General features: G+C 58.0%; 52 protein-coding genes, 2 tRNA genes and 1 rRNA gene (1 of these 55 running past the window's edge). 31 read left to right on the top strand and 24 right to left on the bottom strand.

Features of this window, described 5'->3' with window-relative positions; translation table 11 throughout:
* On the top strand, nucleotides 1-780 hold the 3' portion of the coding sequence (locus BM320_RS15095) for an efflux RND transporter periplasmic adaptor subunit (protein WP_090201640.1). Its footprint begins 681 nt before the window's first position; the window shows 780 of its 1461 coding nt (coding positions 682-1461); its start codon lies beyond the left edge, outside the window; it ends in the stop codon at nucleotides 778-780.
* Between the two features lie 20 nt (nucleotides 781-800).
* On the top strand, nucleotides 801-4178 hold the full coding sequence (locus tag BM320_RS15090; RefSeq protein WP_090201815.1) for an efflux RND transporter permease subunit: 3378 nt from the start codon (nucleotides 801-803) through the stop codon (nucleotides 4176-4178).
* Here BM320_RS15090 and BM320_RS15085 read toward each other — a convergent pair.
* Nucleotides 4175-4975, bottom strand: a complete 801-nt coding sequence (locus BM320_RS15085) for a protein-disulfide reductase DsbD domain-containing protein (protein WP_090201639.1) — start codon at nucleotides 4973-4975, stop codon at nucleotides 4175-4177. The genes BM320_RS15090 and BM320_RS15085 overlap by 4 nt on opposite strands.
* A 104-nt stretch (nucleotides 4976-5079) precedes the next feature.
* On the opposite strand from BM320_RS15085, the gene BM320_RS15080 reads away from it, so the two are divergent.
* Nucleotides 5080-5649, top strand: a complete 570-nt coding sequence (locus BM320_RS15080) for a YqgE/AlgH family protein (protein ID WP_090201814.1) — start codon at nucleotides 5080-5082, stop codon at nucleotides 5647-5649.
* On the opposite strand, the gene BM320_RS15075 is transcribed toward BM320_RS15080, so the two are convergent.
* A complete protein-coding gene (locus tag BM320_RS15075; RefSeq protein ID WP_090201638.1) occupies nucleotides 5646-6206 on the bottom strand; it encodes a TlpA disulfide reductase family protein in 561 nt (186 codons plus the stop codon). The genes BM320_RS15080 and BM320_RS15075 overlap by 4 nt on opposite strands.
* A 12-nt stretch (nucleotides 6207-6218) precedes the next feature.
* Between BM320_RS15075 and argH the strand changes: the two genes are divergently transcribed.
* The 5 genes from argH to BM320_RS15055 all read left to right on the top strand — a co-directional run bounded on the left by argH (nucleotide 6219) and on the right by BM320_RS15055 (nucleotide 12091).
* Nucleotides 6219-7607: an argininosuccinate lyase gene (argH, locus tag BM320_RS15070; RefSeq protein ID WP_090201637.1), complete on the top strand. Its 1389-nt coding sequence runs from the start codon at nucleotides 6219-6221 to the stop codon at nucleotides 7605-7607.
* The gene (locus BM320_RS16445) at nucleotides 7604-7777 is read left to right on the top strand and encodes a hypothetical protein (protein WP_165615074.1); all 174 of its coding nucleotides are present in this window, start codon (nucleotides 7604-7606) and stop codon (nucleotides 7775-7777) included. Before argH ends, BM320_RS16445 begins: the two co-directional genes overlap by 4 nt.
* Complete coding sequence (locus tag BM320_RS15065) at nucleotides 7777-8115, top strand: DUF2834 domain-containing protein (protein WP_090201636.1); 339 nt, start codon at nucleotides 7777-7779, stop codon at nucleotides 8113-8115. The genes BM320_RS16445 and BM320_RS15065 overlap by 1 nt, the downstream gene beginning before the upstream one ends.
* A 72-nt stretch (nucleotides 8116-8187) precedes the next feature.
* Nucleotides 8188-9486, top strand: coding sequence for a diaminopimelate decarboxylase (gene lysA, locus BM320_RS15060; RefSeq protein ID WP_090201635.1), 1299 nt, complete (start codon nucleotides 8188-8190; stop codon nucleotides 9484-9486).
* 13 nt (nucleotides 9487-9499) lie between these two features.
* Complete coding sequence (locus BM320_RS15055; protein WP_311135508.1) at nucleotides 9500-12091, top strand: TIGR02302 family protein; 2592 nt, start codon at nucleotides 9500-9502, stop codon at nucleotides 12089-12091.
* A gap of 4 nt (nucleotides 12092-12095) precedes the next feature.
* Here BM320_RS15055 and BM320_RS15050 read toward each other — a convergent pair whose 3' ends face one another.
* Nucleotides 12096-12935, bottom strand: a complete 840-nt coding sequence (locus BM320_RS15050; protein WP_090201633.1) for a zinc-ribbon domain-containing protein — start codon at nucleotides 12933-12935, stop codon at nucleotides 12096-12098.
* 166 nt (nucleotides 12936-13101) lie between these two features.
* On the opposite strand from BM320_RS15050, the gene BM320_RS15045 reads away from it, so the two are divergent.
* The 4 genes from BM320_RS15045 to BM320_RS15030 are packed head-to-tail and all read left to right on the top strand — an operon-like array spanning nucleotide 13102 to nucleotide 15971.
* Nucleotides 13102-13776, top strand: coding sequence for a cell division ATP-binding protein FtsE (locus BM320_RS15045; RefSeq protein ID WP_090201632.1), 675 nt, complete (start codon nucleotides 13102-13104; stop codon nucleotides 13774-13776).
* The gene (locus tag BM320_RS15040) at nucleotides 13773-14645 is read left to right on the top strand and encodes a cell division protein FtsX (RefSeq protein WP_090201631.1); all 873 of its coding nucleotides are present in this window, start codon (nucleotides 13773-13775) and stop codon (nucleotides 14643-14645) included. Before BM320_RS15045 ends, BM320_RS15040 begins: the two co-directional genes overlap by 4 nt.
* Nucleotides 14642-15370, top strand: coding sequence for a lysophospholipid acyltransferase family protein (locus BM320_RS15035; RefSeq protein WP_090201630.1), 729 nt, complete (start codon nucleotides 14642-14644; stop codon nucleotides 15368-15370). The genes BM320_RS15040 and BM320_RS15035 overlap by 4 nt, the downstream gene beginning before the upstream one ends.
* Complete coding sequence (locus BM320_RS15030; protein WP_242651076.1) at nucleotides 15363-15971, top strand: pyridoxamine 5'-phosphate oxidase family protein; 609 nt, start codon at nucleotides 15363-15365, stop codon at nucleotides 15969-15971. Before BM320_RS15035 ends, BM320_RS15030 begins: the two co-directional genes overlap by 8 nt.
* Before the next feature lies 1 nt (nucleotide 15972).
* On the opposite strand, the gene BM320_RS15025 is transcribed toward BM320_RS15030, so the two are convergent.
* The 7 genes from BM320_RS15025 to smpB all read right to left on the bottom strand — a co-directional run bounded on the left by BM320_RS15025 (nucleotide 15973) and on the right by smpB (nucleotide 21988).
* Nucleotides 15973-16653 (bottom strand): M50 family metallopeptidase, encoded by a 681-nt coding sequence (locus BM320_RS15025; protein ID WP_090201628.1) that lies wholly within the window; start codon nucleotides 16651-16653, stop codon nucleotides 15973-15975.
* 4 nt (nucleotides 16654-16657) lie between these two features.
* Nucleotides 16658-17620 (bottom strand): acetyl-CoA carboxylase carboxyltransferase subunit alpha, encoded by a 963-nt coding sequence (locus tag BM320_RS15020; RefSeq protein ID WP_090201627.1) that lies wholly within the window; start codon nucleotides 17618-17620, stop codon nucleotides 16658-16660.
* A 180-nt stretch (nucleotides 17621-17800) separates the two neighbouring features.
* Nucleotides 17801-18757, bottom strand: a complete 957-nt coding sequence (locus tag BM320_RS15015) for an L-malyl-CoA/beta-methylmalyl-CoA lyase (RefSeq protein ID WP_090201626.1) — start codon at nucleotides 18755-18757, stop codon at nucleotides 17801-17803.
* A gap of 142 nt (nucleotides 18758-18899) precedes the next feature.
* Entirely contained in the window at nucleotides 18900-20084 is a 1185-nt protein-coding gene (locus BM320_RS15010; protein ID WP_090201625.1) for an amino acid aminotransferase, read from the bottom strand.
* The gene (gene sseA / locus BM320_RS15005; RefSeq protein WP_090201624.1) at nucleotides 20084-20950 is read right to left on the bottom strand and encodes a 3-mercaptopyruvate sulfurtransferase; all 867 of its coding nucleotides are present in this window, start codon (nucleotides 20948-20950) and stop codon (nucleotides 20084-20086) included. The genes BM320_RS15010 and sseA overlap by 1 nt, the downstream gene beginning before the upstream one ends.
* Before the next feature lie 169 nt (nucleotides 20951-21119).
* Entirely contained in the window at nucleotides 21120-21401 is a 282-nt protein-coding gene (locus BM320_RS15000) for a hypothetical protein (RefSeq protein ID WP_090201623.1), read from the bottom strand.
* 113 nt (nucleotides 21402-21514) lie between these two features.
* A complete protein-coding gene (gene smpB / locus BM320_RS14995; RefSeq protein ID WP_090201622.1) occupies nucleotides 21515-21988 on the bottom strand; it encodes an SsrA-binding protein SmpB in 474 nt (157 codons plus the stop codon).
* Nucleotides 21989-22096: 108 nt separating this feature from the next.
* Between smpB and BM320_RS14990 the strand changes: the two genes are divergently transcribed.
* Both BM320_RS14990 and BM320_RS14985 read left to right on the top strand, forming a co-directional pair.
* Nucleotides 22097-22540 carry an ion channel gene (locus BM320_RS14990; RefSeq protein WP_090201621.1) on the top strand — a complete coding sequence of 148 codons (444 nt, stop codon included), beginning with the start codon at nucleotides 22097-22099 and terminating at the stop codon, nucleotides 22538-22540.
* Entirely contained in the window at nucleotides 22537-23721 is a 1185-nt protein-coding gene (locus BM320_RS14985) for a winged helix-turn-helix domain-containing protein (RefSeq protein ID WP_090201620.1), read from the top strand. The genes BM320_RS14990 and BM320_RS14985 overlap by 4 nt, the downstream gene beginning before the upstream one ends.
* A gap of 11 nt (nucleotides 23722-23732) precedes the next feature.
* Here the strand turns inward: BM320_RS14985 and BM320_RS14980 are convergent, their stop codons facing one another.
* A complete protein-coding gene (locus BM320_RS14980) occupies nucleotides 23733-24227 on the bottom strand; it encodes an REP-associated tyrosine transposase (RefSeq protein ID WP_090201619.1) in 495 nt (164 codons plus the stop codon).
* 51 nt (nucleotides 24228-24278) lie between these two features.
* Nucleotides 24279-25151, bottom strand: coding sequence for a 4-hydroxy-tetrahydrodipicolinate synthase (gene dapA / locus BM320_RS14975; protein WP_090201618.1), 873 nt, complete (start codon nucleotides 25149-25151; stop codon nucleotides 24279-24281).
* Nucleotides 25152-25297: 146 nt separating this feature from the next.
* On the opposite strand from dapA, the gene BM320_RS14970 reads away from it, so the two are divergent.
* On the top strand, nucleotides 25298-27259 hold the full coding sequence (locus BM320_RS14970) for a lytic transglycosylase domain-containing protein (RefSeq protein WP_242651075.1): 1962 nt from the start codon (nucleotides 25298-25300) through the stop codon (nucleotides 27257-27259).
* On the opposite strand, the gene BM320_RS14965 is transcribed toward BM320_RS14970, so the two are convergent.
* Nucleotides 27256-28119, bottom strand: coding sequence for a DMT family transporter (locus tag BM320_RS14965; protein ID WP_090201617.1), 864 nt, complete (start codon nucleotides 28117-28119; stop codon nucleotides 27256-27258). The genes BM320_RS14970 and BM320_RS14965 overlap by 4 nt on opposite strands.
* Complete coding sequence (gene mnmC2 / locus BM320_RS14960; RefSeq protein WP_090201616.1) at nucleotides 28109-28792, bottom strand: tRNA (5-methylaminomethyl-2-thiouridine)(34)-methyltransferase MnmC2; 684 nt, start codon at nucleotides 28790-28792, stop codon at nucleotides 28109-28111. Before mnmC2 ends, BM320_RS14965 begins: the two co-directional genes overlap by 11 nt.
* Nucleotides 28793-28840: 48 nt before the next feature.
* On the opposite strand from mnmC2, the gene BM320_RS14955 reads away from it, so the two are divergent.
* A complete protein-coding gene (locus BM320_RS14955) occupies nucleotides 28841-29845 on the top strand; it encodes an NAD(P)/FAD-dependent oxidoreductase (protein ID WP_090201615.1) in 1005 nt (334 codons plus the stop codon).
* Nucleotides 29846-29848: 3 nt separating this feature from the next.
* Here BM320_RS14955 and BM320_RS14950 read toward each other — a convergent pair whose 3' ends face one another.
* Entirely contained in the window at nucleotides 29849-30508 is a 660-nt protein-coding gene (locus BM320_RS14950) for a DUF2238 domain-containing protein (RefSeq protein WP_090201614.1), read from the bottom strand.
* Nucleotides 30509-30553: 45 nt separating this feature from the next.
* Between BM320_RS14950 and BM320_RS14945 the strand changes: the two genes are divergently transcribed.
* Nucleotides 30554-31234, top strand: a complete 681-nt coding sequence (locus tag BM320_RS14945; protein WP_090201613.1) for an endonuclease/exonuclease/phosphatase family protein — start codon at nucleotides 30554-30556, stop codon at nucleotides 31232-31234.
* Here BM320_RS14945 and BM320_RS14940 read toward each other — a convergent pair.
* The gene (locus tag BM320_RS14940) at nucleotides 31231-31608 is read right to left on the bottom strand and encodes a hypothetical protein (RefSeq protein WP_090201612.1); all 378 of its coding nucleotides are present in this window, start codon (nucleotides 31606-31608) and stop codon (nucleotides 31231-31233) included. The genes BM320_RS14945 and BM320_RS14940 overlap by 4 nt on opposite strands.
* Before the next feature lie 128 nt (nucleotides 31609-31736).
* Here BM320_RS14940 and BM320_RS14935 point away from each other — a divergent pair, with 128 nt between their 5' ends.
* Nucleotides 31737-32678 carry a LysR family transcriptional regulator gene (locus tag BM320_RS14935; RefSeq protein ID WP_242651074.1) on the top strand — a complete coding sequence of 314 codons (942 nt, stop codon included), beginning with the start codon at nucleotides 31737-31739 and terminating at the stop codon, nucleotides 32676-32678.
* Between the two features lie 15 nt (nucleotides 32679-32693).
* Here the strand turns inward: BM320_RS14935 and BM320_RS14930 are convergent, their stop codons facing one another.
* From BM320_RS14930 to BM320_RS14905, 6 genes are all read right to left on the bottom strand, one after another.
* On the bottom strand, nucleotides 32694-33521 hold the full coding sequence (locus BM320_RS14930; RefSeq protein ID WP_090201611.1) for a bifunctional allantoicase/(S)-ureidoglycine aminohydrolase: 828 nt from the start codon (nucleotides 33519-33521) through the stop codon (nucleotides 32694-32696).
* 93 nt (nucleotides 33522-33614) lie between these two features.
* Nucleotides 33615-34373 (bottom strand): LamB/YcsF family protein, encoded by a 759-nt coding sequence (locus BM320_RS14925; protein WP_090201812.1) that lies wholly within the window; start codon nucleotides 34371-34373, stop codon nucleotides 33615-33617.
* Nucleotides 34374-34385: 12 nt separating this feature from the next.
* On the bottom strand, nucleotides 34386-35393 hold the full coding sequence (locus BM320_RS14920; RefSeq protein ID WP_090201610.1) for a 5-oxoprolinase subunit C family protein: 1008 nt from the start codon (nucleotides 35391-35393) through the stop codon (nucleotides 34386-34388).
* Nucleotides 35393-36151 (bottom strand): 5-oxoprolinase subunit B family protein, encoded by a 759-nt coding sequence (locus BM320_RS14915; protein WP_242651073.1) that lies wholly within the window; start codon nucleotides 36149-36151, stop codon nucleotides 35393-35395. The genes BM320_RS14920 and BM320_RS14915 overlap by 1 nt, the downstream gene beginning before the upstream one ends.
* On the bottom strand, nucleotides 36112-36504 hold the full coding sequence (locus BM320_RS14910) for a rhodanese-like domain-containing protein (protein WP_207496953.1): 393 nt from the start codon (nucleotides 36502-36504) through the stop codon (nucleotides 36112-36114). Before BM320_RS14910 ends, BM320_RS14915 begins: the two co-directional genes overlap by 40 nt.
* Nucleotides 36491-37939 carry a pyridoxal phosphate-dependent decarboxylase family protein gene (locus tag BM320_RS14905; protein WP_090201811.1) on the bottom strand — a complete coding sequence of 483 codons (1449 nt, stop codon included), beginning with the start codon at nucleotides 37937-37939 and terminating at the stop codon, nucleotides 36491-36493. Before BM320_RS14905 ends, BM320_RS14910 begins: the two co-directional genes overlap by 14 nt.
* A 267-nt stretch (nucleotides 37940-38206) precedes the next feature.
* Between BM320_RS14905 and BM320_RS14900 the strand changes: the two genes are divergently transcribed.
* Complete coding sequence (locus BM320_RS14900; protein WP_090201607.1) at nucleotides 38207-39349, top strand: efflux RND transporter periplasmic adaptor subunit; 1143 nt, start codon at nucleotides 38207-38209, stop codon at nucleotides 39347-39349.
* The gene (locus BM320_RS14895) at nucleotides 39346-42465 is read left to right on the top strand and encodes an efflux RND transporter permease subunit (RefSeq protein ID WP_090201606.1); all 3120 of its coding nucleotides are present in this window, start codon (nucleotides 39346-39348) and stop codon (nucleotides 42463-42465) included. Before BM320_RS14900 ends, BM320_RS14895 begins: the two co-directional genes overlap by 4 nt.
* 72 nt (nucleotides 42466-42537) lie before the next feature.
* Here BM320_RS14895 and katG read toward each other — a convergent pair whose 3' ends face one another.
* Nucleotides 42538-44748, bottom strand: coding sequence for a catalase/peroxidase HPI (gene katG / locus BM320_RS14890; protein ID WP_090201605.1), 2211 nt, complete (start codon nucleotides 44746-44748; stop codon nucleotides 42538-42540).
* A 136-nt stretch (nucleotides 44749-44884) separates the two neighbouring features.
* On the opposite strand from katG, the gene BM320_RS14885 reads away from it, so the two are divergent.
* The 6 genes from BM320_RS14885 (at nucleotide 44885) to BM320_RS14860 (ending at nucleotide 50832) form a co-directional block, all read left to right on the top strand.
* The gene (locus BM320_RS14885) at nucleotides 44885-45808 is read left to right on the top strand and encodes a LysR substrate-binding domain-containing protein (protein ID WP_090201604.1); all 924 of its coding nucleotides are present in this window, start codon (nucleotides 44885-44887) and stop codon (nucleotides 45806-45808) included.
* A gap of 123 nt (nucleotides 45809-45931) precedes the next feature.
* Complete coding sequence (locus tag BM320_RS14880) at nucleotides 45932-47269, top strand: SLC13 family permease (RefSeq protein WP_165615073.1); 1338 nt, start codon at nucleotides 45932-45934, stop codon at nucleotides 47267-47269.
* A gap of 8 nt (nucleotides 47270-47277) precedes the next feature.
* Nucleotides 47278-48474, top strand: coding sequence for a hypothetical protein (locus BM320_RS14875; RefSeq protein WP_090201602.1), 1197 nt, complete (start codon nucleotides 47278-47280; stop codon nucleotides 48472-48474).
* Nucleotides 48471-49169 carry an HAD family hydrolase gene (locus tag BM320_RS14870; protein ID WP_090201601.1) on the top strand — a complete coding sequence of 233 codons (699 nt, stop codon included), beginning with the start codon at nucleotides 48471-48473 and terminating at the stop codon, nucleotides 49167-49169. Before BM320_RS14875 ends, BM320_RS14870 begins: the two co-directional genes overlap by 4 nt.
* Nucleotides 49166-50281: a transporter substrate-binding domain-containing protein gene (locus tag BM320_RS14865; RefSeq protein ID WP_090201600.1), complete on the top strand. Its 1116-nt coding sequence runs from the start codon at nucleotides 49166-49168 to the stop codon at nucleotides 50279-50281. Before BM320_RS14870 ends, BM320_RS14865 begins: the two co-directional genes overlap by 4 nt.
* Before the next feature lie 56 nt (nucleotides 50282-50337).
* Complete coding sequence (locus BM320_RS14860; protein WP_090201599.1) at nucleotides 50338-50832, top strand: D-Ala-D-Ala carboxypeptidase family metallohydrolase; 495 nt, start codon at nucleotides 50338-50340, stop codon at nucleotides 50830-50832.
* Here BM320_RS14860 and BM320_RS14855 read toward each other — a convergent pair.
* Complete coding sequence (locus tag BM320_RS14855) at nucleotides 50818-51990, bottom strand: ATP-binding protein (protein ID WP_090201598.1); 1173 nt, start codon at nucleotides 51988-51990, stop codon at nucleotides 50818-50820. The two genes, BM320_RS14860 and BM320_RS14855, sit on opposite strands and share 15 nt — an antisense overlap.
* A 102-nt stretch (nucleotides 51991-52092) precedes the next feature.
* Between BM320_RS14855 and BM320_RS14850 the strand changes: the two genes are divergently transcribed.
* The 5 genes from BM320_RS14850 (at nucleotide 52093) to BM320_RS14830 (ending at nucleotide 57036) form a co-directional block, all read left to right on the top strand.
* A complete protein-coding gene (locus BM320_RS14850) occupies nucleotides 52093-52851 on the top strand; it encodes an alpha/beta fold hydrolase (protein WP_090201597.1) in 759 nt (252 codons plus the stop codon).
* A complete protein-coding gene (locus tag BM320_RS14845; RefSeq protein WP_090201596.1) occupies nucleotides 52848-54425 on the top strand; it encodes a Mur ligase family protein in 1578 nt (525 codons plus the stop codon). The genes BM320_RS14850 and BM320_RS14845 overlap by 4 nt, the downstream gene beginning before the upstream one ends.
* 756 nt (nucleotides 54426-55181) lie before the next feature.
* A 16S ribosomal RNA gene (locus BM320_RS14840) occupies nucleotides 55182-56647 on the top strand.
* Nucleotides 56648-56811: 164 nt separating this feature from the next.
* A tRNA-Ala gene (locus BM320_RS14835) sits at nucleotides 56812-56887 on the top strand.
* Between the two features lie 72 nt (nucleotides 56888-56959).
* Nucleotides 56960-57036, top strand: a tRNA-Ile gene (locus tag BM320_RS14830).
* Nucleotides 57037-57149 lie beyond the last annotated feature (113 nt).

Below are 57149 nucleotides of genomic sequence, written 5' to 3'. Positions count from 1 at the left end.
GCGGATACCGAAATTTACGCGCCCTTTGACGGGCAATTGTCGAATGTCACGGTCAGCCTTGGGGGCCGTGTGACCGCAAATGAACTGTTCGCGCAGCTTGTCGACCCCACCCAGCTCGAGGTTTCGTTTCGTGTTTCAACCTCGCAATATACGCGGCTTTTGGATGCGCGCGGGCAATTGGTCAGCGCGCCGTTACAGGTGGCGCTGGATGTGGCAGGGCTTGACCTGACCGCAGCAGGGCAGATCACCCGCGAAAGTGCAGCGGTCGCCAGCGGCCAGACCGGACGCTTGTTGTTTGCCGATCTCGACAGTGCGGTCGGGTTTCGGGCGGGTGATTTTGTAACCGTGCGGATTGATGAACCCGCGCTCGAAAACGTGGCCTTGGTGCCTGCAACCGCCGTGGCCGCTGATGAAACGGTGCTGTTGATTGGCGATGACAACCGGCTGAGCGTCGGGCAGGTGGATCTGCTGCGAAGGCAGGGTGACGATGTGATTGTCGCGCCGGGCGCCTATGCCGGACAGGTAATTGTTGCGGAACGATCGCCGCTTCTGGGCGCGGGGATCAAGGTTGATCCGATTGCGCCAGCGGGTGCCGCGCCGGTCGCCGCAGCCGCGCCCGAAATGGTCAAGCTTGACCCTGAACGCCGCGCGCGGCTGGTCACTTTTGTAACCGAGGGCCGGATGCCGGATGAGGTAAAAGCGCGTATCCTGGGCCAGCTAGAGCAAGAAGAAATCCCCGCCGAAACTGTCGCGCGGCTGGAAAGCCGGATGGGCAGCTGATGGCAAGCGGGGGCAAAGATATGGCAAATCGCGCGCAAGGCATCCTTTCCTATTTCACCCGCCACCGCACGGCGGCAAACCTGTTGCTTGTCTTGATGCTTGCGGCGGGGCTTTTGGCGCTGCCGCAAATGCGGGCGCAATATTTCCCCGATGTGGTGGTTGATGACCTGACGGTTTCAGTGGCGTGGTCCGGCGCCGGAGCCGAAGATGTAGACACGGCGATTGTGCAGGTGATGGAACCTGCGCTTTTGGCGGTGGAAGGGGTCATTTCGTCGGCGACGACATCGGTTGAAGGGCGCGCAACGATCCGGCTTGAATTTGAACCCGGCTATGACATCGACCGCGCTGCGGAAGATGTGCAACTGGCGGTCGACAGCACGGGCAACCTGCCTGCGGATGCCGATGACCCCAATGTGCGGCGCGGCGGCTGGTCGGACACGGTTACGGATGTTGTGGTATCGGGCCCTGTGGGCGTTGACCAATTGGCGCGGTTTGCGGATGAACTGGCGATCCGGCTGTTTGCCCAAGGCGTCACCCAAGTATCCGTGCAGGGCGTCGCGGCCCCGTCCACAATTGTCGAAGTGCCATCACTGTCCTTGATCGAATATGACATCGGGCTTGCCGAAATTGCGGCACGTATCGCCGAAGAAGCGGCCGCCGATCCTGCGGGCGATGTATCAGGCAACGCGCGCGTACGCACGGGCGTGGCCAAACGCAGCGCCGAAGATATTGCGGCCATAGTTTTGCGCTCCAACGCTGACGGATCACAGCTGACCATCGCTGATGTGGCCAGTGTCAGGGTCGAAGGCACCGACCGCGAACGCGCCTATTTCGTCGGCGATAACCCTGCAATCAAGCTTAATGTCGCGCGCTCGGCGACCGGCGATGCAATTTCCATGCAGGCCACCGTGCAAGAGGTCGCCGAAGAGCTGACAGCGTCATTGCCCGCCGGCGTGCAAATTGTGTTGACCAATGGCCGTGCGGAACTGATCAGCGCGCGGCTTGAGATATTGATGAAGAACGCGGCCAGCGGGCTGCTGTTGGTCGTGGCACTGCTGTTTTTATTCCTGAACGCGCGCACAGCGCTTTGGGTGGCGGCGGGTATTCCGGTGGCGATGCTGGCGGCGGTCGCACTGATGTTTAGTTTTGGGATCACGTTCAACATGATCTCAATCTTTGCGCTGATCATCACGTTGGGGATTGTCGTGGATGACGCGATTGTTGTTGGCGAACACGCGGATTTTCGGGTGCGTCACTTGGGCGAAAGCCCTGTCGTGGCCGCTGAAAACGCGGCACGGCGCATGTTTAGTCCGGTCCTGTCCGCGACGCTTACCACGATTATCGCGTTTTATGCGCTGACCGTGATCGGCGGACGCTTTGGCAGCTTTATTATGGATATCCCGTTTACCGTGGTCATGGTGCTTGCCGCGAGCCTTGCAGAATGTTTCCTGATCCTGCCCAACCACCTGTCACATAGCATCGGTCATTCCGCAAAACAGCATTGGTATGATTTGCCTTCGCGCGTTGTGAATCGCGGCTTTATCTGGTTCCGCGAGACCCTGTTCCGCCCGTTCATGGGCTTTGTCGTTTGGGCGCGCTACCCGGTCTTTGCATTGGCATTGCTGGCGCTTGCGTCACAAATGGCGCTGTTTATTCGGGGCGATGTCAGTTGGCGGTTTTTTAACGCGCCAGAGCAAAGCCAGGTTACAGGCAATTTTGCCATGCTGCCCGGGGCAACCCGTGATGATACAGTCGCGATGATGCGCGAAATGCAACGCGCGACCGAAGCGCTGGGCGCGCAATACGCGGCCGAACACGGGGCAAATCCGCTCAAGTTTGTGGCCGCCGAAATTGGCGGAAGCGCAGGGCGTGGTCTGTCGGGTTCAGATACCAAGGACGCCGATCAATTGGGCGCGATCACGATTGAACTGATCGACCGCGACAGTCGGCCCTATTCCAGCGCCAGCTTTGTCAGCGCATTGCAAGACAGTATTCAACAGCACCCAATGGCCGAAACCGTTAGCTTTCGGCGCTTTGGCGGCGGGCCGGGCGGTGACAGCCTGTCGATCCAGATGTTCGGCGCGGATAGTGACACGCTCAAGGCGGCGGCCGAGGCGCTAAAGACCGAACTGGCGCAGTTTGGCGAAATATCGGGGCTTGAGGATACGCTGTCTTATGACAAAGAGGAAATGATCCTTGAACTGACCCCGCAAGGCGAACGACTGGGGCTGAGCATTGATGGGCTTGGCGCGGTCTTGCGCAACCGGCTGGGCGGGATAGAGGCGGCGACATACCCCGACGGCACGCGCTCTGCGACAATACAGGTGGCGCTGCCCGAGGATGAGCTTTCGGCCGATTTCCTAGACCGAATGCAAATCAGAACCGCCACCGGCGCCTATGTGCCGCTGGCCGATGTGGTGACGGTGCAAACCCGCACAGGGTTTTCTACGGTGCGCCGTGAAAACGGGGTGCAGTTGATCGCGGTGACGGGTGATCTGGACAGCGACGATGCTGCGCGGGCCACCGAAATTCAGGCGCTGATCAACGATGATATCCTGCCGCGCATTGAAAGCAATTTCGGGATCGAAACCGAATTGTCGGGCCAAAGCGAACAGGAACGCGCGTTTCTCGCGGATGCGCAAACCGGCCTGATCCTTGCACTTTTGGGAATTTACCTGACATTGGCGTGGATTTTCAGCAGCTGGACGCGGCCCTTGGTTGTGATGTCGATCATCCCGTTTGCGCTGGTCGGTACGATTTATGGCCATAACGCATGGGGTATCCCGATGAGCATGTTCACCGTGATCGGTCTGATCGGGATGGTGGGGATTATCATCAACGACAGTATCGTTCTGGTCACAACCATCGACGAATATGCCGAAAATCGCGGGCTGTTTCCGGCGATTATCGACGGCACGGTTGACCGCCTGCGGCCCGTGATGCTGACCACGTTGACCACCGTTTTGGGGCTTGCGCCATTGCTCTATGAACAATCCACGCAGGCTGAATTCCTGAAACCGACGGTGATTACATTGGTGTTCGGTCTGGCCTTCGGGTTTGTGCTGGTGCTGTTGGTGGTGCCATCGGTTATGGCGATGCAGGCCGATTTCCACCGCCAGATCACCGCTGCAAGGCGGGCATTGCGCGCAAGGCGCTGGGCAATGTTTGTGCCTGCGGGGCTGGGAGCATTAGGTGCGCTTGGGCTGTTTGGGGCATTGATTGCGCCGCATTTGGTGACAGGTCAGCTTTGGCAACCTTTGGCCGATGCCCTGCCGCAGTTGGCGGATACGGGGCTGCCTGTCGTCTTTGCGATCTACCTTGTGGCGCTGCTGGCGCTGTTGATCTTGGTCTATGTGATCGGTGGCTTGGGCGCAGGGTTGCGGCGTGCTTGGCGCTAGCTTGCGGCGCAGCCGTGGATTTCAACGGCGCGCTGGCCGTTCAGCACAGTGATCGTGATATCCGATCGGTCCAGCCCAAAACTGTCATCGGTGTGATGCACCATATCCACGCTGGCACGGATTTGCGTGCCGCGCCGCTCAATGCGCGATTGCGACACCCAGATATTGGCATCCCCTGATTCAACCACGACAACTTCGGTCCCGCCCAGCGGCGCAAGATCAAAGATCGCTGTTACACCCAGCCCGCCCTCGATCAAATCGACAGAGCAAACGACATGGCCAATCCCGGCCTCGGCTTGGGTCATGGGGCGGTCTACAAGGGCTGCGGTGATGGCGCTGTCGCGTGTGCCGCTCGCGGGCAGCAGCGCATCAAAGTCGAGGCTGACAGGAATGCAGATTTCTTCGCAAACGCCAATATCGATGCGACCGCTGATCTGCATCGGTGTGCTGGGGTCATTGCTGTGCACAGTCAGCGGAAAAACAACGCTGTCGTGGTAACCGATCGTCTGCATTCCTGCGCTGTCAAACACATCGGGCGTTGGCCAGTGCGGCGCAATGGCGGAGATATTTTGTGACCCGTTGAACGAAAAAACGGGTGGTATCCCCGCATCACCCGGCGCGCGCCAATAGGTTTTCCACCCCGGCGCAAGCGTGATCCGTAGCCCTGCGATATGATCACCATTCGCTGCGCGCCAGCCTGGCAGGACTTCGACCTGTGCCAGATCATCGAAAGGCGAGGCAACAGCGGAATTTGTCAGTGCCAACAGGGCAAGCGGGATCAGGGTTTTCTTTAACATGCACCTGTCTTCAAACATTTGCGCTGCAATGGGAAGTCACATTCAGGCGATCCTTTGCAATGTTTGGCTTGCATATGTCCCGCGCGTTGCACAATTTAGAAGCCATGAAAGCACAAGACACCAATCTGACCGGAAAGCTGCTGATCGCGATGCCCGCGATGGATGATCCGCGCTTTGCTCATTCCGTGATTTACATGTGTTCGCACTCGGATGATGGCGGCATGGGGTTGATCGTGAACAAGCCGCAGGTCAATCTGCAATTTTCGGACCTGCTGGAACAGATGGGCATCAACAAGGCCCCCGGCGTGCGCGATATTCGGGTGCATTTTGGCGGGCCTGTTGATCAGGCGCGCGGGTTTGTTCTGCATTCAAATGATTATACGGCGGCGACAGGTACGCTCGAGGTTGCGGATGAAATTTCCATGAGCGCGACATTGGACGTGATCGAAGACATCGCCAGCGGTGCGGGGCCGCGCACATCACTTTTGGCGCTTGGCTATGCCGGCTGGGCGCCCGGCCAGCTTGAATCCGAGATCGCACAGAATGGCTGGCTGACCTGCGACGCGCGCAGCGATATCGTGTTTGGCCGCGCGAATGAACATAAATGGGTCGGCGCGCTGAAACTCATGGGCATTGATCCGCTGATGCTGTCGGGTACTGCAGGGCGGGCCTAGCTGCCTGCGTCGATCAATGCCTGAATTACTGCAACTGCGCTTTCACTTGACCAGTCGGCTTCGCCTTGCATGCGGGCGATTTCATTGCCTTCGCGGTCCAAAATGACGGTGACAGGCAGGCCCAAGACCCCCATGCTGCGCGACAGGGACTGGCGCGGGTCGACATGTTTTGGCAGGTTATCAACGCCGATTTCATCAAAAAACTGATCAATCGCAGGGGCCGGATTGCGGCCTGTGGCTACAGTCACCACCTGCATGTCATCGCCACCCATCTGCGTCTGAAGCGCCGCAAGCTGCGGCATTTCCTGCCGGCAGGGCGCGCACCATGTGGCCCAGAAGTTCAGCACAACAAACTGCCCTTCATAGGCGGCAAGCGTGATGTCGTCGCCCGCTTCGGTCTGGAAAACCGCGTCAGAACTGGCGACAGGGGCTGTGTGGAACATCAGCTTGCGCATATTGCCTTCGCGTAGCGCTTCGATTGCGGCCATATCGGCGTGGGCGGTGTTTGCAACAACCGCGAGGGCCGTATAAAGCAGGGCTGACTTTAACTTTCGCATAGGCTTATCCTCATGACCAAATCCGCAAACACGATGTGGGGCGGACGTTTCGCCGCCGGACCAGACGCGATTATGGAGGCGATCAACGCCTCAATCGGGTATGACCAACGCCTTGCGCCACAAGACATCGCAGGGTCGATTGCCCATGCCACCATGTTGGCGGCCACAGGCATTATCACAGATACCGATGCCGCCGCCATTAAGGAAGGGCTGGTCACCGTATTGTCAGAGATTGAAACAGGAAAGTTTGCGTTCTCGGCAGCGCTTGAAGACATCCATATGAACGTCGAATCGCGTCTGAAAGAAATTGTCGGCGAACCTGCGGGCCGTTTGCACACGGCGCGATCACGTAATGATCAGGTAGCTGTCGATTTCCGTCTCTGGGTTCGCGATCAATGTGATCTGGCGGATGCAGCACTTGCTGGACTGCAAAAGGCGCTATTGGGCCAAGCAGAAGCAGGCGCCGATTGGGTCATGCCCGGTTTCACGCACCTGCAAACCGCGCAGCCTGTCACTTGGGGCCACCATATGTTGGCCTATGTCGAAATGTTCGCACGCGATCGGTCACGGTTTGCGGATGCACGCAAGCGGATGAATACGTCACCATTGGGTGCTGCGGCGCTTGCGGGCACGTCATTCCCGATTGATCGCGAAATGACGGCCAAGGAATTGGGTTTTGATCGTCCGATGACCAATTCGCTTGATGCGGTGTCTGATCGTGACTTTGCGCTCGAATTCCTCGCAGCATCCAGCATTTGCGCCATGCACTTGTCACGCATGGCCGAAGAATTGGTGATCTGGTCGTCTGCGCAGTTCCGCTTTGTGAAAATGTCCGACAAATGGTCCACTGGATCGTCGATTATGCCGCAAAAACGCAATCCTGACGCGGCAGAATTGATTCGCGCCAAAATCGGCCGGATTTTCGGGGCCAACGTTGCGCTGATGACAGTGATGAAGGGCCTGCCTCTGACCTATTCCAAGGATATGCAAGAAGACAAAGAGCAAACCTTTGATGCTGCTGACAACCTGATGCTGGCGCTGGCGGCGATGACCGGCATGGTCGGTGATATGACCGCCAACCGCGAAAGCCTGAAACAGGCGGCTTCCAGCGGATTTTCGACCGCGACCGACCTTGCCGATTGGCTGGTGCGCGAACTTGGGCTACCATTCCGTGATGCGCACCATGTGACCGGTTCGCTTGTCGCGATGGCCGAAGGCAAGGATTGTGATCTGCCTGACCTGACCCTTGCCGATATGCAAACGGTTCACGCGGGTATTCGCGCAGACGTGTTTGACGTTTTGGGCGTCGAAAACTCGGTGGCTTCGCGGATGAGCCTGGGCGGGACAGCACCTGCGCAGGTGCGTGCACAAGTGGCCCATTGGAAAAAGGTTTTGGAATGAAAAATATCGCATTGATTTTGGCCTTTGCAGCGCTAGCAAGCTGCGGGGCCGATGGCGCGCCATGGACACCATCGGCGAATGTCGGGCTAAGCGTCGGCAGCGGCGGCGTCAGCACGTCCACAAGCGTTGGTGCAACAAATGGCACAGTGAGCGTCGGGGCGAATTTCTGATGCGCCCGCTCTTTTTGATCCTTGCGATCTGGGGCGCGGTTCACCCGATGTTTTTCTTTGTGCAATGGTTTCTGGCCGAAGGCTGGAGCCTGTTCGCACTGGTTGACGCATGGCGCGCAAATCCCGCTTCGACGGGGCTGACATGGGATATTGTCATAAGCGCGGTGGTGCTGATCATCTGGATCCTGTCCGAGGTCGCCACCACCCGTAATTTTCGCGCCCTTTGGGCCATTGCGGCGACAATCTGCATCGGGGTCAGCTGCGGCCTGCCGCTATATCTTTATCTGCGCGACCGCATTGTCTTTGCCCGCGACGGAACACAAATTCGCAACCTTTGATCCCTAAATCAGGGTTGGTCTTTGGGCCTGATCTGTTATGTCCAAGATTGATTTTGGACAAGGAAAACTGGTGTGGACCACTTTTTGTATCGTGACGGCGCGCTATACGCCGAGGATGTGCCGATTGCAGACATTGCTGCCGCCGTTGGCACCCCGTTCTATGTGTATTCGACCGCCACGCTGAAACGCCACTTTACCCTGTTTGACGAAGCGCTGGCATGGGGTGATCACCTTGTTTGTTTTGCGATGAAATCGCTTTCAAATCAGGCCGTTCTGAAAATTCTGGCCGATCAGGGCGCGGGCATGGATGTCGTGTCTATTGGTGAATATCTGCGCGCCAAGGCCGCTGGTGTTCCGGGCGATCGCATCGTGTTTTCGGGCGTCGGCAAAACTGCGGATGAAATGCGTCAGGCGCTGCAAGGCGGCATCCGCCAGTTCAACGTCGAAAGCGAGCCCGAGATGATCATGCTTGATCAGGTCGCGCAGTCACTGGGCAAGGTTGCGCCGATTACCGTGCGCGTGAACCCTGATGTCGATGCCAAAACCCACGCCAAAATCGCCACCGGCAAATCCGAAAACAAGTTCGGCATTCCGATTTCGCGCGCCCGCGAAGTCTACGCGATGGCCGCAAAACTACCGGGCCTTAAGGTGATCGGGATTGATGTGCATATCGGGTCGCAACTGACCGAACTTGCCCCGTTCGAAGCCGCCTACGCCAAGGTTGCCGAACTGACCGAACAGCTGCGCGCCGACGGGCATGAAATCACGCGGCTTGATCTGGGTGGCGGTCTGGGAATTCCCTACACGCGTTCCAATGACGCGCCACCTCTGCCCACTGATTATGGCAAAATGGTGCAGCGTGCCGTTGGCCATTTGGGTTGCGAAATCGAGATTGAACCGGGCCGTTTGATCGCGGGCAATGCCGGTTTGCTCGTATCCAAAGTGATTTATGTAAAATCCGGCGAAGACCGCGAATTCCTGATCATTGACGGCGCGATGAACGATCTGATCCGCCCTGCAATGTATGAGGCATGGCATGATATTGTTCCCGTTGTCGAACCCGCGCCAGGCGATGTTCCGGCCAAATATGATATCGTCGGCCCGATCTGCGAAAGCGGCGATACCTTTGCCAAGGCCCGCGAAATGCCCGCCGTGGCGGCGGATGATCTGATCGCGTTCCGTTCCGCAGGGGCTTATGGCGCGGTCATGGCGTCCGAATATAATTCGCGCCCGCTGATCCCCGAAGTTCTGGTGAATGGTGATCAATTTGCGGTTATCCGCGCGCGTCCGACCTATGAAGAGATGATCGCACGCGATACACTTCCCGCATGGCTGTCGACGCCAGACAATTCGGAGAGCCCCGCTGACTGACCCGAGCGATCACCTGCGCCATCTGCGCCTGCCGGTAACCTTGACGCGGGTTGGCATGTCCGCAGAGCAATTGCTGCGCGCGTTTTGGCCGCTTTGGACTGTGCTTTTGCTTGTGCTTGCCGCCCTGATGATGGGCTGGCACGAATTCCTGTCGCTCGAGGCGTTCTGGGCCGTCGCGGTGGGTAGCGCATTGGCGATTTGCGCGGCCGTCTTTTGGGGGCTGCGCCGGTTCAAGATCCCGACGCGGGCAGAGGCAATAGCGCGGGTTGATGCGGCCATGCCTGGCCGTCCGATAGCGGCAATTGCCGACACCCAAGCCATCGGTAGCAATGATCCCGCATCCACCGCCGTTTGGCAGGCGCATCTGGCACGTATGGCCGAACGTACAAAAACGGCGCATGCGGTTGAACCCGATCTGACCCTGACCGACCGCGACCCCTTTGGGCTGCGGTTTCTGGCGCTTTTGTTTTTTGTGGTAGCACTGTTGTTCGGATCGCTTTTGCGGGTCACCACTGTTGGCGATGTCGTCGCGGGCGCGGATGGCGCGCTGGTCGCTGGCCCCGTCTGGGAAGGCTGGATAGAACCGCCAGCATATACGGGCAAACCGGCAATTTACCTGAACGATGTGCCTGCGGGCGCTTTGGCTGTGCCAACGGGCAGCGCCGTGACGCTGCGCCTTTACGGCGAAGTCGGCGCGCTAACGCTGGCCGAAACCGTATCGGGGCGCACAGGCGAAATTGCAGCCGCTTCCGATCCGCAGCAGGAATTTGACATCACGCAGTCCGGCACTCTTACGGTGTTGGGCGCAAACGGCATCGCATGGGACATCACGGCTATCCCCGACAGCCCCCCCGAAGTTGAACTGACCGGCCCCATAGAAGCCGATGCAATGGGCGAATTTTCGCAGCCATTTATGGCGTTTGATGATTACGGGGTCGAACACGGGTCGGCTACGATCACGCTTGATCTGGGTCAGGTTGCGCGCGAATACGGGCTGGTTGTTGATCCCGATCCGGTCGCGCCTTTGGTTATTGATTTGCCGATGCCGTTTTCCGGATCACGCAGCGATTTTGACGCATTGCTGATCGACGACCTGAGCGAACATCTGCTTGCAAATATGCCCGTGACGATGCGTTTGCAGGTCGTCGATGCAGCAGGTCAGGTGACAGATACAGCGCCAGAGCCGATGATCCTGCCGGGGCGGCGGTTTTTCCGGCCTTTCGCCAAAGCCGTGATTGAACAGCGCCGCGATTTGATGTGGTCCAAGGCCAATCTGGTGCGCGTCAATCAGGTGCTGCGCGCGATGGCGCACCGCCCCGAGGATTTGGGGATCGAGGAAACATCATATCTGCGGCTGCGCACGATCATCCGCCAGTTGGACCGTATGGCCGAATTTGGCATGAACGATGACGGGCAGGCCGAAATTGTGCAAGCGCTTTGGGATCTGGCGGTACAGCTTGAAGACGGGCGGCTTTCTGATGCGCGCAAGCGGCTTGAACGCGCGCAGGAACGGCTGGCAGAAGCCATTCGTAACGGCGCGACCGATGCGGAAATCGCGGAGCTGATGCAAGAACTGCGCGAAGCTACCGACGATTATATGCGCCTTTTGGCCGAAGAAATGGAGCCCGGCGACGGAACCGATCAGGCCGACAACAGCGAAAACATGACAGAACTGTCTGCGGATGAAATTCAGGCGCTGATGGACCGGATCGAAGAGCTGATGCAAGAAGGCCGGATGGCCGAAGCGGCAGAGCTGATGGAACAGCTGAACCAGATGCTGGAAAACATGCGGATCACCCAAGGCGAGGGCGGCAATGGCCCGCAAACGCCGGGGCAGCAATCCATGCAGGATCTGGCCGATACTTTGCGCGAACAAGAAGAGTTGTCAGACGACGCGTTCCGCGAACTGCAAGAACAGTTCAACCCGTCCCCGCAAGGCCAGCAAGGGCAGCAGCCGCAGCAGGGCCAGCAAGGCGAACAGGGTCAAGACGGCACTGACCCTGGCGACCAGCAAGGCGGCCAAGGCCAAGAACAGGGTGAAGCCGGATCAGGGCGCGAGCCGGGCGAAGATGGTCAAGGCGGGCAAGGCAGTCAGCCCGATAGCCGCAGCCTTGCCGACCGCCAACAGGCGCTGCGCGATGAATTGCAACGCCAGCGCGACGGGCTTCCGAACCTGAACGGCGAAGCTGGCGAAATTGCCCGCCAGTCGCTGGAACAAGCCGAAGGCGCGATGGACGGCGCCGAAGAAGCCCTGCGCAATGGCGATCTGGCCGAAGCAATCGACCGTCAGGCCGAGGCGATGAACGCGCTGCGCAACGGGATGCGCGAAATGGGGCAGGCATTGGCGGAAAACCGCGATGACGCGCCAGGTCAGGGAGGCGAACAAGGTGCGGCATCCGCGCAGCCGATTCCGGGCGCGCGCGATCCACTGGGCCGCGAAGTGGGCAATACAGGACAGTCAGGGTCGGACCAGAACCTGTTGGGCGAGATGGATGTAAAACGCCGCGCAGAAGAGTTGTTGGATGAAATTCGGCGCCGCTCGGGCGACCGGTCGCGTCCTGAAATCGAACGCGACTATCTGCGCAGGCTGCTTGACCAGTTCTAGCGGCTTATTCTGACGGTGCTTCGGGGGCGACCGGTGCCGCGCTTTCAATGGCGGGGGCCGGTGTGGCAGTCGCCGGTGTTTCAGCCGCACCGGTATAGTCTGCGATCATGCCTTGAACCGTTTGATACTGTTCGTTCAACCACAGGCGTGCCGTATCCACGTATTCGAGATAGGTTTCCATTGGCCCTGCATATTGCGGGAACTGCGCAAGAATTTGTTCGGCAAAGATATATGGCGCAATGGCAATCGCAACCAGTATCAGAACAAAGGCAAAACCACGCCGAAAGCCTTTGCGTTCGGCTACTTGCTGGTGTTCGGCTTCGGTCAGATTTGCGCCATTGGCAGATTGTGACCGTGCGCGCAGCTGTTGATTAATTTCATCAATGCTTGGCACGCTGCGCAGATTTGCATCATCCGCAACGGCCCCGGTTGCAGCGGCGGCAACAGTGGCAGGCGTGTTGGCATCCTGTTCGGCCATCATGGAAATACGCCGCCGGGTTTCTTCTGCGCCGACGGGGCTGGCAGGGCGTGATTGCGATGTCGGCGGGGGCGCGGCCGCGGGTGAAGCGCTGGCTTGCGCTTCGGCCTGTTCGCGCGCGGCTTCCTGGCGCAAGATATCTGCAATCGACGAATCCAGCGGCTTGCGCTTGGTAATGGCTTTTTGCACATCGGTTGCTGCCTTGGGCGGGGCCGACGGTGTCACAACGCTGGCTGCCTCGGGCGCTTTTTCGGTCTGGAACCATGTATGCGAGCAGCTCGAACATTGTACGTCACGCCCGCCCGCTGGAATGGCGTCGCTGGCAATATCATATTGCGCGTTACACTTGGGGCAAATTAGCCGCATTATTTTTATCCTTCAGCCCGACAAACAATTACTTAATCCACAAAACCATCTGTAATCTAACAATAATTGGCACAAACGCAAAGCATTTGCACAGATGTGATCGTGGCGGTCATTGTATCCTCGCGTTGATTTAGGCAATACAGGCGCATGACGCAAAGGAAAAGCCGTGATTGAATTGGATAAAGTGTCGTATGGCCATGGTGGCGCAGCGCTTTTTTCGCAACTATCTCTGACACTTGTGCCTGGATCGTTCCAGTTTTTGACTGGCCCGTCAGGGGCTGGAAAGACCACGCTCTTGCGGTTGTGCTATGCCGATTTGCGGGCACAACGGGGCAAGGTGCGGCTTTTCGGGCAGGATGCAAATACGCTTGATCGCGACGCGGTGGCAATGTCCCGCCGACGGATCGGAGTGGTGCATCAGGATTGCCAGTTCCTTGACCACCTGAGTGTTGCCGAGAACATCGCGCTCCCGTTGTCCGTGGCAGACAGGGCGGCCGAAGCCAGCGAAAACCTGAAAGAACTGCTGGCTTGGGTCGGGCTAAGCAAACAATCCGCGCAGCGTCCGCCGGAATTGTCGGGCGGTGAACGCCAGCGCGCAGCGCTTGCACGTGCCGTGATCATGTCACCCGATGTGATCATCGCGGACGAACCCACCGGCAACGTCGATTGGGAAATGTCACAGCGGTTGCTGGCGCTGCTGGTTGAACTGAACAAGATGGGCAAAACCGTGCTGATTGCGACCCATGATCTGGCGATGATCCGGTCGCTGAAATCGGATGTGGACGCGCGCGTTTTGCGGCTCAAAGACGGGCTGTTAACCACCGCGGGGGCGGTCCTATGAAAGCGTTATTGGATCTGATTATCGGCGACCCGCAGGCGGACCGTGTCGTGCCGCCGACAGGGTTAACCGCGCGGCTGACGGTCTTTGTGGCGGCGGTGATGGCGTTTTTGGCGGTCATTTCGTTGGCGCTTTCGTTGTCTGCAGGGCGCGTTGCGGATCGTTGGGCGGATGAACTGGCACAGGCTGCGACCCTGCGATTGCCGGCGGAAACGGACCAGTTGCAAAAGGCGCTCCAGATTCTTGAAACCACGCCTGGCGTGGCCAGTGCGCGCGCGCTTACCAAAGAAGAACAAGAGGCGTTGTTGACCCCGTGGTTTGGCACGGACCTGCAGCTTGAGAACCTGCCGATCCCCCAGCTGGTCGAAGTCATCGCGGATGATCCGCCCTATGATCTTGCCGGACTTGAGGCCAGATTTGCCGCGGAAATTCCGGGGGCGGTGTTTGATGATCATGGCAGTTGGCGCGATCCGCTTGTGGCGGCTGCGATGCGTGTGCGCTTGATCGGCGCTGTGGTGATCTTGCTGATTTTTGCCAGCGTGGGTGCAATGATCACGCTGGCGGCGCAGGCGTCGTTGGCGGCAAATGTGCAGGTGATCCGCGTCTTGCGGTTGGTCGGCGCGCGGGATGTCTACATTGCCCGCGCCTTTGTGCGGCGCTTTACGTTGCGCGCCGGCGTTGGTGCCATGCTGGGCGTTGTGTCGGGCGTGATTGTGGTGCAGGTTTTACCTGATGGCGGCGGTTTCTTTGCTGAAATCGGCTTTGCCGGGGCGGGTTGGATTTGGCCTGTGATTATGCCACTTCTTGCTGCGGGCGTTGCGTTTTTGGCAACCCGTGCTGCCGCGATGGCGCGACTAAAGGAACAAACATGAGCTATGCAATTCAATGGCTTCGGTCGCTTATTTTCATCACGCTGATGTATCTGGCGATGCTTGTTGTCGGTATCGTCTATTTGCCCGCAGCGATCATATCGCGCAGGGGGGCTATGGCCGCCTGTCACGCCTATTGCAGCTATGTGCAGTGGTCGGCGCGCTGGATGATCGGGCTAAAGGTTGAAATTCGTGGCACCCCGCCCACGGATGAGGTCATGGTCGCCGCAAAGCACCAGTCGTTCATGGATGTGATCTGCACCTATCACGCGGTGCCGCGTGGCAAATTCATCATGAAAGCGATCCTGAAATATGCGCCAGTGCTGGGCTGGTTCGGCCTGCGGATCGGGTGCATTCCGGTGCATCGCGGCAAACGCGGCGTGGCGATCAAACAGATGATTGCGGATGTGCATGCAGGCAAATCGCTGCCTGGCCAGTTGATTATCTACCCACAAGGCACCCGTATCGCGCCGGGCGTAAAGGCGAAATACAAGATCGGCACTGGCGCGCTTTACCGTGAATTGGGGCAACCTGTTGTGCCTGTGGCGACAAATGTCGGGGTATTCTGGCCCAAGCGCGGGATCTACCGCAAACCCGGCACCGCCGTATTTGAATTCTTGCCGCAGATTGATGCAGGGTTGGAAATTCCCAAGTTCATGGCGCTGCTGGAAGAACAAATTGAAACAGCCAGCGACCGGCTAAATGCAGAGGCCGGATTTATTGGATAAGACCACGATCACCGATATTGCAGCGCTTGAGGCGCTTTATGGCACGCCCGGCAAAGCATCATTGATCAAGGTCGCGGACCATCTGACGCCGCTTTATCACAAGTGGATCGCTTCATCGCGGTTTTGCGTGGTGTCGACCGTCGGGCCGGATGGCACAGATGGCAGCCCGCGCGGCGACGATGGTCCGGTGGTCACAGTTGACGACCCAAAGACATTGTTGCTGCCCGATTGGCGCGGCAACAACCGGATGGACACTTTACGCAATATTGTCGCTGACGGGCGGATAAGCCTGATGTTCTTTGTGCCGGGTTCCAACAATGTAATCCGGATCAATGGCACGGCCATTGTGACTGTCGCCCCCGATATTCTTGCCCGTTTTGGCCAGCAAGGTCGCCAACCGCGCAGTGTCGTGGTGATCACAATTGTCGAAGTCTACAGCCAATGCGCGCGCGCTTTGATGCGTGCAGGGCTTTGGACCGCGGCGGATGAAAGCACAGGTCTGCCCAGCGTCGGAGAGATGCTCGCCGAGCAAGAAGCCGGATTCGATGGCGCGGAATATGACGCAAGCTGGGGTGCGCGGGCGAAGTCGACGATGTGGTAGGTCAGGCGCGGTTGAACGCCAAATTGCTGTTACGCCCAAGCCCGTAACGCAGACACAGGCCGATCACACCGATGGCAATGGCAAACCAGACGCCGCCCCAGATCACCGTGGTGCCGCCAAATTCTTCGGCCAGCATCCGCGCGTCTGACTGTAGCTCTGGCCGCAAAATCGTGTCGCTGACAATGTCATAGGGCACATAAACCATGCTGCTAAGCCCGATGATCCGTAGGCAAAGGTCATTGATATCATGGCCGAATTTCCACGCCAGAAGGATCATGCCCGCACCCGTTGCAACGGTAAATGACAGGGCAAATGCACTACGGATATATATCGCAGCGATAAGCAGCATGATAATCCCCAATCCGGCCATAATCTTGCGGTCAGCGGCGGTGCGCAGGGCTGCGATTAACATGCCGACACCGATCAGTAGCGAACCCAGATAGCCCGCCGTCAGCATGACAAAACGGTTGCCGCCACGGGCCCAGACTTCGCCGCCTTGGTTCTTGTTGATCTCAAAGCTGTCAATGGCGCCGCCAGTGAGCAGGATAGCAATCGCATGCGACGCCTCGTGCAGGAACACCACCAAAATCTTGAGAGGGGTCATTGCCGGCGTTTGCCAAAGCGCAAAAACAAGGATGGTCAGCACGGCCAATTGCCAATGGCCGCGCAAAAATGCGCGCATTGCCCTAGGCCGCGAGCCCCTTGGACCCGAGCTTGAGATATTTGCGACGCCGGTCAGCGCGCAGTTTCTCGGGGGATTTGCCGTCAAGTTCGGCAAGAAGTGTCTTGAGCTTGGCGCCAACGGCTTCGATTGCCTTGGCTTTGTCGCGGTGCGCCCCGCCTTTGGGTTCTGTGATGATCGTGTCGCACACCCCCAGTTCATTCAGGTCTTTGGAGGTCAGGCGCAGGGCCTCTGCGGCTTCGCGCATTTTCCCGCCGTCTTTCCACAAGATGGACGCGCAGCCTTCGGGGCTGATCACGGAATAGATCGAATTTTCCAGCATCGCGACGCGGTTCGCCGTGGCAAAGGCCACGGCCCCGCCGGACCCGCCTTCGCCAATGATCACGCTGATCAAAGGCACGCCCAGTTCCAGACATTTTTCGGTTGCCCGCGCAATCGCCTCTGACTGGCCGCGTTCTTCTGCGCCTTTACCCGGATATGCACCAGGTGTGTCCACAAGCGTAATCACAGGGATGCCAAAACGGTCGGCAAGGTTCATCAGGCGGATCGCCTTGCGGTAGCCTTCGGGGCGGGCCATGCCAAAATTGCGTTCAATGCGCGATTTTGTATCATTGCCCTTTTCATGGCCGATCACCATGACAGGTTTGCCGTTAAACCGCGCGATACCGCCCATAATGGCGTGATCATCGGCAAAATTGCGGTCACCCGCCAGCGGGGTGTATTCGGTGAACAGCGCGTCGATATAGTCGATGCAATGCGGGCGTTCAGGGTGGCGGGCCACCAGACATTTGCGCCAAGGACTAAGGTCCGCATAAAGCGACACAAGCAGATCCGCTGCTTTTTTGTCGAGAGCAGCGGCTTCTTTTTCGATGTCCATTTCAGGATTATCGCGGCCCATGGCACGCAATTCTTCAGCTTTGCCTTCAATTTCGGCCAGCGGTTTTTCGAAATCGAGATATTGTGTCATGGGCGGTAGGGACCTTGTTACGTTCGCTATATGATATATGGCGTAACGTCACCGCATTGGCAACGGGGCCGCAAGGTGATTGCCGTTTCAAAAACACGCGGCCGCACAATCCGGTGCGTTTGCGCATATGTGATCGAAACTGGCAGGCTTGCTGGCCCCTGCCGCCCGTCGGGCCATGGGTTAGCCTGCGATCATCTCGGACTGGCGCACAATGACTTCGGCTTGTTTGATCGACGCGATATCGACCAAGCGGCCCTTATAGACGGTGGCACCTTCGCCGCGGGCTTTGGCGGCTTCCATCGCCGCCAAAATTTCGCGCGCTTCGGTGACCGCCGCCTCGGAAGGGGTGAACATCTCGTTGGCCAATGCGATCTGCTTGGGGTGGATCGCCCATTTGCCGACCATGCCCAATGTCGCTGAACGGCGGGCCTGCGCGCGGTAGCCCTCATCATCCGAGAAATCGCCAAATGGGCCGTCGACGGGCAATATACCATGCGTGCGGCAGGCAGCGACAATCGCGGTTTGCGCCCAATGCCATGGGTCGGAATAGTGCCGCGTATCGCCGTGCAGCATATAATAGTTGTCCTGTGTGCCACCGATGCCGGTCGTCTGCATCCCCATGGACGCCGCAAAATCCGCTGCACCCAGCGACATTGCCGCCATGCGCGGCGAACTGGCAGCGATTTCTTCGACATGGGCGATGCCAGCTGCGGATTCGATGATGACCTCAAAGCTGATGGGCTTGGTGCGGCCTTTTGCAGTTTCGATCGCTGTGACCAGAGCGTCAACCGCATAGACATCCGCCGCACAGCCGACCTTGGGGATCATGATCTGGTCAAGCCGGTCGCCTGCCTGTTCAAGCAGATCCACAACATCACGGTACCAATAGGGCGTATCCAACCCGTTGATCCGCACGCTCAGATATTTGGTGTTCCAGTCAATGGTGTTGACGGCTTCGATGATATTGGCGCGCGCGCTGTCCTTGTCGGATGGCGATACGCTGTCTTCAAGATCAAGGTTGATCACATCCGCAGCACTTGCTGCCATTTTCGCAAAAAGTTTGGTGTTAGAACCAGGGCCGAAAAGCTGGCAGCGGTTGGGACGGGCGGGCGGCGTTGGTTGGATGCGGAATGACATTGTATTTCCCTGCGTATCAAAGTTTCAGATAGCTACACAGGTTCGATATAATGTTGCGCGGTGGATCGCAATGCAAATTTCGCGCCCGCAGAAAAACATGCTGCGGGCGCGAATGAATTTCGCGAAATTCATTCTTGCTGGATTAGATTCCAGCGTCGACGATGGCCTTGGCAAGGATTGGCACGGTTTGTGCGTTCAGACCTGCGATGTTCATCCGGCTATCGCCAACCATGTAAATCCCATGCTCAGCGCGCAGCTTTTCAACCTTATCCGGCGTGGTGCCGAGGCGGCTAAACATGCCGCGGTGATCTGCAAGGAAATCAAAGCGGTCGCTGTTGGTCAACCGCTTGAGTTCTGCCGCCAACTGTGCGCGCAGGCCAAGCATGCCGTTGCGGGTTTCTTCCAGCTCGGCTTCCCAATCGGCGCGCAATTCGGGGTCATTCAGGATCGTTGTGACAATACGCGCGCCGTGGTCGGGTGGGAAAGAATAGTTTTGACGGTTCAAGAACGCCAATGTTTGCTGCGCCAATGCTTGCTGTGCGGCGTCTTTGCCGATCGCCATCAGTAGCCCTGTGCGTTCGCGGTAAATGCCAAAGTTCTTGGAACAGCTTGCCGCGATCAGCACATTGTCAAAGCTGCTGGCGATCTGGCGGGTGATGGCCGCGTCTTCCTCGAGCCCGTCACCAAACCCTTGGTAGGCAATATCGACCATCGGCACCGCGCCGCGTTCCTGCAACTTTGTGATGACTTGCGCCATCTGATCTATTGTCAAGTTTGCGCCTGTCGGGTTGTGGCAGCAGCCGTGCAGCAGCACGACATCGCCCTCCGCAACACCGTCAAGATCGGCCAGCAACCCGTCAAAATCCACGCCGCGCGTTTGTTCGTCGAAATAGCGGTATTCGGCCATTTTCATGCCCAGATATTTGATAATCGACGGGTGGTTCGGCCATGTGGGGTTCGACAGCCAGACGGTGGCATTTGGGGCGGCCATTTTGATCAGTTCAAGTGCCTGACGAATGGCGCCTGTGCCGCCAGGTGTTGCCACGGCTGCGACACGGTCGGCGGCGACGCTATCGGCCAGCACCAGTTCGCGCATGGCTTGACCAAAGGCAGGGTCACCCGCCAGACCGGTATAGGATTTGCTGGTCTGATCCGCGAGAATCCGGCGCTCGGCTTCTTTGACGGCGCGCATGACGGGGGTGTTGCCGCTGGCGTCTTTGTAAACGCCAACACCCAGATCGACCTTGTCGGTGCGCGGGTCTTCTTTGAACTTGGCCATCAGGGCAAGGATTTTGTCGGCGGGTAGTTGGGTCAGGTTTTCCAGCATTAGGCAGCTCCGGTAGCGATTGGAAGGTCGGCGTACATGCCCCATTCGGTCCATGAGCCATCGTAAAGTGAATGATCTTTCTTGCCGATCCGTTCAAGGGCCAGCGACAGGATCGCGGCAGTCACCCCCGACCCGCAGGTGGTGATAATCGGCTTTTGCATGTCAACGCCCGCATCGGTGAACACGGTGCGCAGCGCATTTGCGGGCTTCATCGTGCCATTGGTGTTAAACAGGTCCTGATAGAACACGTTGCGCGATCCCGGGATATGCCCCGAGCGCAGCCCTTCGCGCGGTTCTTCGGTGTCGCCGCGAAAACGGGCAGGCGCACGGGCGTCAACAATATTATGGTCACGCAGTTTCGCCGCGCGCGCAACCTGGGTCACGTCCTTGATCAGCGCGGGCCGCGGTTTCACGGTCATATGGCGGTCGCGGATGTTTGGGGGGGTCTTGGTGGTTTTATGGCCATCAGCCAGCCATTTGGGCAGCCCGCCATCCAGCACCGCGATATTTTCATGCCCCATCAGGCGAAACAGCCACCAGACGCGCGCGGCCGAAAACAGCCCGCTGCCGTCATAGACAACAATCTGATGCCCGTCGCCGACCCCCATCGCACGCACCCGCGACATGAATTTTTCCACTGGCGGCGCTGTGTGTGGCAATTCGGAACGATGGTCGCTGACATCATCAATGTCAAAAAACCGCGCGCCTGCGATATGTCCTTTTTCGAATTCCGCCCGCGCGTCGCGCCCTGCATCGGGCATATACCATGATCCGTCCAGAATCCGCAGGTCGGGGTTCTTGAGATGCGCAGCAAGCCAATCTGTGCTGACCAGCGTTTTAGGGTCATCGGGCGCAGTATTTGTCATGGCAGTCACCTTTCGTGGCAATTGCCGCAGAGGTAACGCGCGCTGCGAATTATGACAAGTGGCACTGCCGCGATTGACCCGTTGTGTGGGTGCTTTAGCGCCTGAATAGCTGGAAAAACCTTGCGCTGACGCCCCTAGTTGCATTGGGGCGTCAGCAGCAAACGATATATTAGCCGGACATGCGGGTTTTGATCATCCCTGCGATTGCTGTCAGAATGGCACCACCGCCCGCGCCGCCTGCAATCTGTGTGACCATGCCCATCATGTCACCGCTTCCGGCCGCGGCCGTAGCGCCGCTCCCGAGCATCGCGATCAATTGTCCACCACCGGCACCACCAATGAGACCTGTAATCGTATTGCCAAGCGTCCCAAGCGAAAGGCCCTTCATTGCTGTCCCGGCAGCGTTTCCGCCAACTGCACCCGAGATAAGCTGAATAATCATCTGTTCCATTGAATTTCTCTCCCCTGTGGATCTTATTGTAGGCCGCGCCGGTTGATCCGGCGCAGCGCATAGGAGAAACGTTAACCAATGATTGCCGATCCGCAAAGCATTTCCTGCGACAATTAGTCGCCGTGGCGCAACAGCCGCTGTTTTTGGCGACCCCAGTCGCGCTTGGCCTCGGTTGCGCGTTTGTCGTGGTTTTTCTTGCCCTTGGCGACCCCGATCTTGAGCTTTACCAACCCGCGGTCATTGAAATACATCACCAGCGGCACAAGGGTCATGCCTTCGCGCTTGGTTGCATTCCATAGCTTTGCAATTTCTTTGCGGCTGACCAGCAGCTTGCGCTTGCGGCGTTCTTCATGGCTGAACATGGCGCGTTCATAGGGGGCGATATAGGCGTTGGTCAGCCATAATTCGCCGTCATCCACCGATGCGTAGCTATCTGCGATATTGGATTGCCCGATGCGCAACGATTTGACTTCGGAACCATGCAGCATGATCCCGACCTCAAGGTCGCTTTCAATCGCGTAATCATAGCGCGCACGCCGGTTTTCCGCGATGACTTTGTAGTTTTTGTTTTCAGGTTTCTTTGCCATAGTCTGGCCGAGATAGGGCATGTTGCGCGGCTGAACAAGAGATTGCAGTATTGCGGGACGCGCCTTTGCACAATGCGCCGGGCTTTGCGGCCCCCCAAGGACCGGAATATGTTCATTCAACTTGCCCTAGGCACCGTTTTGTTGCTCGCCTCGATTTTTATCGCCGGACTTAGCTTTTGGGCAATGGAAGGCATGATCGTGCGGTTACACCCCTGGCTTGCGCGCGAGCCGCACAGGATCAAACTGATGCTGGTTTTATGCGTCGCGGCCGTGTGGGTGATGGTGCAGATGACTGCGGGTGTATGGATATGGGCGCTTTCTTTGCATGTGCTTGGCGTGTTCGATGCGATGGAACCCGCGGTCTATTTCTCGCTCGTGGCTTTTACGACACTGGGGTTCGGTGATATCTTGCTGCCTCTGGAATGGCGGTTACTTGGCGGGTTGGCTGCGGCAAACGGGTTGCTTAATATCGGTATGGTCACTGCCCTGCTGGTCGAGGCATTGCGTCAGGTCCGCTTGCAACAGCTTGCCGCCAGAAAGCCAAACCGTTGAGCATTCCGATCCTGTCCAATACCCAAGCCCGCCACGTGTTTTTGCACCGGCACGGTTTATCGTCGCGCCCGTCCGGCGCGGGGACGGGCGCGGATCTGGCTGCGGTGATCGACGATCTTGGCTTTGTGCAGCTTGATAGCGTGAATACATTCGCACGTGCGCATGATCTGATCTTGTGGTCGCGCCGCCAGCAATACCGGCCGATTGCCTTGCAAAACCTGTTGCAACAGGACCGCGCAGTGTTTGAACACTGGACCCATGACGCCGCAGCGATCCCGATCACAAGCTTTCCCCATTGGCGGCACCGTTTTGCCCGCGACAAAGCGCTGCTGTCGCGCCGCTGGAAAGACTGGCGGCGCGATGACTTCATGTCAAAAACCCAAGAGGTGATGAACCGCATTTCCGATGATGGACCTTGCACATCGGGACAGGTCGGCAAAGACGAAAGCCGTGGATCAGGCGGCTGGTGGGACTGGCATCCATCCAAAACCGCGCTCGAATTCTTGTGGCGGTCCGGCCAGTTGTCGGTTGTGCGCCGTGACGGGTTTACCAAAGTTTATGATTTGACCGAACGGGTGATCCCCGACGCCTACCGCGCGTCGCGCCCCGATCTGCAAGACACGATCAACTGGTGCTGCGCCAGCGCGCTCAGCAGGCTTGGGTTTGCAACCAGCGGTGAGCTTGCGGCGTTTTGGGCAAATATCACCCCCGCCGAGGCCAAGGCATGGTGCGCTGCGGCGCTTGCAGAGGGGCGTATTATGGCGATTGACGTGGCAGGTGTTGACGGCAAATTGCGGCGGTCGTTTGCCTGGCCTGATGTGATGGACAATATCGCAGCGCCCGCCAAACGCCTGCGGATTTTATCGCCATTTGATCCGGCCCTGCGTGATCGCAAACGCGCGGAACGTTTGTTCGGATTTCACTACCGGATCGAAATCTTTGTGCCCGCCGCGCAACGCAAATATGGCTACTATGTCTTTCCGGTGATGGAGGGCGACCAAATGATCGGGCGCATCGACATGAAACGCGACAACGACCTACTGCGCGTGACCGCATTCTGGCCAGAGTTAAACGTGCAGATGGGCGCAGGGCGCAGGCAGGCGCTGCAAGCCGAGCTTTTGCGCGCGGCCCGTTTCGGAGGTTGCAGCGACATCGTGTTCGGAGATGGCTGGATCAAGTAGGATGGGTGATTTCACCCATCCCCACAAAACCGGTTCGCCAGCCGCATATCGCGGTGGAGCGACGAATAGGGCCAGTCAACCGCCCGCGTGACAAACCCGTGCTTCACCGGATTTTCCCAGCAATATTGCAGATGGTTTGCATAGTCGGCATCGTCACGGATCATATGTTCCCAGAACCTGCGCTGCCAAATCCCGCATTCCTTTTTTTCGCGCTGTGATCGGCCGACGGGCTGTTTTGCGCCCAAACTGCGTGAAAATCGCGTTTTGATAAGCCGCCAGCGGGTTGAAAAATCGCTATCGTCATGCGGCAGGGTCCAGATGGTATGCAAGTGGTTTGGCATGATCACCGCGGCATTGATTTGAAAAGGCCGTTCGTGGCGCGTGACCCTGACCGCGGCGCGCAGCTGGTCGATATGATCGACCAAAGCCGCCGCGGAACGGTCTGCCAGATTTACCGTAAAGAAATATGTCGCGCCGTTGCGGCGCCAACGGCGGTATTGGGTCATACCGCACAATTGGCGCATATTGGTTAAGGATGGGTGAAATCACCCATCCTACTAGTTCAACAGCCCAGCGTGCACCATTGCCGCGCGCATTTTCTCTTTGGTGGCGTCGGTCAGCGGGGTGAGCGGTGAACGCACGTCTTCGCGGCAAAGACCCAGCAAAGACATGCCGTATTTCGCGCCGGCCACACCGGGTTCGGTAAAGATTGCTTCGTGCAGTGGCATCAAACGGTCCAGTTGAGTCAATGCTGTGGCATAGTCACCCGCCAGCGTGCTGGCTTGGAATTCGGCGCAAAGTTTCGGCGCGACATTGGCCGTGACCGAAATACAGCCCAAGCCGCCATGCGCGTTAAAGCCAAGCGCGGTCGCGTCTTCGCCAGACAGCTGCAAAAAATCGGTGCCGCAGCTTATGCGTTGCTTTGGCACGCGCGATAGATCGCCTGTGGCGTCTTTGACGCCGATGATCATATCAAGCTTCGCCAGCTCACCCATTGTTGCAGGGGTCATATCAACCACAGAACGGCCGGGGATATTGTAGATGATGATCGGCAATCCACAGGCGGCGGCGGCGCTGAAATGCGCGATCAGCCCTGCTTGGGTCGGTTTGTTGTAATAGGGGGTCACCACAAGCGCTGCATCCGCACCCGCGGCTTTGGCCGCCTCGACCAACCGCACGGTTTCCACTGTGTTATTGGACCCGGCCCCGGCGATCACCGGAATACGCCCGGCGGCCGCTTCGACGACGGCAGCCACCACCGCATCATGTTCACCATGTGTGAGCGTCGGGCTTTCGCCTGTGGTGCCGACAGGCACTAGACCGTGTGATCCTTGGTCAACGTGCCAATTGACAAGCTTCTTGAGCGCATCAATGTCCACTTGGCCGTCGTTAAACGGCGTGACGAGGGCGGGGAGTGACCCTTTGAACATAACGCGCTTCCTTGTGTGGGGGGCTGAATCGCCCGAGTAAAATCGCGCGGACACTAGACGGGTTTGCGCCGATTGCCAAGTTTGTGAGTTGTTATTGCGGCCCGTCACGCTAGTTTATTTCTAAAAGAGGCGATGCGGTGACTTTGATGCGAAAACTTTCCTTGGCAATTGCGCTTTCTTGCGTCGGCGCGCCGGTAACCGCGCAAGCGGTTGACCCCGATGCGGCCGCGGTCATCGCAGCGGCTTCTGCCGATAGTGAAGCTGCATGGCAATTGGCAGCAACCGCCGATCCGGTGACCAAAGATACGCTGGCATGGTTCCTGTTGCGCAGCGGAGAGGCAGAATTTTCAGCCTATCTGCCATTTGTCACCGACCATCCCGACTGGCCCGGTCTTGATGACTTGCGCAAGGTCGCCGAGCCGTTGATCCCCCAAGACCACCCGCCACAAGCGGTGATCGCCTGGTTTGCTGGCAATGCCCCGCAAACCGGCGAAGGTGCGCAACAACTGGCGCGCGCATTGATTGCAACCGGCGATTTGGCGCAGGCAAATAATATCTTGCGCAGCGCGTGGCTTGAACTGGGGTTGACCGATGAAGGCCATGCAGCATTGATCGCAGCCTTCCCAGAAGAACTGGCCCCCTATCACGCCGCGCGCGCGGATGCGATGCTCTGGCGGTCGCGGCGCAGTGATGCGCAGCGTATGTTGCCCCTGTTAGACGATGACCAACGCGCAGTGACCGCGGCGCGGATTGGCTATATTGCGGGCACCCGCAATATGTTGCCTTTGTATGATGCCGTTCCCGCTGCATTGCGCGAAGACCCCGGATTTGCCTATGACCGCTATAGCTGGCGGGCACAGCGGGGCGACTGGACCGACGCCGTTGCAATGCTTGCTGACCGCTCCACCAGCCGCGCCGCCTTGGGCGAGCCATTTCGCTGGGCAGGGTGGCGGCGGGTGCTTGCGCGCTGGGAAATGCGCGAAGGGCGGGCCGATCAGGCTTATGTGCTGGCCGCGCGCCATTACCTGACTGAAGGCGAAACCTATGCCGATCTTGAATGGCTTGCGGGCTATATCGCGCTGACCTATCTGGGTGATCCGGCCCGCGCGCAGACCCATTTTGAAGACGCGGCCGCAGCGGTTTCAAGCCCGATTTCGCTGAGCCGGATGCATTACTGGCTGGGCCGCACCTATGAAGTGATGGATGACGCGGGGCTGGCGGCGCTGGCTTACGGGGCGGCAGCCAATCACCAGACGGCGTTTTACGGACTATTGGCCGCTGAAAAGCTCGGGCGCCCGCTTGACCCTACGCTAGTTGGTGAAACGGTCGCTTGGGAGGGCGCGCCGGTGTTCGACCAGCCGCTCGTGCGCGCGGCATTTTTGTTGCTTGCAGGCGGCGAACGCGGCGCTGCGGTCACGTTTTTTGCGCATCTGGGCAAGACCCTGACCGCGCAAGAGCTGGCGCAGATCGGTGCCTATCTCGACCATCTGGACGAGCAATATTACACATTGCTGCTGGGCAAGGTGGCTGTCACGCGCGGAATGGTGATCCCGACGCTCTATTTCCCGATCCATGATATTGCGCAGATGGATCTGCCCGTCGCGCCCGCGCTGGCCCTGTCGATTGCGCGGCGCGAAAGCGAATTCAACACAACTGTCGGCAGCCCTGTCGGGGCGCTTGGGCTGATGCAATTGATGCCCGGCACCGCCGAAGAGGTCGCGGGTGAACTTAACCTGCCTTATTCGCGCGCGCAGGTGATCAATGACTGGCGCTATAACGCGACCTTGGGCGCGCAGTATCTGGCAGGGCTAGAGGCCCAGTTCGGCCCAAGCCCCGTGATGATTGCGGCGGGTTACAATGCCGGTCCGGGGCGCCCGCGCACATGGATCGAAGAACGCGGCGACCCGCGCCTGCGCGAGATGGATGTGATTGACTGGATCGAACATATTCCGTTCCGCGAAACCCGCGATTACGTCATGCGCGTTGCCGAAAGCCTGCCAATCTACGAGGCGCGGCTTTCGGGCGAAACCGGGCCGCTTGCGTTTACGCAACGGTTGATCGGGAAAAAACCGGTGCTGCGTCCGGTCGCGCGTCCGGCGCGCGACTAGGTTTTTTTGCGCGCGCGCCAGAGCGTAAACAGCCCCGCCCCGATCACAATCGCGCCGCCCAAGGCCACATTGGGGCGGATCGTTTCGCCCAACACAAACACGCCGATCGCGCTGGCAAAGACCAGTTGCAAATAGGCAAAGGGCTGGACCGCGCTGGCTTCGGCGACAGCGTAGGTCTTGATCAAAAGAAAATGCCCCAGCACGCCGGTCACGCAAAGCGTGGCCATCCAGACCCAATCGGCAGGTAGCATCGGCTCCCACGACCATGCGCCGACGATTGTCATCACAACCGCGCCCGATACGCCCGTCCAAAAGAACGAAGTGGCGGCAGTGTCCTTGCGCGCTGCAAAGCGGGTCAGCAGGCCATAAAGCGCAAAAAATAGCGCCGCGACCAGCGGGACGACAGCAGCAGGAACAAAGACCCCGAAACCGGGCTGTAGAATGACCAGCACGCCAATGAACCCGATTGCAATCGCCGCCCACCGCCGCCAGCCGACGCTTTCGCCTAACACCGGTCCGGAAAATGCCGCAATCAGCAGCGGATAGCAGGCAAAAACCGCGTGGCTTTCGACCAGTCCAAGCAGCACAAATCCCGATACCATGACGCAGATTTCGGCCGCGAGCAAAAGCCCGCGCGCGATTTGCAAGACCGGCTGTCTGGTGGCCGCTGCTGCCCTGATCGAGCCCGATTTGCGCGTTGCGATGGTGATCACGAAGGCTGCGAAAAACCAATAGCGCACCATCACGATCATCAGCACGTTGTATCGCGCACCCAAATGCGTCGAAATGCCATCCTGAACGGCAAAGACAAACGTCGTTGCGATCATCAACATGATCCCGAGGCGGGTGTTATCTTGCATCGGGCATCTTTGCTTGGGTCATGTGGCGTTTGCGGCCAAATCCGGGCGTGCGGGTCACGGTGAACCCCGCTTGGGTCAGGCTTTGGCGGACGTGGCCTGCGGCGCTATAGGTCGCGGCACTGCCACCGGCGCGGGTATGCGCGCCCACCGCCCCCATCAGATCCGCCTCCCAAAGTTCGGGGTTTTTGGCGGGTGAAAACCCGTCCAGAAACCACGCATCTGCCAATCCGTCCCAGACAGGCAGGGTCTGGCGCGCATCGCCGATGATAACATGCAAAAGCGGCCCGTCGGGCAATTGTGTTGGCCCCGCACCCGGCGTCCAATTGTCCAACAGGCGGGCGGCATAACCGGACACTTCGGGAAAGTGTTTGAGCGCGGCACGCATGTCGTCAATGGCCATCGGAAAGGCCTCGAATGATGTGAACCGCAGTGATCCGGTCCGTCCCGCCTGATCCCAAAGCGCCCAAGTGACCAGCAGGTTCAATCCGGTCCCAAAGCCAAGCTCGGCTATCTGGAAATCCCCGCCAAAGCGCGTGGGCAGATCGTTGCCGTCCAAAAAAACATGCCGCGTTTCGGCCAACCCGTTGTCGAGCGAATAGTAAGGATCGTCAAACTGGGTTGAGATCGGCACGCGGCCGTCCCGCCAATCAAGGTCTGCGGTCTGGTTTGTCATTTGTTCATGCCTTAGAGGTCATCCCATGTTTGGGCGGAAGGCGGGCAAATGGCAACGGCTGATGTGACAGTAATGGGTGCGGGGGTTTTCGGGCTTGCGGTGGCTTACGCCTGTGCGCGACGCGGCGCCCGTGTGCAAGTGATCGACCCCAATGGCGTCGCAGCAGGCTCAAGCGGAGGGATTGTTGGCGCGCTTGCCCCGCATGCCCCCGAAAAATGGAACGAAAAGAAGGCGTTTCAGTTCGAAAGCCTGATTTATGCAGAACAATTCTGGGATGAAGTTTGCGCGCTGACGGGGGCCGATGTCGGCTATGCGCGGTCGGGGCGGTTGCAGCCTTTGGCGGATGCGCGGGCGGTTGATCTGGCGCGCGACCGCGCGGAAAACGCAGCCCGATTGTGGCAGGGCAAGGCCCTTTGGGAAGTCATAGTCGCGCCCGACAGTGCGTGGATGCCGCCATCGCCCAGTGGGTTTATTGTGCGCGATACCCTGTCGGCGCTGGTACATCCGCGCCGCGCTACACGTGCGCTGGCTGACGCGGTGATCGCGCTGGGCGGATCAGTCGAAACTTCTGGCGACCCACAGGGCAAGATCGTTTGGGCCACAGGCTTTGCCGGTGTCTCCGATGTTGGCGGCGGCGGGGTCAAAGGGCAGGCGGCTTTGCTGGACTTTGATGCAAAGGGGCAGCCGCAATTGTTTGCAGATGCGCTGCATATCATCCCGCATGGCGACGGCACGGTGGCCATCGGGTCAACGACAGAACGCAATTTTGATGATCCGACCACGACAGACGACCTGCTGGATGATGTGCTGGCGCGCGCGCGCGCGGCCTTTCCGGTTTTGCAGGACGCGCCCGTGATCGAACGCTGGGCGGGTGTGCGCCCGCGCAGCCGCAGCCGCGCGCCTGTCCTTGGGGTCCATCCCGCGCGCGCTGGTGAATATGTCGCCAACGGCGGGTTCAAGATCGGCTTTGGCATGGCGCCAAAGGTCGGGCAGGTCATGGCGGATCTGGTGCTGGACGGGCGCGATAGCGTGCCGGATGAATTTCGTCCCTAGCCCCTATTTGCGCAGCCGGTCCTTGGATTTGCGGTAAAGCTGCTTGTTCAAGCCGATAAACTGCCGGATCAGCCGCGCCATGAACCCCGCGTTATTGCCGCGCAAGAACACATAGCCCGAAAGTGCCGCAAAAAGCGCGCCAACTGCATCGACGATCAGATCGCCCATCGTGTCCATCAGACCGGATTTTTGCATATTCAGCCCGAATGTCCGGTCCATCAAGAATTCGAACACTTCCCAAGTCGCGCCGACGGTCATCGCCACGCAAAATGTGATAAAGGCGATGGCGCTAGGCGGGGCAGCATAGCGGTCGCCCTCAAACAGCATGAAAACAAACAAGAACCCCATCAGCCCGAACCCCACGGCTGAACCACCGTGCAGCGCGATATCCCACCACCAATAGCGTTCATAAAAATCAAAGGCTTCGCCCATGAATACGGTGGCAAATGTGAACAGGGTCGCCGCGACCAAAAATGGCAGTGGCAATGTCAGATGCAGGCGCGAGGCCAGAAACACCGGCGCAATCGCCAGTATCAATGTGCTGAACGCCACAAAGGCCAGCGACCAGCGTGCCTCGAATAATGCGGCGATAGCGGCCACAAAAAGCAGCCCCCAAAGCAGCAAAAGCACGCGATTTTGTGCAAAAACCTTATTCCAGAACATTTGAAAGCCTTTTCATATCTGGCGTGCATCCCCATTTAACATAGCATGTCTATATCCAATAAGGGCCTTCGGGTCGCCAGTTACAATATCCGTAAGGCCAAAGGTCTGGATCGCAAGCGTGATCCGATGCGCATTGTGCAGGTTATTAATGGGTTGGATGCGGATGTGATTGCCTTGCAAGAAGCGGATTTGCGGCTTGGCGCGCGCCCCGGTGCCATCGCGCGCAGTGTGATAGCGGCCGAAACTGATTTTGACATTGTTCCGGTGGCGCGCAATGCCGTCAGCCTTGGCTGGCACGGCAATGCGATCTTGGTCCGCAAGGGGATCAAAGCGGGCAAAGTCACCCATATCGACCTGCCGGGGTTAGAGCCGCGCGGCGCGGTGCGGGTCGATCTGCAAGGGTTCAGCTTTGTCGCGGCGCATCTGGGCCTTCTGCGCCGGCACCGCGTGCGCCAACTTCATGCGATTGCCAAGGCCTGCGCCGGCGCCGAGCGCGTGATTGTTGCAGGTGATTTCAACGAATGGTCCCCGCACAAAGGGCTGGAGGCCTTGGGTGATTTTTCTGTCCACGCACCCGGCCACAGTTTCCACGCCGCACGCCCGATTGCAGCACTAGACCGGATAGCCATGTCAAAAGGGTTTGATCTGCGCGACGCAGGCGTCGTGCAAACAGGCCCCGCGCGCCACGCGTCGGACCATCTGCCGATCTGGGCGGATGTGGTTTAGCGGGCGCTGCCGACCCCGTGACGCAGGACTGTCCATGCAAACAGGCCCATTGAAACCACCCCAAGAACTGAACCAAGCTGCGCAAGCATTTCGGTTTGTCCCTTGATCGCCAGTGCAATGCCGGGTGCCAAGATCACGACCGTCAAGCTGGTCAGCCAAAAATGCACCCGTGACATGGCCGCAGCTGCCGCCTGCGGTGTCAGCGCGTAATATGTGCCGAAAATTGACATTGCGACAAAGCCTATCAGGTTCAGATGCCCATGCGCAGGCGACAATGTATGATCATGCGTTGCCGACATCTGGATGCCCCAAACCATACCAATAAGAGCAAAGATCGCGCCCGTTGCAAAAAACGATTTTGGAATGTCATGCATGTTTTTGCCCTTTTTCTTAACGTGGTTGAACCCATGATTACTATGGGGGTGTGGCCGCAAATGCTGGCCCAAGCATAGCGCGATGTTTGCTATATGAAAAATTGATAGTTTGTATTAAGTGTATTCACATGGTGAATTTATTAAGCTTTGATCTGAACCTGTTGCGCGTGCTGGATGCCTTGTTGCATGACCCGTCAACAGTGCGCGCCGCGCGGCGGTTGGGCCTTTCGCAACCTGCGGTTTCTGCGGCATTGGGGCGGTTGCGTGCAGCGCTTGGCGATGAGTTGTTTTTCCGGCGCGGGCAGGGGTTGGCGCCGACCCAGTTTGCGCAGTCACTACAAGCGCCGTTGCACGAAATCCTTGCAGGGATTGAAGCCCTGATACAGGCGCCCAAACCCTTTGATCCCGCTGCCTCAGAGGCGCAGTTTCGCATATCGGGCAGTGATTTCTTTGCAGAAATGCTGCTTCCCAACCTCGCAGAATATCTCCAGGTGCATGCGCCGATGATACGGGTGCATCTGGTTGATCTTGTCTCTGATACCTATGTGGAACACCTTGATAATTACGCAATTGATCTGGCGCTGATCCCCGATCGTGACCTGCCTGACTGGATTGCAAGCCAGCAGGTGTTCCGGTCCCAATATGCGGTGATTGCGCGCAAGGACCACCCGCAGTTTGCGCAGGCGGGCGTGGCGGCGGGGGATGTTGTGCCGCTGGATCTTTATTGTGATCTGGGTCACGTGCTGTTTTCGCCCGAAGGTAAAAACCGCGCCGCGGCCGACGATGCGCTGGCGCAAATCGGGCGCGACCGCCGTGTTGTCTTGACGATGCCTGTATTTTCAGGGGTTTACCGTGCTGTCGCGGGGTCTGACCTGATCGCGCTTTTACCCAGCGCATTGGCCGCGCAAGTCGCCACATCGGCCGGGCTTGTGATTTACCGGCCGCCAATCATCGTGCCGGATGTAAAGTTGATGATGATCTGGAATCGCCGCCACAGCGCAAGCGCGCCGCATCTGTGGTTGCGCACCCAGATTGCGCAGTTGCTGGCGCCGCTTGATCCGGTGCTATAGCCGCGCGCGCCGCTGCTAGACCCGCCCCAGCGGCATATGGCGGTTGACGTCTTTATACAGCAGATAGCGGAACGGGCCGGGGCCACCGGCATAGCAGGCCTGCGGGCAGAAGGCGCGCAGCCACATGAAATCACCGGCTTCGACTTCGACCCAATCCTGGTTCAGCCGGTAAACGGCCTTGCCTTCCAGCACATAAAGCCCGTGCTCCATCACATGGGTTTCCGCAAAGGGGATCACCCCGCCCGGTTCCAGCGTGACGATGTTCACATGCATGTCGTGGCGCATGTCAGCGGGGTCCACGAACCGCGTGGTTGCCCATTTGCCATCTGTGTCGGGCATCTCAATCTTGGGCGCGGCTGAATCAGTGGTCACAAAAGGCTCTGGCGCGTCGATCCCGTCAACGGGTTGATAGCGTTTGCGCACCCAGTGGAATGTCGCAGGCGCGCCCGTGTCATTTGCTAGCGCCCAGTCGCAGCCTGCTGGCAGATATGCATAGCCGCCAGTTTCCAGCGCATGGGTTTCATCGCCAATGCGCAGGGTAAACCTGCCGCCCACGACAAAAAGCACCCCTTGCGCGGCGGCATCTGGTTCAGGGCGTGTGCTGCCGCCGCCAGGTGCGACCTCCATAATGTATTGGCTAAAGGTTTCCGCAAAACCCGACATGGGCCGTGCGATCACCCAAGCGCGGGTTTTTTCCCAAAAGGGCAGATAGCTGGTGACGATATCGGTCATCGTGCCTTTGGGGATGACGGCATAGGCCTCGGTGAACATGGCCCGATCTGTCAGCAATTGGGTCTGCGGCGGCAGCCCGCCTTTGGGGCGGTAATAAGGTGCATTTGTCATGGAAATCTCCCTTGGCAAATGTTAGCGCGACCCGCGACCAAAGCAAAAGGGCAAAGCGCCGCATAGGAGCGTTCGTTTTTCTTTGAAGGTCGCTTAGAAGGTTTGCAGGGTCACGCCCGCCGCTTGCAGGTGCGCTTTGATCCCGCGGGCCATTTCAACGGCTTGCGGCGTGTCGCCGTGCAGACAAATCGTGTCGATCCGGCAAGGGATGTGCTTGCCGCTTTCGGCGATGATTGCCCCTGCTTCCAGCATTTTCAGGATACGCGGCGCAGCGACGGTTGCATCATGCAGCACTGCCCCCGGTTTGCGGCGGTCAACCAAGGTCGCATCATCATTATAGGCGCGGTCCGCGAAAATTTCGCCCGCCCAAGCGCAATCCAATTCGCGCACCACCGTTTCCATTGCGGTGGCGGCCAGCACCATGATGGTGATGTCAGGGTCAACCGCGAGCGCCGCCTGATAGCAGGCGCGCGCTAAATCCGCATCGACGCTGGCCATATTCGACAAAGCGCCGTGCAGTTTCAGGTGTTTGACTGAACCTCCCGCGCGCCGCGCCATCGCTTGAGCCGCGCCAAGTTGATAGGCCACCGCATTGGCGATTTCATCATGGGGTAGGGGCAATTGCCGCCGCCCAAAGCCTTTGAGGTCCGCAAACCCCGGATGTGCCCCGATGCCGACCCCGTTCTTGACCGCAAGTGCCATTGTCCGCGCCATCACATCCGGATCGCCCGCATGAAACCCGCAGGCAATATTCGCCGAGGTCACGATATCCAAAAGGGCCGCATCATCGCCCATGGTCCAAGGGCCAAAGCCTTCGCCCATATCCGCGTTCAAATCGACGTTGCGTGTCATATTGGCCCCCATTTACATATCATCTCCGGCGGTAACGCCGCTGATCAGTTGATAGCCGAGCAGATCCGCGATGTCATGCGGGTCGCGGATAATGGGCGCGCATCGGCTGCGCAATGACTTCAGGGTTTGGGCGTCTGAAATGGCCGTAGCATCCGCCTCTGCCAGTGTTACAAACCTGCATTGCAGCCTTGCCCCCGGCGCGGCCTGCGCGATGATCGGGATATCGGCGGGCAGGATGCTACCGATCCTCGGGTAGCCGCCGATGGTCTGGCATTCCGCCAGCAAGACATAGGGCACCCCGTCGCCGGTCATCTGGATATCGCCGGCAACAATCAGATCAGAGGTGATATTAAGCCCGCCCGCAAGCGTAAACCCTTCCCCGTCATGATCAAGCCGCACACCTTGGCGGTTGCCGCGCGGGCTGCGGGTGAATGTGGTTTGCGCGAAGCGCGCGCGCGTCTTGGCATCAAAGAAACCGGTTTGCGGGCCGGGCATCACGCGCACCACGCCGCCTGCGCAGCGGTCGGTGTTTGTCAGCCGCAGCGCGGGCGCAGACGGGTCGGGGTCCTTGCCAATCGGCAGGGTTTGCCCCGCCTGCAACAGCCCGCCAATTGCTGCCGTCAGATGTGTGGCGCGGCTTTGCATGATTTGCGGCGTGGTGACCCCGCCCGCAAAGCAAAGATAGCCATACACCCCGCGCTTTGCCCCGCCGATTGTCAGCTTTTGCCCTGCGCGCAGGAACGCGCTGGTGTTTGGCGCTATTGGCACACCATCAATATCGGCCTGCATCTGCGCACCCGTCAGCGCGATGCGCGTGTCCGCATCGGTACGAAACACCCCGCCAAAGCCCATCATTTCCAGCCCCGCATGAAGCGGCGCGCCAAGGATCGCTGCGGCCTCGAGCAGGGCCAAACGGTCAGCGGCCCCGCCGGTGGAAAGCCCCTGCGCGGTCCATCCCGGGCGGCCCAGATCCTGAACCGTGACACCGGGTCCGATACTGTCGATCATCAGGTTTGGCATCAGGTCACCACCGACATTTGCGCGCCGCCATTGGTGTCGCCGCGGTTGCGCAGGGCATCAAGTTCACTATCGCCAACGGCGCAAAACTGCACGCTGTCACCAGGCTGGAACGCAAAGGGTTCGGGCGCATCCGGCTGATAGACCCGAAATGCCGTTTGCCCGATATGGCGCCAGCCTGTGGGCGCGTCGGCGGCAAAAATGATCAACTGCCGCACCGCCGCGACCAAAGCGCCGTTCGGCATTTTGGGCGTCAATTCGGACTGGCGCGCGATATCCCAATGCGGCGGTAACATCCCCAGATAGGGCTGCCCCGGCGCAAAGCCAAGCGCGATAACCCGCAAGGTTTGCGATGTAATCTGTTTAACAGCTTGGTCTTGGGTGACGCCCGCCAGTGCTGCGGCTTCGGCCAGTTGTGGCGCGTGTTCGGGGCCAAAGGCGACAGGGATGCGCCAGGCGCGGCGCGGCGTTGCTGTAGCATGGGCAGGTTGCGTCAGAATTTCGGCCAGTTGCGCGGTTATATCCGCGCGGTTGGTCAGGGTAGGGTTAAACGCGACCCGTACGGATGTCAGCGACGAAGCGACCTCTTGCACCCCGTGCAGACCCGCGGCTTTGACCTGCGCGGCAAAGCCGATCGCGCGGGTATTGGCCTCCTCGGACAGGATGCGCGCGAAACGGACCAGCACCCCGTCGATACCAAGCGGGCAGATCTCAGGTGCTGCTAATTGCACGGCGCAACCGGCCCGTTTTGTTTGGCCCAATCAATAAATCCGTCTTTCAGATGCGCGGCTTCGAACCCCATGTCGTTTAACGTGGCAACTGTCAGCGCCGACCGCCAGCCAGAGGCGCAATGAAAGATGAAACGTTTGTCTTGGGCGAAAATATCCTTGAAATAGGGGCTGTCGGGGTCGACCCAGAATTCCGCCATGCCGCGCGGGCAGTGAAAACTGCGTGGGATCGCGCCCGATCGTTGGCGTTCGCGTACATCGCGCAGATCAACAAAGACCACATCAGGATCAGCAAGCAGCGCGATGGCATCGCTTGTTTCGATCTCGGTGATCTTGGCGCGGGCTTTGGCCACCATTTGGGCGGCACTTGTCTTAAGCGGTTGCAAATTTTCTCTCCTGCACCAGTTGCGCGCCAATCTTGCGGGTGGCGGCCAACAGAATATCCAAATCGGCGTATGTCGTCCGGTGGTTCGTAATGTTCACCCTGATCACAGTGTCCCCGCTTAGCACAGTTGTCGATGGGGCCGCGACCCCTTCCAGTTGGAGCTGGATCACAATTTCGGCGTTCAATCGGCTAAGGTCGGTTGCAAGGGCCGTGTAGCGAAAACAGCAGATATTCAGGGCAACGGGCGCGCATAATTCAAATGCGGGGTCGTCATTGACCAGTCCCGCCAGATATTGCGCCTGATCGCAGTTTTGCGTGATTAACTGGCCCAGCTTTTCGGTGCCATGTTCCATCAGTTGCGCCCAGATTTTCAGCGCACGAAACCCGCGTGACAGCTCTGGTCCGTATTCCGTGGGCCACGGATTGCCAGCGGCCAGCCCGCGTGCGGCGGGGGCCAAATAGTCGGGGCGTTCGGAAAAGGCGCGGCGGTGCGCATCAGCGTCGCGGATCAAAATGAACCCGGCATCGTAATTCACATGCAGCCATTTGTGGAAATCAAAGGCAATACTATCGGCGCGGGTCAGACCGGCAAGGCGCGGTTTGATCTTGTCGCTCAGGATCGCGGTCGCGCCAAAGGCACCGTCAACATGGAACCACAGGTTTTCAGATGCGGCGATGTCGGCCAAGGCCGCTAGATCATCAATCGCCCCGACATTTACCGCCCCCGCCGTGCCGATTATGGCAAACGGGGTCAGCCCCGCGGCGCGGTCGGCTGTGATGGCGGCTTGTAACGCTTCGGTGTCGATTTCAAACGCGGCATTCACCGGAATCTTGCGCAAAGCGTCACTGCCCAGCCCAAGCATATCAAACGTGCGCGCCACACAAGAATGGGTTTGTGTCGAGGTATAGCCAACCAGCCCCGCCGTGCCGCCCGCCTTGCGCGCGGCAAAATCCGTCATACGGTCGCGCGCGGTCTTGAGCGCGATAAGCGTGGCGATTGAGGTGCCCGAAACCACCAGACCGCTGGCCGTGTCCGGAAAACCAAAAATGGATTTACACCAATCAACCACCTGCTTTTCGATATAGATCGCGCCATGATCACGCCCGCCCAAATTGGCGTTCATCGCGGCGGCAACCATTTCGGCAATGATGTTTGACGGTGTACCAGACCCGTGGACCCAGCCAAAGAAGCGCGGATGGGTGTTGCCAACGCCGTATGGCAAAAGGGCCTTCATCTGCGCATCGGATTTCGCCGCGTCCCCTTTGGTGGGTGGCGGCGTCAGGGTTTTTATATTCTCGGGCGCCGCTGTCCAAACCCGACCATCGCGCGCCTGCGCCATTTGGTCGATCGCGGCATCCAGCATCCGGTGTGCGCGCGCACGAAATGCATCCCAGTCGTCAGGATCAAGCGAAGGGTGGTTCGGTAAATCGTTCATGTCACCAAATAGGCCGTCTGGCGGCCAAAATGACAAGCATTGAAATCAGCTTTTGATCGGCGCAGACGCGTGTTTGTGGACCGGCAACTGCACCAGATATGCGGCAACGATCCGTTGACTTTGTATGCGGTATATCCGTGGACTGCAAAATTACGTATGTTTTCTAGGGCGGCGCACTGGTAACTAAGGGCGTGCGGCCCTAACTAAGACCAAATTACGCGTGGCAGACTGGCTGCATGGACCGATTCAGGATCAAAGGATAACGACATGTCACATGATGGGGCGCCAAATCTGGTTGGAAGGCTGAATTTTGATGGCGACAAAGGGGCCGGCCGTTCCAAATGGGTTGCGATCCTGATGGGGCTTGCAATGGTCGGTTGGATGGGCAGCGGGCGTTTCGCGCCGGAAGTCCCTGAAGAAGAGGCCGCGCAAGACACAGCACCCAGCGCCGTGACCGTGGCCGTGATCCCGTCTTCGGCACAAGATGTGCAATTGGTGCTGACCGCCGAAGGGCAATCAACGCCGGATCGGGCCACAATGATCAGCGCAAAATCTAGCGGGCAGATCGTATCGGTTCTTGTCGAACGCGGTGATCTGGTCGTTGCCGGCCAAGAGCTTGGCCGGATTGACGCGACAACCATCGAAGCGCAGGTATTGCAGGCGCAAACCCAGTTGGACCAAGCCACCCGCGACTATGAAAACGCGCTTTCGCTCCAAAACCGTGGTCTGGCCACCGAAGACCGCGTAACAGCCGCGCGCGCCGCGCAAGCCGCCGCAGAGGCCGCTGTAACCGCCGCTGTCGAGCAGCTGGATAACACGATCATCACCGCACCTTTTGCGGGCCGGCTGAACGATATGACCCTTGATGAGGGTGAATTTGTGAACAATGGCGATGCCGTGGCCGAAGTGCTTGATAATGATCCGCTTAGCGTGGTGGTGCAGGTGCCGCAACAGGCGCTTTCGCGGCTTAGCAAAGGTGACGCCGCGCGCGTGTCATTTATCACAGGCGAAGAACGCACCGGCGTTGTGGGCTTTATCGGCAGTAACGCCGATGCGCAGACCCGCACATTCCGTGTCGAGGTCACAGTCGAAAACCCCAATAGCGAAATGCCGGCAGGGCTTAGTGCGCGGATCGAAATTCCGACAGGTCAGGCGCGCGGACACTTTATTTCCCCTGCGATCCTGTCGCTGGGCACAAATGGCGATCTGGGCGTGAAAACCGTGGCCGAAGGCAATATCGTGGCCTTTAGTCCGGTGGAAATTGTGCGCGCGCAGCCGGATGGTATCTGGGTCACCGGCCTGCCCGATACTGCGGATATTATCACCGTCGGTCAGGGCTTTGTGAATGCGGGTGATCTGGTGAATCCGCAGCCGCCGGTCGCTGACCAGACAGCGGATGCGTCCCAATGAACGCGCTGATTGATGCAGCGTTCAAACGCAGCAAAGTTGTTCAGCTGATCCTTGTGTTCCTGCTGGCCGTCGGCGCGGCATCCTATGTGAATATCCCCAAGGAAAGTAACCCAGAGGTTCCGATCCCGATTGTCTATGTTTCCACAAGCCTAGACGGGATTTCGCCAGAAGATGCCGAGGATGTGCTTGTCGGCCCAATGGAGGTTGAATTTGCTTCCCTGACAGGTCTGAAATCCATGACGGGCACTGCCAGCGAAGGCCACGCAAGCGTTCAGCTTGAATTTGAAGCGGGCTTTGATTCCTACGAGGCTTTGGACAAGGTGCGCGAAGCCGCCGACAAAGCCGAAAACGAATTGCCGCAAGAGGCGAATATCACGGTGACGGAAATCAACACCGCGCTGTTCCCCATTCTGACGGTTATTCTGTCCGGCCCTGTGCCAGAACGCACGCTCAACACCATTGCCGAGGATCTCAAAGACGACATTGAGGCGCTGGGCGGCGTGCTCGAGGTGGACGTGGGCGGCAAGCGCACAGAATTGCTCGAGGTGCTGATCGACCCGACCGTTTTTGAAACCTATAACCTGTCCTTCGACGAATTGATCGGGTCCATCACCCGCAATAACCAGCTGATCGCAGCGGGCGCCATCGAGAGCGAGGCAGGGCGTTTGGTGCTTAAGGTGCCGGGGCTGATTGAAGACCTTGAAGACGTGATGGAATTGCCCGTGATGGTGCGTGGCCAGACGGTTGTGACCTTTGCCGATGTTGCCACGATCCGCCGCACATTTGTTGACCCGACCGGATTTGCGCGCATCAATGGCCAGCCCGCGCTGGCGCTTGAAATCAAGAAACGGTCAGGCGCGAATATCATCGAAACGGTTGCCGCCGTGCGCGAAGTGGTTACAAAATCCGCCGAAGCATGGCCCGAAAGCGTGCAGATCCGCTATACATTGGACGAAAGCGAAACCGTTATTTCGATGCTTTCCGACCTAGAGGCAAACGTGATTGCCGCGATTTTCCTTGTGATGGTTGTCGTGGTTTATGCGCTCGGGTTGCGGTCGTCGATCCTCGTGGGGCTGGCTATTCCGGGGGCGTTTCTGACAGGGGTCGCGGCCTTGTATCTCATGGGTTACACGATGAATATCGTCGTGCTTTTCTCGCTTATTCTGGTGGTGGGGATGCTGGTTGACGGGGCGATTGTGACCGTCGAACTCGCCGACCGTTACCTGCACGAAGGCCGGTCACCCAAAGCCGCCTATGCCGAAGCCGCCAAGCGCATGGCATGGCCGATTATCGCCTCGACCGCGACCACGCTGTGCGTGTTCCTGCCGCTGTTGTTCTGGAAAGACATCGTAGGTCAGTTCATGAAATTCCTGCCCATCACGGTGATCGCGACCCTTGCGGCATCCTTGTTCATGGCGCTTGTGTTTATTCCGGTTGTGGGCGGGTTGATCGGCAAACGCCAGCCGCAATCCAAGAAAGCCAAGGCGCAGATGTATGCCGCCGAACGTGGCGATCCGCGCACAATGACCGGCTTTATGGGCGGTTACGTGCGGGTGCTGGAATGGTCGCTGCTGCGCCCTTGGATTACGCTCAGCTTTGCGGTGATGGCGCTGGTCGGGTCGTTTGCGGCCTATGGCACCTTTGGCAACGGGTTGACGTTCTTCCCGTCGGTCGAACCGGATTATGCCCAAGTGGAAGTGCGCGCCAAGGATAATTTCTCGGTTTATGAACAGGACGCATTGGTGCGGCAGGTCGAAGCCAAGCTTGCAAACTATGATGAAATCGCCAGCATCTATGCGCGGTCAGGTGCCTCTAGCAGTAGCGGCGATGTGATCGGGTCGATCCAGCTTGAACTGCAAGAATGGGACACACGCCGCCCCGTCGCCCTGATCGCCGAAGATATTCGCGCCGATATGGCGCAAATCCCCGGCATTGATATTCAGGTGCAAACCGATTCAGGCGGGCCAGGCGGCGGCAAGCCGATCAACCTTGAGATCCGTGGTAATAACGTGGCCGACCAAGAGGCCGCTGTGCAAATTATTCTTACCGAGATGGATCGCATGGGCGGGTTTATCGACGTGGTCGACAGTCGCCCCAGCCCCGGCGTTGAATGGCAGATCAGCGTTGACCGGTCAGAGGCCGCGCGCAGCGGTGCTGATGTCGCGCTTTTGGGGCAGGCGGTGCAATTGCTGACGCGTGGGATCACAGTCGCGGACTACCGCCCCGATGACACCGACGAAGAGGTCGATATCGTTGTGCGTTTCCCTGCCGTGGACCGGACCTTGGCCGAACTTGAATCACTGCGCGTGCCAACGGCCTCTGGGCTTGTGCCGATTTCGAACTTTGTGTCATTCATTCCGGCGCCGCGCAGCGGGATTATCACCCGCATTGACCAAGAACGCGTTGTGACAATTTCCGCTGATGTTGCGCCGGATGTTCTGGCCAATGACCAGACTGTCGCTCTGGAAGCGGCGCTGCCTTCGCTGGGCGTGCCCGCTGGAATCGAAGTGAAATTTGGCGGTGAAGCCGAAGACCAAGCATCGTCGATGATCTTTTTGATGGGGGCATTTGTGTCGGCTATCGGGCTGATGTTCCTGATCCTGTTGACCCAGTTCAACAGCTTCTGGCAGGCGTTTATCGTGATGTCGGCGATTGTCTTTTCAATCGCGGGTGTTCTGTTGGGGCTGATGATCACGGGGCGGCCGTTCGGGGTTGTTATGGGCGGGATCGGTGTGATCGCGCTTGCGGGGATTGTGGTGAACAACAACATCGTGTTGATCGACGCTTATAACGAATTCAAACGCGACGGGCTTTCCCCGCTTGAGGCGGCCTTGCGCACAGGTGCGCAGCGTTTGCGGCCTGTTGTGCTGACCTCTGTCACCACGGCGCTGGGGCTGATGCCGATGGTGATCGGGCTGAATATCAACTTTTTCACCCGCGAAATCGTCTATGGCGCGCCGTCCAGCCAATGGTGGACAGAACTGTCCAGCGCGATTGCCGGCGGTCTGGTTTTTGCGACGGTCCTGACACTGCTAGTAACCCCCGCCATGTTGATGCTGGGCGAACGCCGCGCGGCACGATTTCGCGGCAACGCGGCATTGATGCCTGCCGAATAGGGCGCGCGATACGCAAAAGAAAAGGGGCGCGGCCAGCGATGGCCGCGCCCCTTTTGCTTTTTGGCTTGCGCCTTATTTCAGATCAAAGCGATCCAGTTCCATCACCTTGACCCATGCCGCGACAAACCCCGCAACGAAACGCGCGGCGGCATCATCTTGGGCAAAGACTTCGGCGATGGCGCGTAGCTGTGAATTTGACCCGAAGACCAGATCGGCACGGGTGCCGGTGGCGGTCACCTTGCCGGTCTTGCGGTCGACGGCTTCGAACAGGTTGGATTCGCCATCCACTGATTTCCATGCGACACCGGCATCAAGCAATCCGGTAAAGAATGCGTTTGTCAGCTTGTCAGCGCTGTCACCAAATACACCGTGTTTGCTACCGCCCGTATTGGCACCCAACACGCGCAAGCCACCAACCAGAACGGTCATTTCAGGCGCTGAAAGCGTCAGAAGCTGCGCGCGGTCAACCAGCAGTTTTTCAGCAGGAACGCTGAAATCTTGCTGTGTATAGTTGCGGAACCCGTCTGCTTGGGGTTCGAGCATCGCATAGCTTTCAACATCCGTGTCTTCTTGCGTGGCGTCCATCCGGCCAGGTGTAAACGGTACATCGACGGCGTGGCCCGCATTCTTAGCCGCCTGTTCGACAGCGGCGCTGCCGCCCAGCACGATCAGATCTGCGATAGAAACCTGTTTGCTGCCTGCGCTTGCGTTGAACTCCGATTGGATCGTTTCCAGCGCGGCCAGAACTTTGGCCAGTTGCGCTGGTTCGTTGGCTTCCCAATCTTTGGCGGGGGCAAGACGGATGCGCGCACCGTTCGCGCCGCCACGGTTGTCAGACCCGCGGAATGTGGACGCGGACGCCCAAGCCGTTGAAACAAGTTCTGAAATGGTCAGCCCGCTGCCCAAGATTCTTGTCTTGAGCGCGGCAATATCGCCCGCATCAATTAGGTCATGATTGACCGCCGGGATCGGGTCCTGCCAGATCAGGTCTTCTTGGGGGACTTCAGCGCCCAGATACAGCGATTTTGGCCCCATATCGCGGTGGGTCAGCTTGAACCACGCACGTGCAAAGGCATCGGCAAATTCGGCAGGGTTGTCGAGGAACCGCTTGGATATCGGCCCGTAGATCGGATCAAGTTTAAGCGCCATATCCGCCGTTGTCATCATCGGCGCGTGTTTGGACCCGTCATGCGCGTCAGGCACGGCATTGGCCAATGCGCCGTTTGCGGGTTTCCACTGGTTTGCCCCTGCGGGGCTTTTGGTTAGCTCCCAGTCGTTGTTCAACAATGTCTCAAGAAAGCTCATGTCCCATTGTGTCGGGGTCGCGGTCCATGCGCCTTCGACGCCGCTGGTTGTGGTGTGAACACCTTTGCCCGACCCGAATTTATTCGCCCAGCCAAGCCCCATTGCTTCCATCGGGGCGCCTTCCGGCTCTGCACCGACAAGGGCAGGATCGCCCGCGCCATGCGCCTTGCCGAACGTATGGCCACCGGCGACCAGCGCGACGGTTTCTTCGTCGTTCATTGCCATGCGGCCAAATGTGTCGCGGATATCGAAAGCAGAGGCGAGCGGATCAGGGTTGCCGTCCGGCCCTTCGGGGTTCACATAGATCAGGCCCATCTGCACGGCGGCCAGCGGGTTTTCAAGTTCGCGATCACCGGAATAACGACTGCCTGCCTTGTCGGATGTGGCCAGCCATTCGGTCTCGGCGCCCCAATAGATGTCTTCTTCGGGCTCCCAGACATCGGCGCGGCCACCGGCAAAACCAAATGTGTCGAACCCCATTGATTCCAGCGCGACGTTCCCCGCGAGGATCATCAGATCGGCCCATGAAATGTTGTTGCCGTATTTTTGTTTGATCGGCCACAGCAGGCGGCGCGCCTTGTCGAGGTTGCCGTTATCGGGCCAGCTATTGAGCGGCGCAAAACGCTGCGTGCCACTGCGCGCTCCACCACGACCGTCGGCGGTGCGGTATGTCCCCGCAGAGTGCCAGGCCATGCGGATAAACAGCGGGCCGTAATGGCCATAGTCAGCAGGCCACCAATCTTGGCTGTCGGTCATCAGCGCGGTCAGATCCGCCTTAACCGCCTTGAGATCAAGCGCTTTGAATGCTTCCGCATAGTCAAAATCAGCGCCCATCGGGTCGGCGGCGGGGGCGTTTTGATGCAAAATGCGCAGGTTCAGCTGGTTTGGCCACCATTCGCGGCTGGCGCGACCTGAAACTGTTGTATTTGCTGCTCCGCCATGCGCGACAGGGCATTTCCCGACGTTGTTTCCGTCCATGTTATTCTCCGATTCTGGCAAAGCCTGATGTTTTGTTGATCACCGCGCCACATTGCGGCGCTGTTCGCGACACAGCTAGCATAGATTTAGAATTAGTTTAAGTTGCAATTTCTAATGATAACGATAATCTGAAGTTATGAATGGGCTGACATTAAAACAACTGCGCTATTTCGAAGCGCTTGCGCGCCACGCCCATTTTGGCCGCGCGGCAGAGGCCTGTGCCATCTCGCAGCCCGCGCTGTCAGTGCAGATCAAAGAACTTGAAACATTGCTAAACACGGTGCTGTTTGAACGCAGTTCGCGGCATGTGCAATTGACGCAATTTGGTGTTGAATTTGCGGGGCGGGTCCGCGCGATTTTGCAATCGGTTGATGAACTGGGCGAAATGGCACGCGCGGCGCAAGGCGGCCTGCAGGGGCGGTTGCGTATCGGTGTGATCCCGACAATTGCGCCTTACCTGTTGCCGCAGCTGATCGGCCAGTTGGACCGGACCTTTCCGGATGTTGACGTGCAGATACGCGAAACCGTGACCCCGCGTCTGATTCAGGAACTGGCAGAGGGGCGGATTGATACTGCAATTGTTGCCTTGCCTGTTGCGGAACCTTGGATGACGGAAATTGCCCTGTTTCAAGAGCCTATGGTTCTTGTGCGGCACGAATCACATCGGGGCCGTCCATGTCCGGATATCGACGAATTGCGGCTTATGCGGTTGCTGCTATTGGAAGAAGGGCATTGTTTCCGCGATCAGGCGCTTTCTTTTTGCAATTTTCCGACTGCGGTGCCGCGCGAAGGGTTGGACGGGTCTTCGCTGTCGACATTGGTGCAGATGGTCGGTGCCGGAATTGGCGTGACCCTGATCCCGGAGATGGCGATTGACGTTGAAACACGGGCGGCTCCGGTGTGCATCGGCCGTTTCGCAACGCCGCAGCCCACCCGCACCGTGGGCATGGTTTGGCGCAAGTCAAATCCGTTGGCGCCGCAATTCGATCTGCTTTCCAAACAGGTGCTTGCGGCCGCGAAAGTGCGTTTGGACACGTTTAACGCGAAATTCAGTTCTTGATATTACCTATGCCTGAACTATCGTTTGGGCATAATTTATCGGGATTGCACATTGGCGGACACCAGTTCCATAGAAATACAGTCAGCAAGATATGCGGCGCGCGACCTTCTTGCATGGTGTCTTGTGGGGTTGCTGCCGTGGTTGCTCTATTTGCAGATCGCGCCGGAATTGCCGCTGCACCAGACCGAATTTCTGTGTTTTGCACTTGCCGCGATTGTCATGTGGATTTTCCGTCTGACGCCGGATTTTGTACCGGGACTTGCGCTGTTGCTGATTGTGGTCTTGCTGGGCATTGTGCCGCGCGAAATTGCGTTTAGCGGCTTTTATTCGCAGGTTTTCTTTCTGATTTTCGGAATATTCGTGCTGGCGGCCCTGCTCGCCGAAACCGCGTGGTTGCACCGGCTTGAAACGGTGCTGGTGCGCAAAAACGCATCTTTTCCGATGCGGTTGCTGGCGGTTGTGGCTGCCGGTGTGTTGATGACCCTTGTTGTGCCTTCGCCTTTGGGCCGGGCAAGCATGGTGCAACCGCTTGTGCACCGGTTTTTCCAGAACGCACAGGCGGCTGGTAACAGTTTTTTGGCACTGGCGCATATTCATGGCGCGACGCTGTTGTCGACGATTATCCTGACGGGCAATCCGTTGAACTTTGTACTTCTTGGCATGCTCGATGATCAGACAAGCAACCGTTATCAATGGCTTGGCTGGTTGCAGGCAGCAAGCGTTGCGGGCTTGGTGATTGCCGTGGGGTTTGCGGCGGCGCTGTTTGTATTTGGCGCCAAACGCGGTGCAGGGCCCCGTGCCGCGATGCAGGCAACAGATACGGTTCACGTCGACCCGCTGCGCGATTGGGCGACACTTGGGCTTTATGTGTTTTTGCTTGTGGCCATCCTGACGCGCCCGATACATCAAGTTCCGCTTGAATGGATTGTCCTGGCGCTCGCGATGGCGGTGTTTTTCTTTTCGGGGCTGACACTTGCAAAGCTGCGCAGCAAGTTTGACTGGCCGACCCTGATCTTTGTGGCCACGGTTGTGGCATGGGGGCCGATGCTGGATCATCTGGGGCTTAGCCAATGGCTGGCAGACCAGATGCCGCTTTTGGTGCCGATATTTGAACGCAATATTTACCTTGGCTTTGCAATCACGATGGCAGGTGTTTTTGTGATCCGGCTGGCGGTTCCGGGCGCGCCCGCCTTTATCATTCTGGCAACCGCACTGCTGCCTTTTGCGCAAACGATTGGCATTTCGCCCTGGGTGTTGGGCTTTACGATCTTAACGGTATCTGAAGGATTTATCTGGCCCTATCAGCACGGCGTTTTTTCACAAAATGTCACGATGTTGGATGCAGAGCGTATCAGCTACCGGATGTCGTCGCTTATCTTTTTTAACGTCTTTTTTTATCTGCTGCGCTGCGGCGCAATTTTTCTGAGCATTCCATTCTGGAAAGCGTTGAACCTGATCTAGGGGACTTGATGAAACACGTCTTTGTGCTTGCGAAGTTTGCCGTTATTGGCGCCTTGTTGTTCGTGGTCGGGCGGCTTGTGCTGATGCAAAATGATGCACAGGCCAAAATATTGGTGGTGCATTCCTATAATACCGACCTTGCATGGGTAAATGATGTCGATGACGGAATCCGGCGCGCCGCGGGGACAGCGCAGCAATCGGGCGGCCCGCATCTGAACCTGCGCACCCACTATATGAACCTGCGCAATCACCCCGACTGCAATTTCTACAAAAATGCTGCCGCCGAAGTACGGTTCACGCTTGATGACTGGAAGCCTGAGGTGATCATTCTGGTCGATGATCTGGCGCAAGCGCTGGTTGGCTTCAACCAGCTTGCGCTGCATGAAAACGCGGATCGCTATGCGTTGGCGCAGAGGCTGAATGACTGGATATCGGGCGGGCGGTGCGCCACGCCCGCGCTAGATTTTTTCGGACTCGACCGGCCTGCAGACGGTCCATTGCCCGCGGTCGTCTTTGCCGGTGTGAACGGCGGGACCGCGCTTTATGGTTATGAACAGGCCAGCAATGTTTCCGGCATTTTCGAGCGTAAGAATTATGACGCGCTGATCGAAACGCTCGTCTCGCTTGAACGCGCCTATGCGGGTGATGTTGCCGGAATAATGATGCTGAACGATGCCTCGCCGACCGCAATTACGGAAAGCGAAAACTATCTGGCACAAGATTGGGGTCCGTTTACAGCCGCGGCCCCTGTCAACGCAGCAAATCTTGCTCAGTGGGAGGCCGCAGTCGCGACGGCAAACGCGCGGGACCTGATGCTATTGATCGCGAATTATCAAAACGTGCTTGATACCAACGGGCTGCCGGTCCCCGCCGAAGATCTTGTCGCATGGACCGAACTGCATGCAAAACTGCCGGTTCTTGGCGTGAACACAAGATTTGTCGCCGATGGCGGCATGATGACGGTCGCCATTGCCGGCTCCGAGCAGGGCGAGGTCGCGATGGAGCTTGCGCTTGCCGTGTTGAACGGTGTGGACACGGATCCTCTGCGCGAAGCCAAACAATTCCTGATCGGCCTGAACCAAAGTCTGGTCCGCAAACGCGGGCTCGCGCTGCCCGCGATCTACGAGGCGTTCAGCCGTGAAATCGGCAGTTTTATTCCCGTCGTCGATGATCTTTATGTCGTTCAAGGCGTGCAAGACGGATGAGCGCATTTGACCCGAAATTGCCATTCCGCCCCAAGGCGCTGCTGTTTGATTTTGACGGTGTGCTGATCAACAGCTTGCCCGTCATGAAACTGGCGTTTTCAGCCGCGCTAGATGAAATCTATCCGGACGAAAACCGCCCGCATGACCTGCTATTTGCCGAATACCAAAAATATCTCGGGATGGGCTTTCCGCAGATTATGCGCAATCTGGGTCTTTCCCAAGACATGTTTGCCCCGTTTCGCAAGCATAGCCGCATACTTGCGCCCTATGTGCAGATGTATGACGGGGCGGTTGGTTTGCTTGACTGGGCGCGCGCGCGCGACCTGCGGATGGGTATCGCAACGGGCAAGGATATTGAACGCACGTTTGAACTGCTGGAGCAGTTGAAAATTCGCGAATATTTCTGTGCGGTCTATGCCAGCGACACGGTCAGCGCGCCAAAGCCGGCACCCGAAATGGCGCAACGGTTTGCACAGGATCTGGGGTTGGGAATGGCCGAATTCATACTGGTCGGCGATGCGGCGGCGGATATCCGCTGCGGGCAGGCGGCTGGCTGTCGCACAGCGGCTGCAGCATGGGGGTACACCGATCGCGCGGAACTGCAGGCGTTGGGGCCGACCTATCTTTTTGAAACCCCGCTAGACGCACAAACCCAGCTGACACCAATTTTACAAACGCGCGCGTGGTCCTCATGAAACAAATTTTATCTATTGCCTGTGCTTTCTTTTTGTTCGCCTTTGCGCCGCCGCCCGCCAACGCACAACAACATTGCCCGCAGAATCTGGGCAGCACGCCGGATCTGCCGATCATCGTCGGGACAAAATTCGCGCCGCCGTTCATCATGGGGTCACGCGAAGCACCCAACGGGCTCGCGGTCGCGTTTTGGGAAATGATTGCCGGCTGTCTGGGGCTTGGTCCGTCTGATTATCGCTATGTCGAATACGGGACGAATGCAGAGCTAGTGCTGGCAACCGCGGCTGGGAATGTTGATATCGCACTGTCAAATCTGCCGATCAATCTGGCCCATGAACGGATCGTTGATTTTTCATTTCCCTATTTCGACGCGTCACTAGGGGTCATTGTGCCGGACCGGAGCCGTGGCGCAAATTTTGCCATACTTCTGGGGCGGATTTTTCATTCGAATATCTTGGTGATTGTCGCAGGGCTTCTTGGGTTTATGGTTTTTGTCGGTCTTGTCTACTGGTGGATGGAACGCCGAAGCGGGAACGAGTTTTTCACCCAAGGTCCGCTGTCCGGCCTTTACCGCGCGATGATCTGGGCGGCGCTTTTGGTGTTTCAGGGGCAGGGCAACCCGTTCGAACTCAGGTCGCGTTTCGGGCAGCTTTTTGTGCTTTTGTTGATGTTTGTCGGGGTGACGATTATTTCAAGTTTCACTGCCATCATCACATCAAGCCTGACCCTGCAAGCGCTGGAGCCTGAGATCAATACAATCGCCGATCTTGAAAGTCGTACGGTGGCCGTGATCAGCCAAAGTCAGGCAGCGGAATGGGCGAACAGCGCTGGCATCAACACGCAATCCATGCGCGCGTTTTCGCAAGTGCAACGCAATTTCGACGAAGACCAGATCGACGTATTCGTGCATGAAGAAGCCGTGCTGCGCTATCTGGTGAACGACAAAATCCTGACGGGTGTCAAGCTCGCGCCGCTTACTGTCGCGCCCAGCCGTTACGCGATTGCGCTGCCCCCTGACAGCCCCTTGCGCGAATCCATCAACCTATCGTTGCTGACTATCTTGGATGGGCCGGCTTGGGCTGGCGTTCTGCAGGAATATTTCGGCACGCGCTGACTTGTCCATGTAGCATCCCGCGCTATGCTTGGGCCAGTCGCACGGGGGGCAACCGCATGTATCAGAGCAATCCGCTAAATCCGATGCTTAGCAAGGATCTGGATTTGTTCACACTATGCCGCAGTGACACCGCCGCTGCGCAAGGCATTCACAATTTGCCGGATGCTGATGTTGTCGCCAATTTGGGCCGGTTGTGCCAGCATGTGTTGCAGCCCGCGATTGATCATTTTGATCTGCCGTTATTTGTGACAAGCGGCTACCGCTGTGCGCAACTGAACCGTGAAATCGGTGGTTTGGACAATTCCCAGCATTTGCATGGTGAAGCGGCAGATATCATGATGGGTGGCATCACAAATGACACGCTTGCGCATTGGCTGGCGGATAATACCGAATTTGACGAAATTATCCTTGAAAAGTTCGATCCACGCTGCGGTGAATACGGCTGGGTGCATGTGTCATGTACTGCTGATCAAAACCGCAAAAAGCTGTCGACATTTGATGGCGACAGCTTTCACAACGGGTTTCATTATTTTGACCTAGCGGGGAAGTAGATGCGCCCCTTGCGGCACCGGATCGTCAAATGATTTGAGGCTGTCGCCAATCGCTTCTTCGACAAGGTGTTGGATCAGTTCCGAAAACAACAACTGTGGTTCGGCGGCTTCCCACAGGAAAAAACCGTATGATCCGGGGATCGGGTTGATCTCGTTGAACCATAGCTCGCCTGTTTTGTCGTCGACCATGAAATCGATCCGCGGCGCGCCGCGCAGCCCCAGGACCGAAAACGCGGCGGATGCGTATTCGTAAATGCGCGCTTGCAGTCCTGCGGGAATGCCGGGGTTGATATCGCGGGTAAGTGACAGCATGCCTTGTGACGGCACCGGCCCATTGCCGAGCTTGCCGCCCTTTTTCGGGGGGCTTCCGTCACCAGACGCCAGATATTTTTCCTTAAAGTCCAGCAAATCGGCCGATGATTTAGGCCGTTCAATCGCGGAGTGGTAAATCTGGCCGTCGCGAAATGTCAGCGCGACATTATATTCGACCAGATTTTGCACTTTGGGTTCAATCAACGCGAACCCGTCTTGGCGCAGCACGGCTTGGACCAGCGCGATCAGCGTATCATCATCCTTTGCAATGCCGACCCCGATGCTTGACCCGAGGTTGGCGGGTTTCACGATTGCCGGATAGCCAATTTCTTGGGCGACTTTTTGGCAAAGCGCCTTGGGGTTTTGCAGCGTGGCATGGTTTGCCACGACATGATCCACCACATTCACGCCGACGGTTTTCACAATCGCCTTGGTCGCATCTTTGCGCATCGCAATGGCAGAATTTGTCGCATTAAATCCGGTGACCGGAATGCCCAGCAATTCCATCATGCCTTGGATGCGCCCGTCTTCGCCGAAGGGGCCGTGAAACACCGGCAGCACGCAGTCGATGTTTTGGAAATCGCTGCCATCCATATGGCGCAGGCAAGGGCCATTGTCGCCCCATGCAAACTGCACTTGTTTCAACCCGCCGGGGCGGGGCCGAAATGCGCCAAGATCACGCAGGCGGTCGCCATGCATAAACCGCCCTTCGAAGTCCAGATAGATCGGGATAATGTTCAGTTTGCGCATATCCGCCGCATCCATCAGCTGCTGTGCGCTGACGACACTAACGTCATGTTCTTGGGTGGGGCCACCAAAGACAACTGCGATATTTAGCTGGGTCACGGTCTACTGTCCTAGAATATCATTTGGCTCAGTGATAGTTATAGGGTCACGGGCAGGCAAGCGCCACCTGCGGGGGTGCCAAGAGATAAAAAGGTAATACGGATGAAACCGATCGCAAGCGTCGAACTGGGGAAGCCTGACGGGCCACCCGTTGTCTTTGCCCATGGTTGGGGGCGGACACATGCCGATTTCTTGCCGGTGGCCGAACTGATCGCGGGCCATGCGCGTTGCATCTTGGTCGATTTGCCCGGCTTTGGCGCAACACCGCGCCCCGATGACGCATGGGATACCCATGAATACGCGCATTTCATGCGTGAAACACTGGCCGAAATAACCGGCGATCAACCCTATATCTGGATCGGGCATAGTTTTGGTGCGCGCGTAGGTCTTAGGCTTGCCGCGCAGACGCATAGCCCGATATCGCATCTGGTTGCCGTGGCTGGGGCAGGGGTGAAACTGCCGCGCCCGCTTTGGCAGCAATTGCGCGGCCAATGGCGCAGCGCACAGTTCAAACGCAAGAAAGCACAGGCGCAGGATGAGGCCGCGATTATCGCGCTCGAAAAAATCTATGGCAGCGCCGACTATATACATAGTCGCGAAATCGGTATGCGCGATATCTTTTTGCGGACCGTCGCAGAGGATCAGACAAATGATGTCGGGCGCATTATTGCCCCGACCCATCTGATCTATGGCGGCAAGGATACCGCAACCCCGCCCGCCGAAGGCCGCGTGCTGCACGCAAAAATCCCGCAGTCGATATATATAGAGTGTCCCGCCTTTGATCACCTGTCAGTCCTGACTCGTGGCCGCCACCAGATCGCCAATGTGATCAAAGATATCCTGACAGAGGCCCGCCCATGATAATTTTGTCCAAACTGATCTTCTTGGGGACCTTGGGTTATTTGCTCAAGGTACGGCTGCGCACGCTGCTCGCCTATTTCCAGCAGGAGGAATACGACGGCGCGCGCTATATCGGCGCGCTGCAAACCGTGCGTCTCTATGATGTCCGCGCGAGCGTTGTTATTTTGGTTGCCGTTGGGCTGCTAATGTTGAATGCCCCCGCAATTGTGCTTTTGATTGCGGCGGGGGCCTTGGGCGCCATTGCGTGGATGGAAAGCAAATACCGGTTCAAAAAACCACTGGCGATGACCGAACGGGCGCGCCGGATTTATATGCTTGCGGCGGCACTACTGGTCCTGCCGTTTCTGTTCAGCTTTTACTGGACCATCTTTGCGGTCGTTGCCATTCAACTGGCCCCTTTTGCCTTGATTGCCGCAAACCAGATGCTGGCACCGTTCCAGCAACGCATCAACGACAAGTATATCGTCGAGGCGCGCGAAAAACTGGCGCGCATGGATCCTACGCGGATCGGGATCACCGGCAGCTTTGGCAAAACAACGGTCAAACACATCCTTGCTGAAATCCTCGAAGGCTCCGCGCCTGTGTTCTATAGTCGGGGCAGCATCAACACCGTGCTGGGGCTGACCCGCCATATTCGCGGGCGCCTACAATGGTCACATAAATACTTTATCGCTGAAATGGGCGCGTATGGCGAAGGATCGATTGACCGGCTTTGTGCGTTCGCCCAGCCTAATCTGGGAATCGTGACCGCCGTGGGTGATGCGCATACCGAACGCTTTGGCAGCATTGATGCCATCGCGCGGGCGAAATCGGAACTGGTCGCCTATGTCTGCGGTAATGGCGGCACCTCTGTGATCAACGCCGAAATTTTGCGACACGCGCCTTTTGCTAGGCTCAAGGAAAAATACGGCGCGCGCGTGATCACGGTGGGGGCTGAAAACGCCGATGTCATCGTGAACGCGCAGCCCGCTGCGGGCGGTGGCTGGGTGATCGGCCTGCATTGGGCGGATGGATCGCAGGCGGATGTCAGCTTTGAATTGCCGCTGCTGGGCGATCATAACGTGATGAACGCGGCTTTGGCCGTTGTGCTGACATTGCATGTGGATCCCGATCTGCTGGATGACCTGCCACATTTCACCAAAACCGTTTCGCAAATTCCGCACCGTTTGCAAAAGGTCGAAAGCGCCGGCGCGCCACTGATCCTTGATGATGCGTATAATGCGAACGAGCTGGGCTTTAAGTCTGCCGTGGCCACATTGCACGATCTTGCCAAAGAACGTGGCGGCCGCGCGATCCTTGTGACACCGGGGGTGGCCGAGCTGGGTCTGGAACATGACACGGTGCATGCGCGGCTGGCGAAAACCTGCAACGCATTTTGCGACACTATATACATAGTGAACCCGAACCGGATTCGCAGCTTTGCGGATGGGCTGGATCAGACCCGCGTGAATGTCGTCGAAGTGGCCTCATTCTTTGAAGCCCGCGCCAAGATCGACGCGAATATCACCCCGCAGGATGTGGTGCTTTATGAAAACGACCTGCCGGACCTCTTGGAAGAACAGCGATTCCTCTAGATTCGGCGGAATCGCTGCCCAAGAATCAAAAAAGCCTGACCATTTGGCCGGGCTTTTTTGATTCTGCGGCCTGTGATTCCGCGGATCAGCACGCATTTTGCCCCAAATCACCCGAGTCGCCCGGATGAATCGGCCGCGCAACTTGTTTGTCTTGTGGGCAAGCCTGTGGATAACCCTAAATGTTGTATATCCCGTTTGTATTTTGCCTAATATTCTTGCGCACCGACCTAAGGTTCGCGCAATTTTTTCATCTAACTATGCTAAAACACTAGGAAATATATGAATGTCATAAAAAATGCATGTTTGTTGAAAAAAGGGGTTGCGGGTCTTGGGCAGTAACCTTAGAACCCCCCTTACCGGACGAGCAGAGACGCTCTAATGGGGCGCCGGACGGGCCAGACGGAAGCGGAGACGCAGACAGACGGTTCGGGGGCGGAAGAAAATTTTGAGGTATTTGAGGCGGGGCGCGCCACTAAGTTAGGGCGCATCTGGTCACTTTTGTCTCTACGCTGTTTGAAATTGATATATCTGAAGAGATATGTGGGCGGTTTGGTTCAGTTCGATGGATCAGACGTCTGTATATCAACGCTCTTAGGATTTCGGTCCGATGATAGAGTGTCAGCTTCACTGTTTGGCGGCTTCTGGTAACTTTGGTTACTGAAGCACAACAAACAGAGAAACGCCATATGGTTTCAGTAAGGCCATGTGGTGATGTGCAGAGGTTCGAACGTCAAGGATAGCGTCGCAAGATGCTTTCAACTTGAGAGTTTGATCCTGGCTCAGAACGAACGCTGGCGGCAGGCCTAACACATGCAAGTCGAGCGCTTCACTTCGGTGAGGAGCGGCGGACGGGTTAGTAACGCGTGGGAATATACCCTTCACTATGGAATAGCCTCGGGAAACTGAGAGTAATACCATATACGCCCTTCGGGGGAAAGATTTATCGGTGAAGGATTAGCCCGCGTCTGATTAGATAGTTGGTGGGGTAATGGCCTACCAAGTCTACGATCAGTAGCTGGTTTGAGAGGATGATCAGCAACACTGGGACTGAGACACGGCCCAGACTCCTACGGGAGGCAGCAGTGGGGAATCTTAGACAATGGGCGCAAGCCTGATCTAGCCATGCCGCGTGAGTGACGAAGGCCTTAGGGTCGTAAAGCTCTTTCGCCAGAGATGATAATGACAGTATCTGGTAAAGAAACCCCGGCTAACTCCGTGCCAGCAGCCGCGGTAATACGGAGGGGGTTAGCGTTGTTCGGAATTACTGGGCGTAAAGCGTACGTAGGCGGATTGGAAAGTAGGGGGTGAAATCCCGGGGCTCAACCCCGGAACTGCCTCCTAAACTATCAGTCTAGAGTTCGAGAGAGGTGAGTGGAATTCCAAGTGTAGAGGTGAAATTCGTAGATATTTGGAGGAACACCAGTGGCGAAGGCGGCTCACTGGCTCGATACTGACGCTGAGGTACGAAAGTGTGGGGAGCAAACAGGATTAGATACCCTGGTAGTCCACACCGTAAACGATGAATGCCAGACGTCAGGGGGCTTGCCCTTTGGTGTCACACCTAACGGATTAAGCATTCCGCCTGGGGAGTACGGTCGCAAGATTAAAACTCAAAGGAATTGACGGGGGCCCGCACAAGCGGTGGAGCATGTGGTTTAATTCGAAGCAACGCGCAGAACCTTACCAACCCTTGACATCCTAGGACCGCCAGAGAGATCTGGTTTTCTCGTAAGAGACCTAGTGACAGGTGCTGCATGGCTGTCGTCAGCTCGTGTCGTGAGATGTTCGGTTAAGTCCGGCAACGAGCGCAACCCACATCCTTAGTTGCCAGCAGTTCGGCTGGGCACTCTAGGGAAACTGCCCGTGATAAGCGGGAGGAAGGTGTGGATGACGTCAAGTCCTCATGGCCCTTACGGGTTGGGCTACACACGTGCTACAATGGCATCTACAGTGAGTTAATCTCCAAAAGATGTCTCAGTTCGGATTGGGGTCTGCAACTCGACCCCATGAAGTCGGAATCGCTAGTAATCGCGTAACAGCATGACGCGGTGAATACGTTCCCGGGCCTTGTACACACCGCCCGTCACACCATGGGAGTTGGTTCTACCCGACGACGCTGCGCTAACCCTTCGGGGAGGCAGGCGGCCACGGTAGGATCAGCGACTGGGGTGAAGTCGTAACAAGGTAGCCGTAGGGGAACCTGCGGCTGGATCACCTCCTTTCTAAGGATGTTCCTAGCCAAGATTGTTCGCAATCTTCGTGGAACACTTAGCAGCAAGCAAACAAAGCTTGCATATTCAGGCACTTCTTCCTTGGAAGTGACCTAGAGCCAGGCCGTCCTCATATCTCTTCAGTTTTGTTCCACCTGTTGTGGAACGCACCTTATGGGGCGTTAGCTCAGCTGGGAGAGCACCTGCTTTGCAAGCAGGGGGTCATCGGTTCGATCCCGATACGCTCCACCAAGCGATTGCTGCGCAATCGCGTTGCAGTGACAGGGGTTTGCTTGCAAACACCGAGCACTGCGCAGCCCTGTTGGGTCGGTAGCTCAGGTGGTTAGAGCGCACGCCTGATAAGCGTGAGGTCGGAGGTTCAAGTCCTCCTCGACCCACCAACAACCAAAAGACACAGTTTGACCGTTAAGCAGCATCGCTGCTTTGCCGTCCAACTGGACGTAACGATCTTTTGATCGTTTGACATCGTAAAGAGAGAAACAACATCAGAATA

Source organism: Yoonia tamlensis (assembly GCF_900115105.1).
Taxonomy (GTDB): Bacteria; Pseudomonadota; Alphaproteobacteria; order Rhodobacterales; family Rhodobacteraceae; genus Yoonia; species Yoonia tamlensis.
This window is presented reverse-complemented; position numbering and strand designations above follow the sequence as displayed.

Excerpts from the sequence above, each read along its gene's own strand:
- BM320_RS15090 (WP_090201815.1), top strand. The coding sequence starts at position 801 with ATGGCAAATCGCGCGCAAGGCATCCTTTCCTATTTCACCCGCCACCGC.
- BM320_RS15085 (WP_090201639.1), bottom strand. The coding sequence starts at position 4,975 with ATGTTAAAGAAAACCCTGATCCCGCTTGCCCTGTTGGCACTGACAAAT.
- BM320_RS15080 (WP_090201814.1), top strand. The coding sequence starts at position 5,080 with ATGAAAGCACAAGACACCAATCTGACCGGAAAGCTGCTGATCGCGATG.
- BM320_RS15075 (WP_090201638.1), bottom strand. The coding sequence starts at position 6,206 with ATGCGAAAGTTAAAGTCAGCCCTGCTTTATACGGCCCTCGCGGTTGTT.
- argH (WP_090201637.1), top strand. The coding sequence starts at position 6,219 with ATGACCAAATCCGCAAACACGATGTGGGGCGGACGTTTCGCCGCCGGA.
- BM320_RS16445 (WP_165615074.1), top strand. The coding sequence starts at position 7,604 with ATGAAAAATATCGCATTGATTTTGGCCTTTGCAGCGCTAGCAAGCTGC.
- BM320_RS15065 (WP_090201636.1), top strand. The coding sequence starts at position 7,777 with ATGCGCCCGCTCTTTTTGATCCTTGCGATCTGGGGCGCGGTTCACCCG.
- BM320_RS15050 (WP_090201633.1), bottom strand. The coding sequence starts at position 12,935 with ATGCGGCTAATTTGCCCCAAGTGTAACGCGCAATATGATATTGCCAGC.
- BM320_RS15040 (WP_090201631.1), top strand. The coding sequence starts at position 13,773 with ATGAAAGCGTTATTGGATCTGATTATCGGCGACCCGCAGGCGGACCGT.
- BM320_RS15035 (WP_090201630.1), top strand. The coding sequence starts at position 14,642 with ATGAGCTATGCAATTCAATGGCTTCGGTCGCTTATTTTCATCACGCTG.
- BM320_RS15025 (WP_090201628.1), bottom strand. The coding sequence starts at position 16,653 with ATGCGCGCATTTTTGCGCGGCCATTGGCAATTGGCCGTGCTGACCATC.
- BM320_RS15020 (WP_090201627.1), bottom strand. The coding sequence starts at position 17,620 with ATGACACAATATCTCGATTTCGAAAAACCGCTGGCCGAAATTGAAGGC.
- BM320_RS15015 (WP_090201626.1), bottom strand. The coding sequence starts at position 18,757 with ATGTCATTCCGCATCCAACCAACGCCGCCCGCCCGTCCCAACCGCTGC.
- BM320_RS15010 (WP_090201625.1), bottom strand. The coding sequence starts at position 20,084 with ATGCTGGAAAACCTGACCCAACTACCCGCCGACAAAATCCTTGCCCTG.
- sseA (WP_090201624.1), bottom strand. The coding sequence starts at position 20,950 with ATGACAAATACTGCGCCCGATGACCCTAAAACGCTGGTCAGCACAGAT.
- BM320_RS15000 (WP_090201623.1), bottom strand. The coding sequence starts at position 21,401 with ATGGAACAGATGATTATTCAGCTTATCTCGGGTGCAGTTGGCGGAAAC.
- smpB (WP_090201622.1), bottom strand. The coding sequence starts at position 21,988 with ATGGCAAAGAAACCTGAAAACAAAAACTACAAAGTCATCGCGGAAAAC.
- BM320_RS14990 (WP_090201621.1), top strand. The coding sequence starts at position 22,097 with ATGTTCATTCAACTTGCCCTAGGCACCGTTTTGTTGCTCGCCTCGATT.
- BM320_RS14980 (WP_090201619.1), bottom strand. The coding sequence starts at position 24,227 with ATGACCCAATACCGCCGTTGGCGCCGCAACGGCGCGACATATTTCTTT.
- dapA (WP_090201618.1), bottom strand. The coding sequence starts at position 25,151 with ATGTTCAAAGGGTCACTCCCCGCCCTCGTCACGCCGTTTAACGACGGC.
- BM320_RS14970 (WP_242651075.1), top strand. The coding sequence starts at position 25,298 with ATGCGAAAACTTTCCTTGGCAATTGCGCTTTCTTGCGTCGGCGCGCCG.
- BM320_RS14965 (WP_090201617.1), bottom strand. The coding sequence starts at position 28,119 with ATGCAAGATAACACCCGCCTCGGGATCATGTTGATGATCGCAACGACG.
- mnmC2 (WP_090201616.1), bottom strand. The coding sequence starts at position 28,792 with ATGACAAACCAGACCGCAGACCTTGATTGGCGGGACGGCCGCGTGCCG.
- BM320_RS14955 (WP_090201615.1), top strand. The coding sequence starts at position 28,841 with ATGGCAACGGCTGATGTGACAGTAATGGGTGCGGGGGTTTTCGGGCTT.
- BM320_RS14950 (WP_090201614.1), bottom strand. The coding sequence starts at position 30,508 with ATGTTCTGGAATAAGGTTTTTGCACAAAATCGCGTGCTTTTGCTGCTT.
- BM320_RS14945 (WP_090201613.1), top strand. The coding sequence starts at position 30,554 with ATGTCTATATCCAATAAGGGCCTTCGGGTCGCCAGTTACAATATCCGT.
- BM320_RS14940 (WP_090201612.1), bottom strand. The coding sequence starts at position 31,608 with ATGCATGACATTCCAAAATCGTTTTTTGCAACGGGCGCGATCTTTGCT.
- BM320_RS14935 (WP_242651074.1), top strand. The coding sequence starts at position 31,737 with ATGGTGAATTTATTAAGCTTTGATCTGAACCTGTTGCGCGTGCTGGAT.
- BM320_RS14930 (WP_090201611.1), bottom strand. The coding sequence starts at position 33,521 with ATGACAAATGCACCTTATTACCGCCCCAAAGGCGGGCTGCCGCCGCAG.
- BM320_RS14925 (WP_090201812.1), bottom strand. The coding sequence starts at position 34,373 with ATGACACGCAACGTCGATTTGAACGCGGATATGGGCGAAGGCTTTGGC.
- BM320_RS14920 (WP_090201610.1), bottom strand. The coding sequence starts at position 35,393 with ATGCCAAACCTGATGATCGACAGTATCGGACCCGGTGTCACGGTTCAG.
- BM320_RS14905 (WP_090201811.1), bottom strand. The coding sequence starts at position 37,939 with ATGAACGATTTACCGAACCACCCTTCGCTTGATCCTGACGACTGGGAT.
- BM320_RS14900 (WP_090201607.1), top strand. The coding sequence starts at position 38,207 with ATGTCACATGATGGGGCGCCAAATCTGGTTGGAAGGCTGAATTTTGAT.
- BM320_RS14895 (WP_090201606.1), top strand. The coding sequence starts at position 39,346 with ATGAACGCGCTGATTGATGCAGCGTTCAAACGCAGCAAAGTTGTTCAG.
- katG (WP_090201605.1), bottom strand. The coding sequence starts at position 44,748 with ATGGACGGAAACAACGTCGGGAAATGCCCTGTCGCGCATGGCGGAGCA.
- BM320_RS14885 (WP_090201604.1), top strand. The coding sequence starts at position 44,885 with ATGAATGGGCTGACATTAAAACAACTGCGCTATTTCGAAGCGCTTGCG.
- BM320_RS14875 (WP_090201602.1), top strand. The coding sequence starts at position 47,278 with ATGAAACACGTCTTTGTGCTTGCGAAGTTTGCCGTTATTGGCGCCTTG.
- BM320_RS14870 (WP_090201601.1), top strand. The coding sequence starts at position 48,471 with ATGAGCGCATTTGACCCGAAATTGCCATTCCGCCCCAAGGCGCTGCTG.
- BM320_RS14865 (WP_090201600.1), top strand. The coding sequence starts at position 49,166 with ATGAAACAAATTTTATCTATTGCCTGTGCTTTCTTTTTGTTCGCCTTT.
- BM320_RS14860 (WP_090201599.1), top strand. The coding sequence starts at position 50,338 with ATGTATCAGAGCAATCCGCTAAATCCGATGCTTAGCAAGGATCTGGAT.
- BM320_RS14850 (WP_090201597.1), top strand. The coding sequence starts at position 52,093 with ATGAAACCGATCGCAAGCGTCGAACTGGGGAAGCCTGACGGGCCACCC.
- BM320_RS14845 (WP_090201596.1), top strand. The coding sequence starts at position 52,848 with ATGATAATTTTGTCCAAACTGATCTTCTTGGGGACCTTGGGTTATTTG.